This window comes from Tessaracoccus antarcticus (assembly GCF_003688855.1).
Lineage (GTDB): Bacteria > Actinomycetota > Actinomycetes > Propionibacteriales > Propionibacteriaceae > Arachnia > Arachnia antarctica.
The window spans coordinates 228,194-285,864 of the sequence record NZ_REFW01000003.1 but is presented as its reverse complement, the minus strand read 5'-3'; the positions used below and the strand labels follow the sequence as shown (position 1 = coordinate 285,864).

Here is a 57,671-nt window from a genome sequence, read left to right as displayed (position 1 = left end):
CGAGAAGCAGAGTTGTGGTCGAGGCTGGGCCAGGTGCTGCCTGAGGGCTACAGCCGGGTGTGGGCGGATCAGGTGGTGCTGGCCGAGTTGGCCGGGCGCACCGTGTCGGAGGCGCTTTCGGCAGGGTTGCCCTGCAAGAGGATCTGGCGGGCAGTGTGGAGCCAGCTCGAACTTCCGGGGGAATTGCGCTGAGGCGTGTTGCGCGCATTAGAACAGGTGTTCGGCTACGATGTTGACAAGTCGCGTGGCGGCTGAGCTTCTCCACAGCGAAACAGTGCGTGTGGGGATTTGTCAGTCCCCGTTCCTACAGTAGAGAACAACATCAAGCACCGACTGCGGCGACGTGGTCGAACAGGAAGGGCAACCATGGCCGTAGCGGACCGTTCAAAGGCGCTGGAGGCGGCGCTCTCCCAAATTGAAAAGCAGCACGGCAAGGGTTCGGTGATGCGCCTCGGCGAGAACGCCCTCGTGCCCATCGACGTCATCCCCACCGGTTCGGTGGCGCTGGACGTGGCGCTCGGTATCGGGGGCCTGCCCCGCGGTCGCGTCGTCGAGATCTACGGGCCGGAGTCGAGCGGTAAAACCACCGTGGCCCTGCACGCCATCGCCAACGCACAGGCCGCTGGCGGTATCTGCGCGTTCATCGATGCCGAGCACGCCCTGGATCCCTCGTACGCCCAGAAGTTGGGCGTCGACACCGATGAGCTGTTGGTCTCACAGCCCGACAACGGTGAGCAGGCCCTCGAGATCGCGGACACGCTCGTCCGCTCCGGCGCGCTGACGCTGGTGGTCATCGACTCCGTGGCGGCGCTGACGCCACGAGCCGAGATCGAGGGTGAGATGGGTGACTCGCACGTCGGCCTCCAGGCCCGCCTCATGAGCCAGGCGCTGCGGAAGATGACGGGTGCCCTGAAGACATCCAACACCACGTGCATCTTCATCAACCAGCTCCGCGAGAAGATCGGCGTCATGTTCGGCTCGCCCGAAACCACCACCGGTGGCCGCGCGCTGAAGTTCTACTCCACCATCCGTCTCGACGTGCGTCGCATCGAAACGTTGAAGGACGGCACCGACATGGTGGGCAACCGTACCCGCGTGAAGGTGGTCAAGAACAAGGTGGCCCCGCCCTTCAAGCAGGCGGAGTTCGACATCATCTACGGCGAGGGCATCTCCCGTGAGGGCAGCCTCATCGACATGGGTGTGGAGGCAGGCGTCATCCGCAAGGCCGGTGCCTGGTTCACCTACGGATCGGATCAGCTGGGACAGGGCAAGGAGAACGCCCGTAGCTACCTGCGGAAGAACCCGGAAACTGCCAGCGAGATCGAGAAGCGCATTCGCCTTCACATGGGTCTTGACAAGACCGACGTGCCCGAGGGCGTCGACCCGGAAACCGGTGAGGTCGATTTCTGATCCGGACCCGACGATGGGCCGGGACGAACAGATTGAGTTCGCCCGGCGCATCGCCCTGAATCTTCTGGAGGCGCGCTCCCGTTCGGCGGAAGAGTTGCGTCGTGCCATGGCAAGGAAACACGTGCCGGAGGACATCGTCGAGGAACTCCTGGGGCGCTTCGAGTCGGTGGGCCTCGTGGACGACGAGGCTTTCGCCACGGCACTGGTCAACACCCGCACCAAGGTGGCACGTCGGGGATCACGGCGCATCCGCATGGAGCTCCGGGAGAAGGGCGTGCCCGAGGATGTTGCCGATGGGGCACTGGCTGCCATGGACCCCGCCGACGAATGGGCCGCGGCCACCGCGTTCGCCGCCAAGAAGGTGCGCTCGATGCAGGGTCTGGAATTCGCGGTCGCGAAGCGCCGCCTGTACGGTGCGCTGGCTCGACGCGGCTTCGGGTCCGACATGGTGCGCGATGTCACCGACGAGGCCCTGCGAGGCCTTCACGGCACCGATGGCCTCGGCGAGGACAACGCGGGCGCCGACAACGGTTGAGTGGCGGGGCGCGCCCCATCCGGCTTGTGTTTTCCACAGGTCGGCCATAGTCTCAACTCAGGTTTTCTGAACCGGTATGACACCCTTTCCCACTTGCGTGGGTTGACTTGACATCACTCCCGCCGCCCGGCGCCGCACGCGGTCCTGGACGTCGGATTATTGCCTGACAAGCGAATATGAGCGCGGTGGACTTCTCCGCCGTTGTGCTGACCCTTCCCGTCAATCGGGGGTGGGCAGCTGCTGTGGTGTCTCTCCGGTCGGACTTGAGCTCTGATGGAGGTGCCATGGAACTTCTCGGTTGGATCGTAGCGGGACTGCTGCTGGTCGTGATCGTCGTGCTCCTGTGGCGTCATCGGCGTGACGTGGCGGCATTCGGTGACGAGCGCAGCAGCCTGGAACAGCGCAGCCGCACGGATTCCGATGCCGCACGTCAGCAGGCGGAGGACGCCGCCAGGCTCGTGCGTGAGGATGCCGACAGGCTGGCGGCCCAGTCCCGCGACAGAGTCAGGGAATCGCTGGCCGACGTGGAGCGCCGTCGCGAACAACTCGAATCCTCCATGGCCACCCAACGCTCCGAGCTCCGCGAGATGCGACACGCGCAGGAACGGATGGAGGCGCGCCTGCGCGAGCGGGAGGACCGCGTCGCCGCAGATGCCGAGGCAATCGCGGCCCGTGCAGAGCGTCAGGAGGTGCTGAGAGCTCAGCTGAAGCAGCAGCGCCATGATCTGGAAGAACGACTGGAGCAGGTCACCGCAGAGCGTGAACGCGTGGCCGGTCTGACCCTCGAGGCCGCACGCGCCGAAGTCATGGTGGAGGCGGAGCGGCAGTCCCGACTGACCGCCACGGCGCTCAGTCGGGACATCGAGTCCGCCGCCAAACGGGACGCCGACAAGATCGCCCGCAAAATCGTGGTCACGGCCATCCAGCGTTGCGCCTCCGAGCAGACCAGCGAGTCGGTTGTCTCCAGCATCGACCTGCCCAGCGACGACATGAAGGGTCGCATCATCGGCCGTGAGGGCCGCAACATTCGGGCCTTCGAGCAGATCACGGGCGTGAACGTGCTCATCGACGACACCCCGGAATCGGTGCTGCTGTCCTGCTTCGACCCCGTACGACGCGAGACGGCGCGCCTGACCCTCGTTGACCTGGTGGCGGATGGGCGCATCCACCCGGCCCGCATCGAAGAGGTCTACGAGCGCAGCCAGCGCAGCATCGCGGGACGCATCCAGCGGGCAGCCGAGGACGCCATGGCGGAGGTGGGCATCGTGGACCTGCACGAGGACCTCATTCCGATTCTGGGTGCACTCGCGTATCGCACGTCCTATGGCCAGAACGTGCTGCGACACCTCGTGGAGTGTGCACACCTGGCCGGGGTGATGGCAGCTGAGCTGGGTCTCGATGTCGCCTTCTGCAAGCGTGCCGCCTTCCTGCACGACATCGGCAAAGCACTCACGCACGAGAGCGAGGGGCCGCACGCCCTCGTCGGAGCGGAGCTGCTGCGCCGCCACGGGGAGCACCCCGACATCGTCCACGCTGTCGAGGCCCACCACAACGAGGTCGAGCCGAGGACGGTGGAGGCCATCCTCACCCAGGCAGCCGACGCCATCTCGGGGTCACGACCCGGGGCCCGTCGGGAGTCGCTGGAGGCCTACGTCGAGCGCATGGAGCACCTCGAGTCGCTGGCAGCGTCGCACCACGGCGTTGACCGCGTGTACGCCATGCAGGCGGGGCGCGAAATCCGGGTCATGGTGACCCCTGAGGAGGTCGACGACGGTGGAGCCCAGCTCCTGGCCCGAGACATCGCCCGGGACATCGAGAAGAACCTCAGCTACCCGGGACAGATCAAGGTCACGGTGGTGCGCGAGAGCCGCGCCACGGAGACCGCCCACTGATTAGGCCCCGGGCCGCCTCACCCGGCGCGCAGGCCCCATACGGCGACGTGTGACTCCTCCGGAGCCAGCACGATGAGCCCGTCGTGGGTGGGGCCCTCGTTGAACGCATCCGGCCCGCAGGTCATGGGTTCCACGGCAATGGCATCGCGCTCCGGACGCGTGTAGACCTGCACCCACGGGAGCGATTCGTCCGCCCACACCTCGATGGTGTGGGTTCCACCCGCGATGCGTGTGGTCCAGCGCGGGGTGTTCGGATCCGTGAACGCGGTGTCGAACACCGTGTGACCGAGGGCTCGTGGGCTCTGGAAGTCCTTGCCCCGGGTGGTGGGCACCAGGGCAATGGGCAGCAACCTGTCCTCGTCCACCCGAAGCTCGGTCGTAAACGGCAGTTCGAGCGTCACCACATCCACGTTGTCGAAGCTGAAGTAGGGATGCACGCCGTAGCCGTAGGGCAGGGGAGTGGCTCCGTCGTTGGTGACGTGCACCTGCACCAGCAGTCCGTCGTCACTGAGGCTGTGCGTGAGCGTGGCGGTGAGGGTCCCCGGCCACCCGGCTTCGGGGTGGAACGTGTGTCGCTGCACCACAGCCTGCTCTGTGTGGCTGATGAGTTGCCAGGCGAAACCGTCATTGAGCCCGTGCAGCGCCGTGTGCCGGGGGACCTCAGAAATCGGCAACTGGTACTCGACGCCGTCGAAGGTGTAGCGGCCGTCCCGGATGCGGTTGGGCCAGGGCAGTAGTTGTTTGCTCTGGCTGGCCACAGGTGCGGCGTCCGCCTCGAAGCTCCACAGCCACTCCCGGCCATCCACCCGCAGGCTGCGGAGGTGGGCACCCACCTCGGTCACCACGGCGGTGTAGCGTCCGTGCGAGATGGGATACTGCTCACCAGTTGGGTTCGTCATCATGGAGCCACCCTAGTGCGGCCGGGTTTTCGCTGGGAGCGCCGCCCACCTACAGTTGTGACCATCATGACCAGCGCACGCACGTACAACGTCATCACGTATGGCTGCCAGATGAACGTTCACGACTCGGAACGCATCTCCGGCCTGCTCGAGGAAGCCGGCCTGAGCCGGGTGGGGCCCCCCGCGGAGGATGCGACGAGCGCCGCCATGGGTGGTGGCGCCGACGTGGTGGTTTTCAACACCTGCGCCGTGCGCGAGAACGCCGACAACCGGCTCTACGGCAACCTCGGCCACATGGCTCGCGTCAAGGAACAGCACCCGGGCATGCAGATTGCCGTGGGGGGGTGCATGGCGCAGAAGGACCGCGACATCATCGTGAAGCGTGCCCCGTGGGTGGACGTGGTCTTCGGCACACACAACGTGGGCAGCCTTCCGCTGCTCCTGGAGCGGGCCCGCGTGGAGAAGGAAGCGCAGGTGGAGATCGTCGAAGCGTTGCAGACGTTCCCCAGCAACCTCCCGAGCCGGCGCGAGTCGCCGTACTCCGCATGGGTCTCGGTCAGTGTGGGATGCAACAACACGTGCACGTTCTGCATCGTCCCGGCGCTGCGTGGCAAGGAGACGGACCGCCGGCCGGGTGACATCCTCGCTGAGATCCAGATGCTGGTGTCACAGGGAGTACAGGAGATCACTCTCCTGGGGCAGAACGTCAACGCCTACGGCGTCGAGTTCGGGGATCGTGCCGCCTTCGCCAAGCTGCTGCGTGCGTGCGGCGATGTTGACGGGCTCGATCGGGTGCGGTTCACCTCGCCCCACCCCAAGGACTTCACCGATGACGTGATCGACGCCATGGCCAGCACACACAACGTGATGCCGCAGCTCCACATGCCGCTGCAGTCCGGCTCCGACGCGGTACTCAAGGCCATGCGGCGCTCCTATCGCAGCGAGAAGTACCTGGGAATCCTGGAGCGGGTCCGCGAGGCCATGCCGCACGCAGCCATCACCACCGACATCATCGTCGGTTTCCCGGGCGAGACCGAGGAGGATTTCCAGGCCACCCTCGACGTGGTGGAGCGTGCCCGGTACGCGGCCGCCTTCACCTTCCAGTACTCGAAGAGGCCCGGCACACCGGCCGCCGACATGCCGGGGCAGGTGCCGAAGGCTGTCACGCAGGAACGCTACGAGCGCCTCGTCACCCTCGTCAACGGCCTGGCGTGGGAGGAGAACAAGGCGTTCGAGGGCCGCGACGTGGAGGTGATGTTCGCGTTGGGTGAGGGCCGCAAGGACTTCGAGACCAACCGGCTCAGCGGCAGGGCACGTGACAACCGGTTGGTGCACGCGTCGGTCAGCGACGATCCCGCGCTGCGCCCACGTCCCGGTGACGTGGCGACGGTGACGATCACGCACGCCGCGCCCCACCACCTGAACTCCGACGTTCCCATCCGCGAGCTGCGTCGCACCCGCGGGGGCGACGCCTGGCAGTCCGCCACCGAGGAACCGCAGCGCCGTGGGGTGGGGCTCGGTATTCCCGTGCTGGGGAAACCCGTCACCCCGCCCGCGGCTGACGGTTGCTGCTGAGGCCGCCGCCTCAGCTGTTGTTGCCGGGCAGGGCGTCGTCGACGGCGCCCTCGTAGCGGCTCGCGTCGCCGGGATCCACCTTCTGGTCATGCTCGTGGTCGATGGCCTCCTCCATGTCGGAGGGTTCCAGGTCCACGCGCTCCTCGGCCTGGATGCGTTGTTGCTGCTGGTCCTGCTCCGCGTTGTCGGCGCCTGCGGTGGTGTCAGGGTGGTGGTGATCTGCCATGAAGAATCCTTGCCTGGTGTCGATGTGGGTCCCACGGGTGATGATGGCACAGGAAAGGGGCCGGGACCCGTGGTCCCAGCCCCTCCCGTTGCGTTGTACGCGGTGAGCGCGTCTTACGGTTCCTGGCGGGGAACATCCTTGCCCCCACCGAACTCGCCGACCTTGTCGCGCAGGAAGTCCTGACCCTTGTCGACGTGGCTCGCGTACTTGCTATCGGTCTTCGAATCGACGAAGTCGCCGCCCTGCTCTATGGCGCTGTCGATATGTCCTTTGTTCTTGACGATCTGCTCGCCCAAGCCATCGAGTAAACCCATGTACTGCCTCCCGGGGGTAGGAAACTGCGGACCTGACAAGTATGCACTGATACTGCAGAAATGGGGAGGGGTCAACGGCAAGTTCTTGCCTCCGCCCCACGGCGGCCACGTCGCTGCAGGCACCACCCCACTGACAGGATGGGGCGCATGTCGCTCCCCGTCGTCGTCCTCATCGGTGCAACCGCCACGGGCAAGTCCCAGCTGGCCGTGGACCTCGCCACCACGCTGCGCGAACGCGGCACCGAGGCCGAGATCGTGAACGCGGACTCGATGTTGGTCTACAGGGGCATGAACATCGGCACCGCCAAACCCACCATGGAGGAGCGTGCTGGCATAGTGCACCACCTCGTCGACATATGGGACGTCACCCGCAAGGCCTCGGTCGCCGACTTCCAGACGCTTGCGCGCGACGCCATCGCCGACATTCGGCATCGCGGGGCAGTCCCTGTGGTGGTGGGCGGATCGGCGCTCTACACACGGGCCGTGGTGGACCACTTCGAGTTTCCCGGTTCTGACGCTGAGGTGCGGGCGCGGTGGGAGGCGGAGCTCGAGCGGGTCGGCGCCGTGGCGCTCCATGCGCGGCTGCAGGTGTTGGCGCCGGAATCGGCGGCCAAGATCGAACCCGCCAACGGACGGCGAACGGTGCGGGCCCTCGAGGTCCACGAGATCACAGGAGGCCACGCGCCGCACCTGCCGGAGTGGACATACGAACTCGACAACGTGCACCAGTTCGGGCTGGACGAGGACCGGGCTGTCCTGGATGCACGGATCGACGCGCGCGTCGATGCCATGTGGTGCGACGGACTCGTCGACGAGGTCCGCCACTTGCTGCGGGAGGGGCTGCGTGACGGTGTCACGGCGATGCGCGCCATCGGCTACGGGCAGGTGGTGGCATTTCTGGACGGGGAGTGCAGCGAGGACGAGGCGCGCCAGGACGTGAAGCGCGCGACCCGTCGCTTCTTCCGCAAACAGCTCGGCTGGTACCGCCGCGACCCCCGGATCACCTGGCTGCGGGCAGACGCCACCGACAACGCCCTGAAGATCCTGTCCTCGCTAGGATGGTGAGTCCACGACTCGGGGAGGCCACGATGCGCCGATTCACGTTCTCGAAGGGTCACGGCACCCGCAACGACTTCATCATCATCGACGATCAGCACGGCATGCACGACCTGGGGCCGGACGTCATCTCCGCCATCTGCGACCGACGCTCGGGCATCGGCGCTGACGGCGTCCTGCGCGTGGTGAGGGCCCAGCACGTGCCGGAGTGGACCGGTGACCCGGACCTCTGGTTCATGGACTACCGCAACGCCGACGGTTCGATCGCCGAGATGTGCGGCAACGGTCTTCGCGTGTTCGCGCGACACCTCGTCAACGAGCAATGGGTGCCCACCGGCGACTTCACCGTCGCCACGCGGGCGGGTTTGCGGCGGGTCCTTGTGGCCCGCGGAGGGCTCATCTCCACGAGCCTCGGCGCCGTCACCATCTCTGATGAGCCGGTCGAGGTGACCCACTTCGGGCGACGCTGGCCGGCCACGGCCGTGGACGTCGGCAACCCCCACGCCGTGGTGTTCGTGGATGATGACACCCGCTCCGGGCTGGACCTGACGAAGGCGCCGTCATGGGAGCCGGCACAACGATTCCCCCACGGCACCAACATCGAATTCGTGAGTGTCCGGGAACCCGGCGTGCTGGACATGCGGGTGTACGAGCGTGGTAGCGGTGAGACGGAAAGCTGTGGCACCGGGGTGGTTGCCTCCGCCGCCGCCCACCGCGCAGCCAGCGGCCACACGGGGCCGGTTGTGGTGCACGTGCGAGGTGGTGAGCTGACAGTGGAGTTCGACGGCCGGGAGGCGTGGCTCACGGGGCCTGCCGTGGTGTTCGCGCGCGGCGAGTTCTGGTGGCTGTGACGAGCCCGGCCCCTCGGGGCTTGGAAGCGTTGGTGCGTGCTGGGACAATGGGGACACGATGACAGATTCCACACACGCACACGAGGACTTCAACGACGAGGATCACGGTTTCGACGGTGACCAGGAGGAGCTTGCGGAGAGGCAGTCCCTGCGCCGCGTCGACGGTTTGCGCACCGAGCTGCAGGACATCACCGAGGTGGAGTACCGGCAGCTGCGGCTTGAGCGCGTGGTGCTCGTCAGCGTCTGGACCTCCGGCAGCCAGGACGACGCCGACAACGCCATGGCGGAGCTGAAGCAATTGGCCGAGACCGCAGGCTCCGAGGTGCTCGACACGCTGGTGCAGCGCCGGAGCAACCCCGACCCCGCCACGTACGTGGGTAGTGGCAAGGTGCAGGAGATCCGAGAGGTGGTGGAGGCCACCGGTGCGGACACGGTCATCTGCGACGGCGAGCTCGACGCAGCACAGCTGCGCAACCTTGAGGACCGCATCAAGGTCAAGGTGGTGGATCGCACCGCGTTGATCCTCGACATCTTCGCGTCCCACGCCAAGAGTGCCGAGGGCAAGGCGCAGGTGGAGATGGCACAGCTGCAGTACCTCAAGCAGCGACTCCGCGGCTGGGGTGGGAACCTGTCCCGCCAGGCCGGTGGTCGGGTGGCCGGCGGCGCGGGCATCGGTGGCCGCGGCCCCGGAGAAACGAAGATCGAGACGGACCGCCGCCGCATCGGCACGAGGATTGCCGTCCTGCGCCGCAGGATGCGCGACATGGATGCCACCCGCGAGCACAAACGCGCTGAGCGGCGCCGCAACCAGGTGCCGTCCGTGGCCATCGTGGGCTACACCAACGCGGGGAAGTCGTCGCTGCTGAACAGGCTGACGAACGCGGGTGTTCTCGTGGAGGACGCCCTGTTTGCCACGCTTGACCCCACGACGCGCCGCATGGAGACCAGCAACGGGCGTGAGTTCACCCTCACAGACACCGTCGGTTTCGTGCGGCACCTCCCCCATGACCTCGTCGAAGCGTTCCGCTCCACCCTGGAGGAGTCCGCGCAGGCCGACCTTCTCGTGCACGTCGTCGACGCCTCCAACCCCAACCCTGAGGGCCAGATCGATGCGGTACGCAAGGTGCTGGCTGACATCGGCGCCACCGCTGTCCCCGAACTCCTGGTGCTGAACAAAACCGACATCGCGGACCCCACCATGGTGATGACTCTGCGCGCCAACCACCCGGACTGCGTCGTGGTGTCTGCGCGCACGGGTGCGGGCCTCGACGAGCTGGGCGTCATCCTCGAGGAGCGGCTTCCCAACCCTGAGGTTGCCGTGGACGTGCTGGTTCCCTACGAGCGGGGCGATCTCATGGATCGCATCCACCGGGCGGGACGCATCTCCTCCCTGGAGCACACGGGGGAGGGAACCGCCGTGCAGGCATTGGTCCGTCCGGGCCTGGCCGACGAACTGGCCGAGTTCAACCGTGCCTGACGGCGTCGGCCTGTCCATCCTGCAGGCGGCCATCGACGGCATCGGCGGTGGTGAGCGACCCGGCCAGAAGGCCATGGTGGCTGCTGTCAGCGACAGCTTGGCATCCGGCGTGCATCTGCTCGTGCAGGCGGGCACCGGCACTGGCAAGTCGCTGGGCTACCTGGCACCCGTGCTGAGCCGCCTCGTGGACGATCCGTCCGAGCGCATCGTCGTGGCTACCGCCACGCTGGCCCTTCAGGCGCAGTTGGGGCACAAGGACATCCCTGCCGCCCTCGACGCCGTCGAGGCCGTGACGGGCAAGCGGCCCAAGGCCGCCGTGCTGAAAGGGCGAAGCAACTACGCCTGCCTGTATCGCTCACGCTCCGGCACCGACGCCGATCAGGGCGCTCTCGTGGGCGCCGAGGACCTCGCCGCCGCCGCCAGTGACCTGGACTCCGTCAGCAAACTGGGCGTCGAAGTGCTGGCGTTGCGCGACTGGGTGGAGGAGCAGGCCACCAGTGGTTCTCTGGCTGACAGGGATGATGCGCCGTCACACACCGCAGCAGGCTGGGCCCAGGTCTCCATCCCCAGCCGGGAATGCCTGGGTGTGACGGCGTGCCCGTTCGGCGCCGAGTGCCGCGTCGAGTTGTCCCGCGAACGCGCCCGTGATGCCCAACTGGTGGTCACCAACCATGCACTGCTGGCCATCAACGCCATGCACGGCGGCACCGCACTGCCGGAGCACTCCGCCGTGGTCATCGACGAGGCCCACGAGCTCACCTCCCGCATGACGACGGCGGCCACGAACGAGCTGACCCCCGGCCTCGTGGAGCGAACGGCACGGCGGGCACTGACATGGCTCGACGACGATCTCGGCGTCGACTTCCTCGAGGTTTCGGACACCTTCCGCGCCGCACTGGAGGAGTCCGAGCTGACACGCATCACGTCGTCCTCGGCGCCGCTGGCGTTCGCGGCCGCACAGGTGCGGGACCTCGCGCGCCGGGCCGTCACCTCACTGGGCGGCCAGCACAACGACAATGAACGCACCCAGGCCAGCGCCGCCGTGAAAGAGATTTTCGATGTGGCGGCACGCATCGCCGGCCTGGCGGACGCCGACGTGGTCTGGGTCAGCGAGTCGGAGGTCCGTGGCCGCACCGCGCACGTGGCCCCACTGAACGTGGCCGGACTTCTCCGCAGCGAGGTATTCGGGGAGAAGACCGCCATCTGTGCCTCCGCGACCCTGAACCTGGGCGGCAACTTCGACGCCTTCGCCAACAGCGTCGGTCTGCGGACCGCTGAGCGCATCGACGACGGCGAGGAGGCTCCGGAGGGCGACGACCTGTCATGGCGCGCCCTCGACGTCGGCACGCCGTTCGACTACCGCACCCAGGGCATCCTGTACGCCACGAAGTCCCTGCCGGAACCCCGCCGCGACGGTTTGCCAGAAGAGGTGTTGGCTGAGATCGCCCAACTGGTGTGGGCCAGCGAAGGTCGCACCCTCGGACTGTTCGCGTCCCGCCGCAACGCGGAACAGGCGGCGGCCCACTGCCGGCGCGAACTGCCGCACATGAGAATCCTGTGCCAGGGCGATGCTCAACTGTCCGAGCTGCAGCGCACGTTCATCGCAGAACCCGACACCAGCCTGTTCGGCACCATGTCGCTGTGGCAGGGCGTCGACGTGCCGGGGGAGACCTGCCAACTGGTCATCATCGACAAGATCCCATTCCCACGCCCCGACGACCCGCTCATGCAGGCTCGCAAGAAGGCGGTGGATGACGGGGGTGGCAACGGTTTCATGACGGTGGCCGCCACCCAGGCCGCGCTGCTGTTGGCGCAGGGGACGGGCCGGCTGATTCGCCGGAGTGAGGACAGGGGTGTTGTGGCCATCCTTGATCCCCGCCTCGTCACGAAGCGTTACGGGCGGTTCCTGGCCAAGTCCCTGCCGGACTTCTGGACCACCACGGACCCCGACATGGCGGTCCGTGCCCTGCGCCGGCTGCGCGGTGCGGAGTAGAGATTTTCAGCCCCCTGTGCTGGGACAGGGGTAGGTCAGGCGGCCTGAGCGCGATCCTGGTCAGTGGGGAAATCGAGCACGCGGGAAGCCGCATCGTTCGCCGCGGTCCGGGCGGGAAGGACGACCATGGCGGCGCTGCGGGTGGCGGGGTAGGCCCGAATGTCGGTCGACAGTTCCATGTAGCGATCGTTGATGGCGCGAAGGCGGCCCAGGAATGAAGCCGAACGGTCGCGGAGCGCGATGACTGTGTCTTCTCGAAGCATCTTCATGACTAACATTCTTCTCCATTGGTTCGTTTGCGTCCAATGACTCAGTTGAATGTCATCCATGCCGTAGAGTCATGGGTATGGACACGGATGCCCTGCGGTGGTTCCAAGAGGTGGCAGACGGCGTGACGGTGACGGAGGTGAGCGAGCTCACCCGCACCTCCCAATCCGGGGTCTCGAGGGCGCTGGCCCGGCTTGAGGCGGAGGTGGGTGCACCTCTGCTGCGTCGCTCCGGGCGCACCCTCCGGATGACCGAGGCAGGAGTGGTGTTCAAGCGGCACGTCGATGCGTTGATCCACCACCTCGACGACGGTCTGGCCGCGGTGCAACAGGTCATTGACCCGGAGTCCGGGACGGTCACGCTCGCCTACGAGTCATGGCTCGGGACCACATGGGTGCCCTCGCTGGTCTCAGGGTTCCGGGCGGAGCACCCGTCGGTGCGGTTCACGCTTGTCCCGAGGCATGCCGACACGATCGCGACGCTCCGCTCCCGAGGGGACATCGACCTGGAACTGACCACGTCGCGCCCCGCCCCTTCCACCCATGGGTGGCACGTCGTCGCACGGGAATCGCTCCACCTCGTGGTCTCTGCGGAGGATCCGCTCGCTTCCAGTTCCGGGGTTGCCCTCCACACCTTGTCCGTGTCCGAAGCCGGCTTCGTAGCCCTGCGTGCGGGCTCGTCGCTGCGGAATCTCGCTGATGACCTCTGCGCCGAAGCGGGCTTCACTCCGCGCATCGACTTCGAGTGCGACGACGTCCCCACGGTGCTCGGCTTCGTGGCCGCCGGGCTCGGAGTCGCCATTCTGCCGTTGCAGGACAGTCACCCGGAGAGCAGACCCGGCCCCGAGTCGGGTGTCCAGTTCCTGTCGATCACCGACGTCCCCGCGTCACTGGAGATCGGGATCGCCTGGGCGCTCGAGCATCGGCTCCTGCCAGCGGCGCAGACCTTCCTTGCCCACGTCCGGAGACCACCGCAGAACAAGGTGCCCTGACCCGAGGGCAGCGTTGCGTCGAGCAACCGATGTCGGCGCCGACGTCGGGGGTGGAGGACAGTTGCCTCCGTCAAGGGGTTGACAGTTTGTGACGCGGATCAGGATGATGTGGACCACGACACTGCTGTCTGTTGCCCGAGTGGCGTCGTCCCATCGGGAGGAACGCCATGGTCCCAGTCAGCCCGCAGCATGATCCAGCCGGCATGCCCACGACGGAGACTGCCGTGAACGTGGCGGCTGCAGTCATCCCGGGGACACGGCCACCCGTCTGCACGAGAGCCCCGCTGGCATGACGTAGGACACACAGGAAGCCAGTGCGAAACGCTCGGGCACAAGTCGGTTCGTCGAGCGGCCCCTGCTCGTTCCCTTCATTCTGCTGATCCTGTGCTTCGCGGCCTGGGGGGCCGCCGCGAACCTGACCGACGTCCTCGTGGGGGTGTTCCGGGGCATCTTCGACATGACGAACTTTCAGTCCTCCCTGGTGCAGTTCGCCTACTACGGTGCCTACTTCCTGCTGGCGCTGCCCGCCGCGTTCATCACGAGCCGCTACGGGTACAAGGTGGGCGTGCTCACGGGGCTGGGTCTCGCAGCCGTGGGCGGGGTGCTGTTCGTACCGGCCAGCAAGGCGCTGGTCTACGGCTTCTTCCTGCTCGCACTGTTCACGCTGGCGGCGGGGCTGTCCATCCTCGAGACGTCAGCGAACCCCTTCGTGATCGCTCTCGGGTCCGAGGAGACAGCCACCCAGCGACTCAACCTGGCCCAGGCGTTCAACCCGGTCGGGGCGAACGTGGGCGTGTTGATGGGTGCCATCCTGATCCTGCCGGGTCTCACGTCCGAGGCCTCCAAAACGATCATGAGCCCGGATGAACTCCTGCAGAGTCAGGAGGCGGACCTCTCGCTGGTCCTCAACCCCTACCTGGGCATCGCCGCCGTGCTGGTCATCATCTGGCTGCTCATTGCCTTTCGCAAGATCCCCATCCTGGAGCAGCCCAAGGGTGATGCAGTGCCGGTCGGCAACGTCGCGACCCGGCTGTGGCACAACAGGCACTACCGGTACGGCGTCGTCGCACAGTTCTTCAACGTCGCGGCCCAGACCTGCACCTGGACCTTCACGATCCTCTACGCCCAGGACGTCGTTGGAATCTCGGAGAAGAATTCGGGATGGTTCCTGCAGGCCAGCCTCATCGTGTTCCTGATCGCCCGGTTCGTCATGGTGTGGCTTCTGGGGATCTTCAGACCCACCAAGCTCCTGCTGATCATGGCCGTCTTCGGCGTGGCGTGCTGCCTCATCGCGATGTTCTCGCTGAACATCGTCGGCCTCATCGCGGTGGTGGCGATCTCGGCGGCTCTTTCCCTGATGTTCCCGACGATTTACGGGGTGGCACTCAGCGGACTCGGCGAGGATGCCAAGTTTGGTGCAGCCGGGCTGGTCATGGCCATCCTCGGCGGCGCACTGTTGCCGATGGTGCACGCACTCGTGATGGACGTTGGCAGCCCCGCCCTGGGGTACGTGGTGCCAGGCGTCTGCCTGGCCTTCGTCGCCGCATATGCGCTGTTCGACCTGCGTACCTCCAGGGATCCGAAACCGTCCGCCACGTCCGCCGTGGTCCAGTAGGAAGGGGAAGAGCATGCGAGGGAACTTTCGCCGCATGGGTGCCCCCAAGTGGGCGCTCGTGGGCCTGTCGATGGTACTCATGGCCGGATTCGCGGGGTGCACACCTGATGATCAGGAGCCCGTCACCATCGGCCTCATCACCAAACAGGAAAACAATCCCTACTGGGTGACGATGCGGCGGGTCGCCGAGGATGTCGCGAAAAGCGAGGGCGTCACGCTGCTGACTGCCACCGGAACGAGCGACACGGACATCGACAGCGAGGTGAATGCCATCGAGGCGATGGTCGATGAGGGGGTTGACGGCATTCTCATCGCCGGCACCGACTCCAAGGGCGTGGTGCCCGCCATCGAGGCTGCCAGGGCCAAGGGGATCACGGTGATTGCCGTCGACACCCCGGTGGATCCTCTCTCCGCGGTCGACGCGTTCTACGCCACGGACAACAAGAGGGCCGGTGAGATGGTTGGGCAATACGCCGCGGCGAAGGCCAAGGAACTCGGCCTCGAGCCGCAGGTGGCCATCCTGGACCTCGCACCCGGCATCAGCTCGGGAGAACTCCGCAGGGAAGGCTTCCTCGCGGGATTCGGGATCGCAGACGACGACCCCGTCATCGTCGGGTCCACGGACACCTCGGGCGACCGCGAGCTGGGCAAGGTGGCGATGGTGCAACTCCTCGCACAGACCCCGGGCATCAACGTGGTCTACACGGTCAACGAACCGGTAGCGCTGGGTGCCGTGGAAGCACTCAAGGACGCCGGCGTGGATCTCGGTGGCGTGGTCGTGGTCTCCGTCGACGGGGGCTGCGAGGCCATCAAGACCGCCGTGCGGCCAGGCGACATCGACGCCACAGCGCAGCAGTACCCCCAGAACATGGCGCGCAAGGGCGTCACCGCGATCGCCGACGAGGTACGCGGCGGTGAAAAGCCCAGCGGCTACCTCGACACGGGTGTCGAACTGATCACAGGCGATCCCGCTCCAGGGGTGACCTCACGAGACGTGGCCTTCGGGATCCGCAACTGCTGGGGTGGCTGAAGGCCGACACAGGTCAGCTGACGGGTGAAGTGGGGGTCAAGCAGTGGTGGTCCACTCATGAGCCGAGAATTACACCTCAGCAGGCTGGCACGGCGGCCCGAGCGTCCACTCAGACACGACGCATCACGGCGACAACCTTGCCCATGATGCGGGCGTCGCTGCCGTCGATGGGGGAGTACCGCTCGTTGTGTGGCATCAGCCACACCTTGCCGTCCTTGCGGCGATACGTCTTGACGGTTGCCTCCTCATCCAGCAGCGCCGCGACGATGTCGCCGTTGTTGGCGTCCGGCTGCTGGCGAACCACCACCCAGTCGCCGCTGCAGATGGCCGCGTCAATCATGGAATCGCCCTGTACCTGCAGCATGAACAGCTGCCCGTCGCCCACGAGCTGACGGGGGAGAGCGAAGACATCCTCCACCTGTTCCTCGGCAAGGATGGGTCCGCCGGCCGCGATTCGCCCCAGCAGCGGGGCGTTGACGGTGTTGGGATGCGCGTCGAAGGTCTGCTCGGATGCCATCGGCTCTGACTCCGGCAGCGTCACCACAAGGGCGCGAGGACGATTCGGGTCGCGACGCAGGAACCCCTTTTCCTCCAACACCTTGAGTTGGTAGCTCACGCTCGAGGTGGATGCGAGTCCGGCCTTCTGGGCAAGTTCGCGAATGCTGGGTGGGTACCCGATGTTTTCGACGGCGTCCTTGATGACGTGCAGCACGCGCCGCTGCCGGGGAGTGAGGCCCCAGGAGTCCTCGGGGCCATCCGGCAGGGAGGAAATCCCAGCCATCTCTGCCTCCACCTGTGCCTTGGTGGGGCGTCCTCGTCGGCGCTTGGGGGCGGTGGGGTCGAGTTCGTCAGCCATGCTGGAGATCCTACCCGTCATCGAACAGATGTTCGAAGGAATCGCGCGGCGTGTCGAGCCGGTCGGCAAAGTGTCAGAGGTGGTCGCTGTGATGGAGTCATCGGGCCCGCGGAGGGTGCGCCGGGAACACGCTTCGAACAGTTGTTCCATTCGGCATCTATGTGCGGTACCTTTGTTATAGAACACACGTTCGGTCACCGCGGATTGCGGGACCACGGCGATAGGAGGGTCACCATGACCACAACTCTGGCAAACACCGTGCGCAGCACGTCGCGCTCCTCGGTCCCCACCACGGCGGGTGCTCGCACGTCGCGCAGGCCCGCACCGCTGGCCCGTCCCGAGTTCGGTGGCCCCACCGCCGCCTCGCCCGCCAGGACTGCCACCCGGCGTCCCGCCGTCGCCGCGTCATGTCACGTCACGTCGCCGGCGCTTCGCCGAGCTGGCCTGATCCTGAAACTCAAGGTGGCCGTCGTGGCAGCCGTGGCTCTGGTGGGTGTGGGGGTCTCCACCGCGGAGTTCGCCACATGGACGCAGGCGGATCCTTCCGTGGAGTTCGTGGCCGGGGACCCCGCGTGGGCCCACGTCACCGGTCCCTGAGCGACGCCACCCCGCCGGTCCTGCGGCGGCACTGAGTCGCTCTTGACAAAGTTGTCTGTGAGTTGCGTGCGACACGCCGTGGATGGTTTGACGATCGTGTGGGGAAAGCCTAGTGTTTCCCCACATCTAGTAGTCGCAACAGTGCCGTTCACCCACCCGTAGTAGCATGGGGGAGGTTCAGCAGTTGCTGTTCCACAGCGGAGGGACCACCCGTGCATTGCCCATTCTGTCGCCACGAGGACACCAAGGTGTCTGATTCGCGGGTGATCGAGGACGGCTCTGCCATCCGCCGCCGTCGTGCCTGTCCCCTGTGCGAGCGCAAGTTCACCACCGTCGAGCAGATCGTGCTCACCGTGGTGAAGCGCTCGGGTGTGGTCGAGCCGTTCGATCGCGACAAGGTGGTCAAGGGCGTCACCAAGGCATGCCAGGGAAGACCTGTCACGGACTTTCAACTGGCTGCTCTGGGTCAGCAGGTGGAGGAGGCGCTGCGCGCCAGCGGCCTCGCCCAGATCCCGGCCGGCGAGGTGGGTCTCGCCATCCTCGGGCCCCTTGAGGACCTTGACCCGGTGGCGTACCTGCGGTTCGCCAGCGTCTACCAAAAGTTCGACTCGTTGGAGGATTTCAGCGAGGAGATCGATCGCATGAAGCACCGCCCCGCGTTGGCCCTGGTCGACGATGCGGGCACCGGGCGCCCCGGGCGAGCGCATGCGCCCATCAACCAGGAACCCCTGATCCGCTGACACCAGCCGGATCCCTACATCACCCGCAACACACACAAGCACAAGCAACGACGAAATCTCGAGTGAGGAATGCAATGACGACGACTGCCAGCCCGTCCACGCGCCGCAACAACAAGACCACGGTGGATGGCTCCTCGCGTGGCCTCACCATCGGCCGCGTGTTCACCACGGAGGGCCAGCACCCCTACGACGAGGTCGAGTGGGACCACCGTGACGTCGTCCAGACCAACTGGAAGAGCGGCGAGGTCGTCTTCGAGCAGAAGGCCGTCGAATTTCCGAAGTCCTGGAGTGTCAACGCCTCCACCATCGTCACCACCAAGTACTTCCGTGGCGCCGTCGGAACACCGCAACGTGAGGCGAGCCTGAAGACGCTCATCGACCGTGTCGTGAAGACCTACGCCAAGGCCGGCGCGGACCACGGCTACTTCGCCACCCCCGAGGACGGCGAGATCTTCGAGCACGAGCTCACGTGGATGCTGCTGAACCAGTACTTCTCCTTCAACTCCCCTGTGTGGTTCAACGTCGGGACCCCCTCCCCTCAGCAGGTCAGCGCGTGCTTCATCCTCAGCGTCGAGGACTCCATGGACTCCATCCTCAACTGGTACAAGGAGGAGGGCTTCATCTTCAAGGGCGGCTCCGGTGCCGGGCTGAACCTGTCCCGCATCCGCAGCTCGAAGGAACTCCTGAGCTCCGGTGGGACCGCATCCGGCCCTGTGTCGTTCATGCGCGGCGCCGACGCCTCCGCCGGCACCATCAAGTCCGGGGGCGCCACCCGTCGCGCCGCGAAGATGGTGGTCCTGGACGTTGACCACCCCGACATCGTCGAATTCGTTGAGACCAAGGCCAAGGAAGAGGACAAGATCCGGGCCCTGCGTGACGCCGGCTTCGACATGGACCTCGGCGGCAAGGACATCGTCTCCGTCCAGTACCAGAACGCCAACAACTCGGTACGCGTCACTGACGAGTTCATGGACGCTGTCGTGGGGGGAAACCCCTTCGGTCTGCGCTCCCGCGCCGACGGCAGCGTCATCGAGGAGGTGGACGCGCAGAACCTGTTCACCAAGATCGCCGAAGCGGCCTGGGGTTGCGCCGATCCCGGCATCCAGTACCACGACACCATCAACGACTGGCACACCAACCCTGAGACGGGGCCCATCACGGCGTCCAACCCGTGCTCGGAGTACATGAGCCTCGACAACAGCTCCTGCAACCTCGCCAGCCTCAACCTGCTGAAGTTCCTGCGTGACGACGACACCTTTGACGCCGAGCTGTTCGTGAAGGCCGTGGAGCTCATCATCACGGCCATGGACATCTCCATCTGCTTCGCGGACTTCCCGACGGAGCCGATCGCCGAGACCACGCGCAACTTCCGCCAGTTGGGCATCGGGTACGCCAACCTTGGTGCGCTGCTGATGGCCATGGGGAAGGGATACGACACCGAGGGCGGCCGCTCCACGGCTGCCGCGATCACCTCGATCATGACGGGTGCGTCGTACCGTCGCAGCGCCGAACTGGCCGCCATTGTGGGGCCGTACAACGGTTATGCCCGCAATGCCGACGCCCACCAGCGCGTCATGCGCAAGCACCAGGCCGCCAACGATGACCTGCGCGTCCTTCCCGGTGATCGCGGCCTCCACAAGGTCGCCAGCCGTGAATGGGACCAGGTGGTCAAGACGGGCGCCAAGAACGGCTTCCGGAACGCCCAGGCCTCCGTGCTGGCGCCCACCGGCACCATCGGCTTCATGATGGACTGCGACACCACTGGCGTTGAGCCCGACTTCTCACTCGTGAAGTTCAAGAAGCTCGTCGGTGGCGGGTCCATGCAAATCGTGAACCAGACCATCCCGCGCGCGCTGCGGAAGCTCGGCTACAGCGAGGAGCAGGTCAAGGCCATCGTCGAGTTCATCGGTGGCCACGGCCACGTCATCGGTGCTCCTGGCCTGGCGCACGAGCACTACGAAGTCTTCGACACAGCCATGGGCCAGCGCTCCATCAAGCCCATGGGTCACGTCCACATGATGGCCGCGGTGCAGCCGTTCCTCTCCGGCGCCATCTCCAAGACGGTGAACCTGCCGGAGACGGCCACGGTTGAGGAGATCGAGGACGTCTACATGCAGGGCTGGAAGCTCGGCCTGAAGGCACTCGCGGTCTACCGCGACAACTGCAAGGTGGGGCAACCCCTGTCCGACGGTGGCAAGAAGGCCGAGGACAAGGCTGCCGTCAAGGCACCCGAGCCCGAAGTGCGCATCGAGTACCGCCCGAAGCGGGCCCGCCTGCCCAAGTCGCGCTCCAGCCGCACCACGAGCTTCTCCGTGAGCGGGGCCGAGGGGTACATGACATCCGGTGCCTACGACCATGGCGGCCTGGGTGAAGTGTTCCTCAAGCTGGGCAAGCAGGGTTCCACCCTGTCCGGCGTGATGGACGCCTTCTCCATCGCCGTCTCCATCGGCCTCCAGTACGGCGTGCCGCTGGAGAGCTTCGTGCAGAAGTTCACGAACCTGAAGTTCGAGCCCGCCGGCATGACCGACGACCCGGACATCCGGATTGCGCAGTCCTTCATGGACTACATCTTCCGCCGGCTCGCGCTGGACTACCTGAGCTTCGACGATCGCGCCGATCTGGGCATCTACACCGCCGCCGAGCGTGCCCGCTACGTGGAGACCGGCAGCTACCTTTCGGAGGAGGACGAGTCGGAGATGTCGGAGGCTGACAGCCTGCGCAACACCGACTTCGACAACTTCAACGTGGACGGCGCCCGCCAGCCCTCGCTTCTGGAGGCGCACACCACGGCCGAGCTGATGGAGTCGCTCACGGGCCACGACATCGACGCGCCGCTGTGCATGACGTGCGGCACCAAGATGCGCCCGTCGGGTTCCTGCTACGTCTGCGAGGGCTGCGGTTCCACCAGCGGCTGCAGCTGAGTTGTAGCGATACACAACGGCGAAGGGCCGGTCACCCATGGGGTGACCGGCCCTCTCGCATCCGTGCGGAGCGTTACAGGTCCGCGAGTGCGTCCACGGCGCTCAGCACCGTCTCCTCTTCGCTGTAGCGGGGGGAGAACCCGAGTATGCGACGCGTCTTTTCCATGGAGAAGTGGGGTGAGCGGGTGATGTGGTCATGCGTCATGACGGCATTGCTGTCACCCACCTCAGCGACGAAGTCGGCCCAGGGGAGGAACGTCAACTGGGGTTCGTGACCGAAGTGACGAGCCAGGAGCGTTGCGTAGGCGCGCAACGTGATCGACTGCTCGGCAACGACGTTGAAGGCTTCTCCTGCGGATGCCCCGGGGTTCATGAGCGCCAGTCGGTGGACTTCGGCGACGTCGGCGGCATGCACGTGCTGGAGAAGGGCCATGCCGTCGAGCGGAAGCCTGGCCGAGCCGTCGCGTTTGAGTGAACGGTAGACATCGAGGTCGAAGTAACCGGCGGGATTGACGGCCGCCCAGCCGGGACCTGAGATGTGGCTGGGGTGCACCATCGAGGCGGTCACGCGCGACTGCTCCCGCAGCAGTACGTCCTCGACGGCAGCCTTGCCTCTGTCGTAGGCGGTGAGTGGTTCCTTCTGCACGTCCTCCGTCATGGGCACCACGCTGGTGCGACCCCACGACCAGATGCTGCCGGTGGCCACGAGGTGTTGCCCGTCCAATGAGTCGATGAGTTGGTGCGCCTGCTGTGTGGTGAAGACCCTGAGATCGATGACGCCGTCGGGCTCCTGTTGCGAGATCAGGCGCCCGAAGACGCCGTCGGCCTCGGCCTGCTCGCGGTCGCAGGCCACCATCGTGACTGACGACCATGCGTCGTCCTGCGTGTAGGGCGTGCGGCGGCCACGGCTCACCACCGTCACGGCGTGCCCGTCCCGTACGAGTGAGGGCACCAGATATGTGCCGATGTGACCTGTACCGCCGATGACAGTGATGTTCATGCCTGCACGCTATCTCCTTGCTCGCCACGCACCGGTCGACCACAGCGCCCACACGATCAGCACAGGCTGGAACGGTAGTCGGAGCCAGCGCTTGAGGTCGGTGTCCAGGCCGAAGGAGTCATTGTGGGTCACCAGTTGGGAGATGTTGCCCGGGAACACGGCGACGAAGAATGCCGCCACGACCCAACCGACGGCGACGCGCCACTTCCGGGCGAAAATGAGGGCTGCGCCCAGCGCGATTTCCACGAACCCTGAAGCCACGACCACGAGATCCTTGTTGACGGGGATCCAGTCGGGAACCTGTCCCTGGAAGGACTCGCGTGCGAAGGTCAGGTGACCTGTCCCGGCGAAAATCAGGAAGGCTCCCAGCGCGATGCGCCCCACGGTGCGGGCGAGACCGATGGTGCGTGACGTCTGGGGGATGTGTGACTCGGCGGGCGTCAAGTTCTCTGGCATGAGCACAGCATGACGGATGGACGTGGAGGTCGTCCCCATGACCCCGTCACCAGCGTCACGCTCTCGGCCGTAGGAGCCCGTGCCACCCCTCTGGAGAGGGGAAATATATGTAATGGTGCAATAATGACCAATCGGCGTCTTTGCCGGTGAACGGCCGTTGTGATGGTGGGAGTTGCTTTGACGCGTGTATCGGGGGACCATGGCCCTGTGAAGCCACTACTGCGTGTCGCACTGCACAACGACTACGAGGTCGTTGTGCGCGGTTTGAGATCCATGCTCGAGCCCTACGGTGGGAGCATCGACGTGGTGGAGATGGACGCCCAGATGCCCGTCAAGTGCAACGTCGACCTCACTCTCTACGACACGTTCGGCAAGGCCCAGGTCGACGGCGAGGACATCGACGAGGTGATCGAGAACCCGCAAGCAGGCAAGGTGGTCATCTACACCTGGAACATGCATCCGGTGCTCGTGGACCAGGCCATCGCCAAGGGGTGCAAGGGATACATCGACAAGGGCATGACCGGTGACGAACTCGTCGACGTGCTGTTGCGCATCGCCGACGGCGAGGTGTTCGTCTCCCCGCCCCTGGCGCTGGACGACCACGAGGACCCCAGCTCCGACACGGGCGACTGGCCCGGGCAGAAGGCGGGACTCAGCGCCCGTGAGGCCGAGGTGCTGGCACTCATCACGCAGGGGTACACGAACAACAACATCGCGTCACGCAGCTACCTGAGCATCAACTCCGTGAAGTCCTACATCCGCTCCGCCTACCGCAAGATCGGCGTCGAGCGCCGCTCACAGGCGGTGCGGTGGGGCATGGAGAACAACATGCTGCCCGACCGCAGCCGGATCATCGTCCACTGACACCGGACCCCCGGGCACCGTTCACCCACATCAAGGCCACCCCGCCTCGTCGCGGGTGTGGGCGTTCGCCCATGTTCAGGTGAAGGCGTGGGGGGGTTGGGTCATGCGCGCGCCCCGGCGTCGGTGCTGAAGACCTCCAGCACGAAGTCCACGTCCTCGACCCGGACGACGCTCGGCATCCTGAGGGTCTCCCGGAGGATGGTGTGGACGGCGGGTCCGTCCAGGGGCCAGCCCACGATCTCATGACGCCAGTGGCACGCCAGGACCGTGCCGCAGCCGGAGTCGGCCACGCGTCGCGCCAGGTCCCGCAGACGCAGGGGGCTGAGGAAGTAGCCGACCTCCGAGATGACCACGAGATCCGCGTCCACCGCGTCCAGTTCCTCCGGCACCCGCAGTCGCTTCGTCTGCACGTGGGGCAGGTCCGCCAGCGCAGCAGCGGCACTCCGCAGGGCCGCGGCACTCTCGTCCACGGCCAGGACATGGTCGGCCCTCCCGGCGAGCTCGGACGTCAGCGCGCCCACGGAGCACCCCAGTTCCACAGCCCGCCGATAGCGGGGACGGGGGAGTGCGGCCAGGGTCATGGACCGCTTGCGCGCCTCGTACCAACTGCTGCGGACCTGCCACGGGTCCGGATGCTCGGAATGCAACGCATCAAACGGATTGACCTCCCCGGCAGCCGCGTCGAAGTACAACTCGACGCCCCCGTCGAAGTGCGGCAACAAGTGTGTGCTGCGGACGGACGCATCGTCAGGTGCCCCGTTCAGCGGTTTCACCTGTGAGTGGTGCGCCTGCATCGCGGCTGCCCTGGCGCGGCGTGCATGTCCGGAGAGGAACAGGCAGGGCCCGGCCGGCAGCGGCGCGGAGGGGGTGCCCCCGTGCCTGAACGCGATGGGGCACTCAAGAAGTCCGGCGCCCGTGCGCCAGGCTGCGCTGGCGGCCGCCAGGGCAGCCGCCTCATGCTCGGGGTGCCCGTCGCCACGCCAAGGAGACGCCATCAGTGTCTCCTCGCCCCGCGTGCCGACCAGGTCCACGAGGAGCCGGACGAGCGCGTCATGGGACTCCGCGCCATCACCGTCCCCGAGCCCGGGGCTGTGGAGACCCGACGATGGCGCAACCGGGCGCAGGGCCTCGGCCACCACCACGTCCACCCGAAGACCCAGCCTGTGGGCCTCGGCGATGAGGCCCCCTGCCATGATGGTTTCGTCGGCCGGATGGGCGGCCACCACCACGAGGTGGGAGACGCCGGAGAGGTCCAGCGCAGGACGATTCTTCAGCAGTGCCTCGGATCCCCACGCCTCTTCAGAAGTGCCCTCGTCGGCATGGTGAAGTGCGGGCCCCCCGTTCATCCCCATGTGGCCCCCATGCCGTCGATGAGTCCGTCGCCGATGGTGACGGCGTCACGTTGGGCCCTGTGCTGGCGCAGGTACACCTCCAGATCGCTGACACGGCGTGCGTGGTCCTCGTCCGCGGTGAGGGGGCCCGGGCCCAGCGCGTGGGCGGCAGCGCGAAGCGACAGTTCGCACGCTTCATGCACCACGTGCCGGACGCGCAGCGTCCGTGGCCAGGCGTGGCCGCCCTGCAGGACGCCGGCATCCACGGCAGTGGCCGCCTGCTCCAGCACCGCTGCTGCCGCATGGAGGGCGGCATCGGCCTGGCCCAACAACATGCGCCCCACCTGGTCGGGTGGTCTCCGGGTGGCGGCTTCCCGCATGGTCTGCACCAACCCGGCGGCCCCACCCCACCACACGGCTGCCACCCCGATCCCGCCCCAGGCGAAGCCGGGACGCTCCAGGTACCACCCGGCGGGTCCGACGGGGTGGGCGGGGACCCCGTCGAAGTCGATGGCGCCAGAGGTGACCGCTGACAGTCCGCGGGCCACCCACGGCGCCTCCACGTGTCGCACACCCGGGTGCCGCAGGTCGACGGCGAACAGTTGACGTTGGTCAGCCCCCGTCCACGCCGACACGAGGGCATGACTCAGGACCCCCGCGAGGGAACACCACGGTTTGCGCCCACGCAGCTGCGGCTCATCGCTCGGACCGTGTGCTTCCAGACGTGCCCCGGGTCCCTCCGCCGCGAACACGCCCCACGTGGATCCGGGGGGCGTGACGGGTGGGGGCTGTGAAGTGCCGGCGGCCTGGTCGAGGATGGCCATGGCATCCAGGTGAGGTTCGAGGGTGCGGGCCACGGTGAGGTCGACGGATCCCAGGTCGGCCAGCCCCTCCCACAGGACACGAGTCCTGCCGGAGCCGGGCAATGGCAGCACACCAGCAACCTCGGGTGCCAGCCGCAGCGCTGCCCCCGGATCCCCGAAGGCCATGGCGGCCCTGCCCATGAGAAGCGCCCAGCCGTCGGGGGGCGCCGCGCTCACGTCGACGTTGAAAGTCACCATGGTTGTCAAGGCTAGGGCGCAGCGGGGTCGCCGCGCCTCACCCCTGGAGCCACATACGCGCGCCCGGATTGCGCAACACAGAGGAGGATGTGACGCCCGAAATGGGTGATGGAACACTGTGATCTGATGATCCCCCACCCCCTTTCCGCGAAGGACCATGCATGACCTCCACCGGCCGCGTCACACTGCCCATCGAGCAGGGTATGGACGAGCAGCTCCCCGGTATCCTCGCCCGTCTCGGCGCCGACGCCGTCCGCAACTCCGACGGCACGTGGCTTCCGGAGATCACCCCCCAGCTGGGGGTCAAGGTCTACGAGACCTACTTCCCTGCGCGCGGCAACCAGGAGTTCGCGCTCGCGCATCTCGACGCCCGCCCGCGCTTCTACCTCATGTCCGCCCGGGTCGCGGCGGGGGCGGAGGGTGCGCTCGAGATCGACATCATGCGTGGATACCTGCCCCTGCAGGTGACCCCCGACTTCACGGACCTCTACCGCTGGTGGGAGGTCATCGACCGCACCACCGGTGACGTCGTGGACGTCGAGGGCTGGAGCGTCTCGGGGGAGGGCACCGACACCGTCGTGACGATCGCGGCCCCGGCGCCGTTCCATGTCTACACCGTCAACTTCCTGGCGTGGCAGGTGTGGGACTCCACCCAGATGTACAACTACACCACCAACAACTGGCAGGAGGACCCCACCCGGGTGCGGGAAATCGGCTACGACGCCCGCCACCCGCAGGCGTGGGAGTTCATGCAGCAGTCGCTCCGCGACTGGTGTGTCGAGCGCCCCGAGGTGGACGTGGTGCGCTTCACCACGTTCTTCTACCACTTCACGCTGGTCTTCAACGATCTCGCGAAGGAGAAGTTCGTCGACTGGTTCGGCTACAGCGCCTCCGTCTCGCCGAGGGCAATGGACGCGTTCGAGGTGGAATACGGCTACGCCCTGCGCGCCGAGGACTTCATCGACGCCGGCTATTACAACTCCCCCTTCCGTAGCCCCAGCAGGCACTACCGCGACTGGGTTGATTTCCAGTCCCGATTCGTCAGCAGCCGCGTCAGGACGCTCGTCGACATCGTCCACGATGCCGGCAAGGAAGCGATGATGTTCCTCGGTGACAACTGGATGGGCACCGAACCCTACGGTCAGTACTTCGGGGACATCGGCATGGACGCCGTCGTGGGTTCCGTGGGCTCCGGCGCCACCTGCCGCATGATCTCGGACATCCCCGGGGTCAAGTACTCCGAGGGCCGCTTCCTGCCGTACTTCTTCCCCGACGTCTTCACCGACGGCGGCGACCCGCTGGGCGAGGCCAACGAGTCCTGGCTGTGCGCGCGACGGGCCATCGCCCGCAAGCCGCTGGACCGGATCGGCTACGGCGGCTACCTCAGCCTGGCCGTGAAGTTTCCTGACTTCGTTGCACGGGTCGAAGAAATCTGCGACGAGTTCCGCGCCATCCACGACCTGGGTGGCGGGCTGCGCCCCGAGAACGCCCCCATCCGCGTGGCCATCGTGAACGCGTGGGGGAGCCTGCGCACCTGGCAGACGCACATGGTGGCGCACGCCCTGTGGTACAAGCAGATCTACTCCTACCTCGGCGTCATCGAGTCGCTCAGCGGCCTCCCGTTTGACGTCGAGTGGATGAGCTTCGACGACGTCCGCGCCGGCTCCTTGGACGGCGTGGACGTGGTCCTCAATGTGGGTGCCGCCAACACGGCGTTCTCGGGCGGCGACGAGTGGCTGGACGCCGACCTGACATCGGCCCTGCGCCGGCACGTGGCGTTGGGCGGTGGCCTCATCGGTATCGGCGAGCCCACGGCCGTGCCGGCCAACGGCGCGTTCTTCCAGCTCTCCGACGTCTTCGGCGTCGACAAGGAAATCGGCTGGTCCCAGTCCACCAACCGCTACCCCGTGGCGCACGGGGAACACTTCATCACGGCCGACCTGCGGGACCGGGTCGACGTGGGTGAGGGTGCCGGGGACATCTTCGGGATCGACGGGGCCGAGTTGCTGCAGCTCGACGGGACATCCGTGGACGTGGCCGCCCACACCGCGGGTGCTGGCCGCGCCGTCTACGTGGCGGGACTGCCCTACAACGCTGACAACACCCGGCTGCTGCACCGCGCCATCTACTGGGCGGCTGGCAGGGAGCAGGAGTTCAGCTCACACTGGACCAGCACCAACGTGGACGTGGAGGTGGCCGTGTTTCCCGCCACCCGCAAGGCGCTCGTCATGAACAACTCCACGCGGGCCGCCAGCACCGTCGTGGCAGGTCGGTCCTCCGGCATGCTGGGCGACGGGGACGTGGTGGTCCACCGGCTGGAACTCGACGCCATGGAGTCACGCTGGCTCGACATCTGAGCCGCCCCGTCAGTATCGCCCACACCGCGCCGTCCCCACGGGGGCGGTGCGGTGTGTGTTTCTGGGACGCGAGATGGGGGACGGCCCACTGTGGGCAGGGCGAGTAGAGTCACGCACTGGCCCGAGCAGTCCATCAGGAAAGAGATTCCCCCATGCCGCACCTTCGTTCCCGCACCACCACTCACGGCCGCAACATGGCCGGCGCTCGCGCGCTGTGGAGGGCCACCGGCATGGGCGACTCGGACTTCGGAAAACCCATCGTGGCGGTGGCGAACTCCTTCACCCAGTTCGTGCCCGGCCACGTGCACCTGCGCGACATGGGCAAGCTCGTCAGCGGCGCCATCCAGGAGGCGGGGGGCGTGGGCCGTGAGTTCAACACCATCGCCGTCGACGACGGCATCGCCATGGGTCACGGCGGCATGCTGTACTCGCTGCCCAGCCGGGAACTGATCGCCGATTCCGTGGAATTCATGGTCAACGCCCACTGCGCCGACGCGCTGGTGTGCATCTCCAACTGCGACAAGATCACCCCCGGCATGTTCCTGGCCGCCCTGCGGCTGAACGTGCCGACGGTGTTCGTCTCCGGCGGCCCCATGGAGGCAGGCAAGGCCATCATCAAGGAGGGTGGCACTGTCACCACCTCACTGGACCTCGTGGACGCCATGACGGCCGCTGTCGATGAGAGCGTCTCCGACGACGAGCTGGGCCGCATCGAAGCCAACGCCTGCCCCACGTGCGGGTCCTGTTCCGGCATGTTCACGGCCAACTCCATGAACTGCCTGCTGGAGGCCATCGGCCTGGCGCTGCCCGGCAACGGCTCCACGCTGGCCACGTCCGCGGCACGCAAGGACCTGTTCCTGAACGCCGGTCGCCTCGTGGTGGAGCTGTGCCGGCGGTACTACGACGAGGACGACCACTCCGTTCTGCCGCTGTCCATCGCCACCAAGCCGGCGTTCGCCAATGCCATGCGCCTGGACGTGGCCATGGGGGGCTCCACCAACACGATCCTGCATCTGCTCGCCGCCGCCCAGGAGGCGGGCGTCGACTTCGACCAGGACGACATCGACGCCATCAGCCGCGTCACGCCCTGCCTCAGCAAGGTGGCCCCCAACTCCGACCGTTTCTACATGGAGGACGTCCACCGCGCCGGCGGCGTCCCGGCCATCCTCGGCGAACTGCACCGCGGCGGCCTGCTGGACGCCAGCGTGCATGCCGTCCATGCGCCCACCCTGCAGGGCTGGCTCGACGACTGGGACATCCGCAGCGGACGGACCACCGATGTGGCGCTGGAGCTGTTCCACGCGGCCCCCGGCGGTGTGCGGACCACCGAGGCCTTTTCCTCCACGAACAGGTGGGAGACCCTGGACACCGACGCGGCGGACGGCTGCATCCGGTCGGTGGAGCACGCGTACACCGTCGAGGGTGGACTGGCCGTCCTGCGGGGCAACCTCGCGCCCGATGGCGCCATCGTGAAGACCGCCGGCGTCCCGGAGCACCAGTGGGACTTCACCGGTCGTGCCGTGGTGACCGAGTCCCAGGACGAGGCCGTCGAGATGATCCTCGGCAAGAAGATCCAGCCCGGGGACATCGTGATCGTGCGCTACGAGGGCCCCAAGGGTGGCCCCGGCATGCAGGAGATGTTGTACCCCACCGCCTACCTCAAGGCGCTGGGTCTGGGGCCGCAGTGCGCCCTCATCACCGACGGGCGCTTCTCCGGGGGTTCCTCGGGTCTGTCCATCGGGCACGTGTCACCCGAGGCGGCCTCCGGCGGCGCCATCGGCCTCGTGGAGACCGGGGACACCATCACCATCTCGATCCCGCAGCGCAGCATGACCCTCAACGTCGACGACGAGACGCTTGCCGCTCGACGCGCTGCCGCCGATGAGCGGGGCTGGAAGCCCGTGCACAGGGAGCGCACCGTCTCGACAGCGCTGAAGATCTACGGCTCGCTGGCACAGTCCGCGGACAAGGGTGCGGCGCGCCGCTTCGACGGCTGAGCCTCAGGCCGCCTGGGCTGCCTCGTCGGCATCGGAGGCCGGCGCGGCGGCCGCTGCGGTGCCGATGGCTGGAGGCTCAGCGCCACGTCGGGTCAGGACCGCGGCAACCACGGCCACCAGCACCACGCCGGCACCGATGGTGAGGGCCGGGTGGATCGCCCACAACCGTTTGACGGCGATGAAGCCCGCGAACCCCACGGTGCCGTACATGAACGCCCAGATGACGGAGCCGACCGCCACCGACGGCAGGTAGCGCCGCATCGGCATGCGTGTCACCCCCGCCGAGAGGTTGACCATGGTCTGGACTCCGACGGTCAGAAAACTGAGCGCCACAGCGGGGGCGCCCCACCGGTTCAGCCACGTTGAGCCCACGGCATAGGCGCGGCTGTCGAGGAGCCGGGACCAGCGGCTGCGTCCCGCCCCGGCGAGGATGGCGCGGCCCACCCAGTAGGTGGCATTGGCGCGCAGCATCACGATGACGAACAGGGCACCAACCACAACGGCGAAGGGGGCCTTCCACGTGGTGGGGTCCATTGACTCTCCTGCCCAGTTGACTGCTGCCATCCTAGGCGCCCTGGGAGTGGCACCCAATCCCAGTTTTGCTAGGTTGGCAAGAGGAGGTGGGCATGGCAGACATTGAGGACTTCGATCTCGACAGGACCACACAGCTGGCGTGGGACGAGTTCACGGAGCGACTCGCGGAGGTTCTGTCCGTCATGGACGCAACCAGCGACCTCTGTATCTCCGTGGTGGCGAACCGCACCAACACGGTGGAACCTCCCGTCATCCGGTTCTCGTTTGCGGAGCCGGAGAGTGTGGTGGCCACGCTGAAAGCTGCGGACGTGCCGGGGCTCGCCGACTTCGGCTGGCAGGGCGTGGGGGACGGCTCGTACCGGGTGCAGCATCACCAGGAGGACACCGTCGCGCTGGCGGAACTGGTCACGCGGACCATGACGGAGGCGCTCGGGGCCATCCACCCGGTGTTCCTGGAGCCGGACCAGTTGGCCGACATCCTGAAACCCGCCGCACCCGTGGAGCCGGGGGCGGGGCTCCTCCCGGGCCCCTTCGGCATCGTCATGCCCGGCAGCCGCCAGGAGTTGGACACCGTCGTCGACGCGGAGCTCACGGAGGCCTTCGGCCACCCGCCGATGCGCGACTTCCAGGGGGACGTGGCGATTCGTATCGGCTCCACCATGTTGTTCCTGCGCTCCACACCCGACTTCAAGGAACTGGTGCTGTTCGCCGTGCTCGTGCACGAGGTCTCGGGGCGCTCGCGGGCATGCGAGGTCCTGAACGACCTCAACACCGAATCCCGGTACTGCCGGTTCGCACTGCACACGGACCGTGTGTTCGTGCAGGTGTCCGTACCGGCCCGCCCCTTCGTGCCCGCGCACCTGCGTCAGGCGCTCGTGGCCATCTCCCAGGTGGCTGACGGGATCGATGACGAACTCGCCGCCCGTCTGAGCGGCCGCACCACATTCCCCGGCTAGAGTGGAGTGTCATGACGACCAACCCGGCTGGCGACGGCTACTTCAGCTCGCTGGACGCACCCGAATGCCGCAAACTTCTGGCATCCCAGGTGGTGGGGCGTGTGGCATGGGAATCCGCCGAGGGGATCAATGTGTTCCCCGTCAACTACCGCATCGTGAACGAACGCGTGGTGTTCCACACCTCCGAGAGCGGCCCGCTCTCGGCACTACTCATCCCCACGAAGGTGGGGTTCCAGGTGGACGAGTTTGACGCCGAATCGGCAGTGGGATGGACTTTGCTTGCCCGCGGGACAACGGCCTCCGCGGAGGGCCTAGAATCCGTGTCATGGGTGCCCGACGGGCGCCATGTGGGCGTGGCCATCAACGTCGAGTGGCTCGGTGGCCGTGTGGTCTCGGGAACACCGAGCTGAGGACCGGAGGAACATCATGGAACAGCCCCAGAGCGAGAAGTTCGAGAAGGACGCGGCCAAGAGCCCCCTGATCGTGGTCGGTGTCGACGGCAGCGACGATGGTCTCCGCGCCGTCCGCTTCGGCGCCAACACCGCCCGCGAGTTCGGTGGCGAGCTCATGCTTGTCCACGCCGTGGACGACGCCATGCTGGCTGGTGCCTGGGGGGTCGTCTACGACCCCGAGGTGTTGCAGAACGCCGGTGTCACGGCGAACCTGCAGGCCAAGGGCCTCGCGCTGGAGCTCGGACTTCCCGAGGACAGGGTCCGCACTGAAGTAGTGCTGGGCTCGCCCGGAGGGGTGCTCGGTCGGCTCAGCGAGGTGGCCGACCTCATCGTCCTGGGCCGGCGATCCGTATCCGGCCTGGAGCGGATGTTCGTGGGATCGACCAGCGTGTCCGTGGTGACGAACTCGTCCTGCCCGGTCCTGGTCATCTCCGCGGCCGCCCACCCCATCGACGTGGGTGGCAAGAAGCTGATCGGCGTCGGCATGAACACGAGTCCCGGCAACCACGCCACGCTGGAGGTGGCTTTCAGGCAGGCCCGCCGCTTCCAGTCCTCCCTGGAGATCGTGCACGCACTGCAGCCCCCCATCGGGATCTTCTCGAAGAAGCTGTCGCCCGATGACCTGCAGGAGCAGTTGCGCTACATCCGGGGCGGGATCGAAGCCATCGCCAAGTCCATCGCCGAGCGGTACCCGGAGGTCCCCTACAAGGTCGTCGTCGTGGCCGACAGCCCCATCAACGAACTCGTGGGCCGCACCCCCAACTACGACGCCCTCGTGCTGGGTATCAGCAACGGTGGGTTCGGCCTGGGTGGTCTCGTGCGGGGACTGATGGCGCACGCCGAGTGCCCGCTGCTGATCACGCACTGACCTGTGACGGACACCACGCGACAGCCCCGCATCCACTTCGACGAGTCCCTGCCGATCTCGGCGGAGGTCACCACCATCGCCAACCTCATCCGCGAGCACCAGGTGGTGGTGGTGGCGGGCGAGACGGGTTCCGGCAAGACCACGCAACTGCCCAAGATCTGTCTGCTGGCGGGACGCGAACACATCGCCCACACTCAGCCGCGGCGCATCGCCGCCCGCACCGTGGCGCAACGCATCGCCGACGAGTGCGAGGTGGAGCTGGGTGACTTCGTGGGCTACCAGGTCCGGTTCACGCGGCGCACCAGCAAAGCCACGCGCATCAAGCTCATGACCGACGGCGTGCTGCTCAGCGAGCTGACGCGCGACAAGGACCTCACCCGCTACGACACCATCATCATTGATGAGGCCCACGAGCGCAGCCTCAACATCGACTTCCTGCTCGGCTATCTCAAACAGCTCCTGCCGCGCCGCCCGGAGCTGCGGGTCATCGTGACGTCGGCCACCATCGACACGCGACGGTTCTCCGAACACTTCAGCGACGCACCCGTCGTCGAGGTCTCGGGCCGCACCTATCCCGTGGATATCCGCTACCAGCCGCTCGCGGACGATGCCGACGAGCTGGACGGGCTCACCTCCGCCATGAAGGAACTCGCGGCGGAGTCCGGGACCGGCGACGTGTTGGTGTTCCTCTCCGGCGAGCGGGAGATCCGCGACGCCGCCGAGGCCATCAACGGCCTGCGGCTCCGCGGCTGGGAAACCACACCGCTGTATGCACGCCTCTCAGCGGAGGAACAGCAACGCGTGTTCCAGCCCCACCCGGGGCGCCGCGTGGTGCTGGCCACCAACGTGGCAGAGACCTCCATCACGGTGCCGGGCATCCGCTACGTCATCGACGTCGGCACGGCCCGCATCTCCCGCTACTCGGCCCGCACCAAGGTGCAGCGGCTGCCCATTGAACCGGTCTCGCAGGCGAGCGCCAACCAGCGGGCCGGCCGCTGCGGCCGGCTGGGGCCGGGCATCGCCATCCGCCTGTACAGCCAGGAGGACTTCGAGTCGCGCCCACGGTTCACGGAACCCGAGATCCTGCGCACCAACCTGGCCACCGTCATCCTCCAGATGACCGAGGCAGGGCTGGGGGACATCGAGGCGTTCCCGTTCGTGGAGGCGCCCATCGACGCGCAGATCAGCGACGGTGTGCGGGTGCTGGCGGAATTGGGGGCCATCCATCCCCGCAAACGTCACGACCACCTGCGGCTGACCCGCACCGGACGCACCCTGGCAAGGCTGCCCATCGACCCCCGGCTCGGCCGGATGCTGCTGGAGGGGTCACGCCGCGGCTGCCTGCGCCAGATGCAGGTGGTGGTGGCCGGCCTGACCATCCCCGACGTCCGGGAACGACCCACCGAACAGCAGCAGAAGGCCGACGATCTCCACCGCCGGTTCTGGACCCCCGGCGGCGCCGTCGACGCGACACCGCCAGAGGCAGACGCGCAGCCGCTGCGGCACACGGCGCACACCGGCACGCGCAAGGAGGCGTCGCAGACCTCACTGGAGGGCGGCGACTTCGAGACGCTGCTCAACGTCTGGGAGTACCTGCAGAAACGCCGCAAGGAACTCTCCGGCAACGCCTTCCGGCGGATGTGCCGGCAGGAGTACCTGCACTTCGTGCGATTCCGGGAGTGGGAGGATCTCGTCACGCAGCTGCGTGAGGTCTGCCGCGAGTTGGAGATGGATGCCCGGGGCACGGGTTCCATGGGCGACGTGGTGACCTGCCTGCTGTCAGGACTTCTGTCCAACGTCGGGCTCGCGGAACCCGAGAGGGTCGCGAAGAAGCCGGGCAAGCGCAAACCGCTGGTGGAGTACCTGGGGGCCCGCGGCGCACACTTCGCCATCCAACCAGGATCCTCCCTGGCCCGGAGCACACCTCCCCTGGTGATGGCCTACGAGCTGGTGGAGACCTCCCGGCTGTGGGCCCGCACCGTCACAGCCATCACCCCGGAGATGGTGGAGGCCGTGGGCGAACACGTCCTGACCCGCACCCTGTCCGAGCCGCACTTCTCGGCCCGCAGCGCCAGCGTCGTGGCCAATGAGCGGCTCACGCTCTTCGGCGTGCCGATCGTGGCCGGGCGCCCCACCTCGTACGCCTCCGGGCACCCCGAGGAGGCGCGCGAGATCTTCATCCGCACAGGAATCGTGGAAGGGGAGTGGGACACCCGGCACCCCATTGTGGCGGCCAACAGGTTCGCCCTGGAGGAGGCGCAGACACTCACCGACCGGATGCGACGACCCGACCTTCTGCTCTCCGACGACGAACTCTTCACTTTCTGGGACCAACGCCTCGGCGCGGAAGTGGTCTCCGGTGCGACGTTCGAGTCGTGGGTGCGCGGCCAGGCGGACGACTCCTTCCTCCGCCTGACCCCGGCCGACTGCGTCAGCGACCCCGGTGAACTGCGTGTGGCCGACTTCCCCGACAGGTGGGAGGTGGGGCGCCACGAACTTCCTGTGGCCTACGTCTTCGAGCCCGGGGCCGGCAGGGACGGCGTCACCATCACCGTGGCTTTGGAACTGTTGAACCAACTGGAGCAGACACCCTTCACGTGGCAGGTGCCCGGCCTGCGGCGTGAACTCGCGACGGCATTGCTGCGCTCACTGCCGAAGGCCATCCGCACCAAGTTCGTCCCGGCCCCTGATTGGGCGGGCCGCGCGCTCGTGTGGCTGGATGCCAACGGCGGCACGGAGGGGGAGTCTCTGCCCCAGGCGCTGGCTCGGGCGTTGCGCGCCCTCACCGGTGAACTGGTTCCACCGGAGGCCTGGCAGCCGTCCACAGTCGACGGGCACCTGCGCCCCACCTTCGTCGTCATGGACGGCTCCAAGGAAGTGGCGCGGGGAACCGACCTCGACGAGCTCCGGGTCACGCTTGCGCCGAAGGTGAGCGCCAAACTGACCCGCTCCGCCAAGCGCATCTCGGCCACCGGCCAGACCCGATGGACGTTTGGCACTGTGGCCCCTTCCGTCCAACTCTCGGGCGGGGTGGTGGGCTACCCAGCGTTGGTGGACGAGACCGCCAGCGTGGGACTCGTCGTGGCGGAGTCGGTGCAACGTGCCTCGCACGAACACGTGAGGGGCCTTCGCCGACTTCTGACGCTCGTGAACCCCTCACCCGTGCGCTGGGTGGTCTCCCACATGAGCAACCAGGAAAAGCTGGCACTGGGCGCCAGCTCGTACGCGAGCGTGCCGGACCTCCTGGCCGACGCCTGGCTGAAGGCGAGCCAGCAGCTGCTGCTGGAGTCGGGTAGCCCCGACGACGTCCGCGATGAGGCCACCTTCACCCGCATCGCCGAGCTGGTCCGGGCCGATTGCCCCGCGCGCACCCAGGCGGTGGTGCGGGTCGCCGCCCAGACCCTGACGGCGCAGGGCGAGGTGGAGCGCGCACTCCAGATGTTCCCCCCACAGGATCCGCTGCGCATCGATGTCACGGAGCAACTGGCGAACCTCACGTTCACGCGTTTCATCTCTGCCACCCCCGACCCGTGGTTCGACCGGCTCCCCGTCTACGTCCGCGCCATGACGGTGCGCATGCAGGGTGCGCTGAAGAGCCGCAGCCGCGATGACCGTGCCCGACTGGAGATCGAGGGCGTCGAGGTCGACTACGCCGCCCTGTGCGACGCGCAGCCGCCCGGCCCGCTCAGCCCCGCGGTGGAGGAGATTGCCTTCCTCATCGAGGAGCTCCGCGTGGGACTGTTCGCCCAGGGGGTGCGCACGGCCGTGCCCGTGTCCCCGAAACGGGTGCGTCAGGCCATCGCTGCCGCCCGGTGAGGCGGGACAGTGGCATCATTGCGTGGTGCCACAGACCGTCGATGAACTCATCAGCCTGTTCGAACTGACGCAGACGGGGGAGTTCTCGTTCCGTGGGCCCCAGCCGAGGACCCTGCTGCAGCGCCTCTTCGGGGGGCAGGTGCTGGCACAGAGTCTGATGGCCGCCATGCACACAGTCTCCGGGGACCGTGTGGTGCACTCCCTCAACGCATATTTCCTGCTGCCGGGGGATCCGCTGACGCCCCTCACGCTGGAGGTTGAGGTTCTCCGGGACGGACGCTCCTTCAGTGCGCGGCGCGTGGTGGCCAAGCAGGGTGAGCACACCATCTTTCAGCTGAGTGCCTCCTTTCACACACCCGAGCCCGGCCTCTCCCACTCAGCGGTGCAGTCGCTCGACGTCTCCGCGCCGGAGGACTCGCGTCCCATGCGGGAGGTGCTGGAGGAGCGTTTCGGGCGCCAGGTGCGACGACTCTCGGAATGGGACGCCCTCGACGTGCGCCTCGCAAGCCCGCCCGAGCCCAGCCCAGAGGGCGGCATCATGCGCGCATGGGTGCGGACACAGGGCCCGCTGCCTGACGACCCGGGGCTGCACGCTGCCGTTCTTGCGTATCTGTCAGACATCACCCTGCTCAGCGTCTCGACGGTGCAGCACCAGGTGGAGTTCATGTCCCCGACGATGCGCGCTGCCTCGATCGATCACGCCATGTGGTTCCACCGCCCCTTCCGGGCCGATGAGTGGCTGCTCTACGACATGGTCTCGCCGTCAGCCTCAGGCGCCCGCGGTTTCTGTACCGGTCGGCTCTTCCAGGGTGGTCTGGCCGTGGCGTCCTGCGCCCAGGAAGGATTGATCCGGGTGGTGGCCTAGGTGTACTGACACCTAGGCCACCACCCGGATCAGTGGTTCACACATGTAGTTGTCACGCTGCGCAGTGTCAGGCGGCAGCGGCGGCTTCCGCGGCCGCCTCGGCCTCACGCATCTTGGTCAGCGCGAGCCGTTCGATCTGGCGGACGCGCTCAGCCGTGATGCCCCAGTGGGCTCCGATGTCGGCCAGCTTGGCCTGGCGGCCGTCGAGCAGGCCGTAGCGGCGACGCACCACATCGGCGGAGCGATCATCCAGGTTGGACAACATCCCGTCGAGACGTGCGCGCTCCTCGGCATCCAGAACCATCTCGTCCGGGCCGGGGGAGGTTTCACGGGCGATCAGGTCACCCAGCGAGGTATCCCCATCGGCCTCCACGGGTGCATCCAGCGAAATGTGTTCCCGTGAGTAGCGCAGCAGGTCGATGATCCGGGTCTCGGGAAGATCCAGCTCTGTGGCGATCTCAGAAAGCTCCGGCTCGCGCCCGAGCTGGCGCTCCAGGTTGCGGCGGACCGCAGAGACCTGGTTGACCTGCTCCGCCACGTGGACGGGGAGGCGCACGATGCGACCCTGCTGGGCGATGCCCCGGGAGATGGCCTGGCGTACCCACCACGTCGCGTACGTGGAGAACTTGAAGCCCTTGGCATAGTCGAACTTCTCGACTGCCCTGATCAACCCGGTGTTGCCCTCCTGCACCAGATCCAGCATCGGCATCTGGGCGCGGCCGTACTTGCGCGCCACCGACACCACCAGCCTCAGGTTGGCCTTCGTGAAGCGCTGCATGGCTGCATCGCCCTCGGCGACGGCCCGGCGCAGCTCTTCAGGGGTGGCGTCAGTTGTGGATTCGACTTCACCGGCTAGAATTTTGGAAGCGAACAATCCGGCTTCGATGGTACGGGCCAGTTCCACTTCCTCGACAGCGCTCAGCAGCGCGGTCTTCGCGATCGCGTCGAGGTAGAGTCCAACGGCATCCTTGCCATCAATGCCATCGTTGGTGCGGTTGCGTGCAGTGGAGATCATGTGATGAGCCTTTCTCACGTCGTCATCTGGTCCAACGCACGGCCCGCGCTATTGGTTCCCGGTTCAACTAACCTTTTTTCCTGCGTCCCGGATCCGCCCGCGTTTGAGTGTTGGCGGTTGGCGTGGAAGTATTGGCGCGGACGTCCCTTGACTGACACGGGACGCCGCGCGCGCAAAATACTGTCACCCCCCAGGAGAGGACCGTTGTGACTTCTGGTTCCAGCAATGAGCAGAGCCCCGCCACCGCCACCGCCAAGGCCCCCAGCCGCTCCCGCACCACCACGAAGACCGCGAAGGCCGAGGGGGCCACTGCGCCCGTCACCACCTCGAAGCGTGCGGCCGCAACCGGAGCAGCGGTCGCCAAGGCCGCTCCCACCACCGCGAAAAAAGCCCCTGCCAAGGCGCCCGCCGCCAGGACTGCGGCACGCACCACCGCCGCAGCCAGACGCAAGGCAGCAGCCGAGGCCACCATCGCCGAGGCTTCCACGGGCGAGATCGAGGTGGAGTTCAAGCGTGAGGGCGACGAGGTCGTGCTCACCGTGGGTGGCAAGAAGCGCACCCTGGACGACGTCGACGACGCCACCTTCGTCGAGTCCAAGGAGGCTCCGCTAGCCAAGGAACTGGTCGAGGACGGCGGGTTCACGCTCAGCAGCAGCGACGAGGCCGACGAACCCGAACAGCAGGTCATGTCGGCCGGCGCAACTGCCGACCCCGTCAAGGACTACCTGAAGCAGATCGGCAAGGTCGCGCTCCTCAACGCCGTTCAGGAGGTGGAGCTCGCCAAGCGCATCGAGGCGGGCCTCTTCGCCGAGGAACGGATGACCGAGTCCAAGGTCAAGCCGAAGGACCGTGAGGACTTCGAATGGATCGTCGCCGACGGACGCCGCGCCAAGAACCACCTGTTGGAGGCCAACCTCCGCCTCGTCGTCTCCCTGGCCAAGCGCTACACCGGACGTGGCATGTTGTTCCTGGACCTCATCCAGGAGGGCAACCTGGGTCTGATCCGCGCCGTCGAGAAATTCGACTACACCAAGGGCTACAAGTTCTCCACCTACGCCACCTGGTGGATCAAGCAGGCCATCACCCGCGCCATGGCCGACCAGGCCCGTACCATCCGCATTCCCGTCCACATGGTCGAGGTGATCAACAAGCTCGCGCGTGTCCAGCGGCAGATGCTGCAGGACCTGGGACGTGAGCCCACACCGGAGGAACTGGCCAAAGAACTGGACATGACGCCCGAGAAGGTCGTCGAGGTCCAGAAGTACGGCCGCGAGCCCATCTCACTGCACACACCGCTCGGCGAGGACGGCGACTCCGAGTTCGGCGACCTCATCGAGGATTCCGAGGCGGTCGTGCCGGCGGACGCCGTGAACTTCACCCTCCTGCAGGAACAGCTCAACGACGTCCTCGACACGCTCAGCGAGCGCGAGGCCGGCGTGGTCTCCATGCGCTTCGGCCTCACCGACGGCCAGCCCAAGACCCTCGACGAGATCGGCAAGGTTTATGGGGTCACCCGTGAGCGGATCCGCCAGATCGAATCGAAGACCATGAGCAAGCTGCGTCATCCGTCGCGCTCGCAGGTGCTGCGGGACTACCTCGACTGATCGCACCACCGTGGGCAGCACGCTGCTGTTGACACGCACGAAGCCCAGGTCCCATGTCGGGGCCTGGGCTTCGTGCGTGCCACGAGGGGGTGCAGCCCCTCGTCAGCGGGCGTAGTGCTGCGCGAACCTGCTCAGGATGGTGTGAACGGCCGGTGACACGTTGGCGTCGCGGGCCTGCTCGCTGAGGTCCTCGAGTGTCTCCGGGGCGAAATATCCGGCGTGGCGGTAGATCTTCATGCGGTCGATGAAGTGCTCGGCGTCCAGTTCGGGATGGAACTGGGTGACGTAGCAGTTCTTCTGCACGCGGAACATCTGCACGGGGCAGGCATCGCCCTCCACCAGCAGCACCGCGCCTTCGGGGAGTTCGCGGACCGCCTCCTTGTGACCCACAAAGGCCTGGAAAGTTTCCGGCACGTCCACGAGCAATGGGTCACGGTGCCCGGCATCGGTGCGTCGCAGATGGACGGGGCCCGCGGGCTCACCGTAGGTGCGGTCCACGACGCCACCCATGTGCGCCGTCACGGTGCCGATGCCGTAGCAGAGCCCGAGGAACGGCACGTCGTCGACGAAGACGTCCTCCAGGACCCGCCGCAGGTCGGCCTCCACCCGCAGTTGCACCTGTGACTTCACGGGGTCACTGGAGTTGTACGGCCCGCCGCCGAGGAGGACGCCGGAGTAGTCGTCGAGGTCCAGGACGGGCAGCGGCGCCAGTTCCACACGGATTTGCTGCAACTCCTCGTCGCGCAGACCGGAGAAGTGCAGGACGGAGCGACGTTCGCCTTCGGCGGCCGCGTCCTCCGGCCTGCAGCTGAGCAACAGGAATGGTTTCACTTAACTGTCCTTGAAATGTGGTCGGCCACCCATCGTCTCCGAAATGGTGGCGCGGAGCACGGCTGACAGGTCGCCGTCGGTGGCGGTGGCCACGCGCCGTTGTCGGACGTAGCTGGGACCACGATGCACCAGTTCCACGCAATCTGCCAGTTGGCTGCTGCACCCCAGCTCGTCGGCGATCGGCTCCAGCCTCTGCAACCAGTGCAGAAGACCCTCACGCAAGGCCAGGGTGTGCTCATGGGGTCGGGGGGTGACCACCTCTGCGCCGAGCCCGTAGCGGGCCGCGCGCCACTTGTTCTCCCGCATGAACCAGAAGGCCAGCCGTTCGATCTCACGGCCGGCATCCAGCTCCCGGGACATCCACTCGACGAGGCACTGTGTGAGGGCAGCCAGGGCGCCGATCTCGAAGACGGTGGGGACGCAGTCCATGGAACGGTTCTCCACGGTCCCAAACGTGGAGGGTCGCACATCCCAGCGGATTTCCGAGGGGCTCTGGATCATGCCCACTCCCTCCAGCTCCGTGGCGTAGCGCTCGAACTCCTTCCACGAGGACATGTGGTAGGGCAGGCCGTTGGTGGGTAGCTGCTGGAACATCATGGTCCGCTGGGAGGCGAAGGCGGTGTCCGTGCCCATCCAGAACGGGGACGAGGCACTCAGCGCGATGAAGTAGGGGATGAAGCGTGCCAGGCCGTACGTCACCGGCAGGGCCTTTGACCGGTCGTCGACGCCTGCGTGGATGTGGACGCCGTTGACGGCCATCTGGCCACCCCACCAGCCGTTGCGTTCCCGGACCCTGCGGTACTGCGCCTTCTTCACGGGCTGCTGCTGTGCCGGATCCGCGAACGGGTGGGCGCCCATCGCCATCACCGCGAGACCGTGCGGCTCGAGGGACTCGATGACGTGGTGCATCAGCGCATCCATCTCCGAGACGACGCCCCCCACGCTGGTGTGCACGCCGCTGACGAGTTCGATCATGCTGCGCAGATACTCCGCCCGGATCGGTCCGTTCACGGGATCCTCCACCCCGTCCAGGACGCGGTGGGCCTCGGGTACCTGCTCGAGGGTGGCCAGGTCCACCACCGTCAACTCCCACTCCACGCCGAGCGTGGCGCGCTGGGAGGGTTTGAAGTCAATCTTCATGTGCGTGGCTCGCTCTGGGTCGAAGTGTGTCTCTGCACATCCGATCATGCCGGGTCGAGATGGCCAACGTGGCCCAACCGTGTCCAGATGTAGGGTGTGGAGCGCAGAAGAACCACCTTCGAGAGGCGAGTCATCCCCATGTCCTTGTTGCACACCGTCCAGCTGGCCCCGGCCGATCCGATTCTCGGCCTGAACGAGCACTTCGCCAAGGATCAGCGCACCGACAAGGTGAACCTGGGGGTGGGGGTGTACCTCGGGGAGGATGGCACGCTGCCACTGTTGGAGTGCGTCCGTGTGGCCGAGGAGCGGATCACGGCCGGCAGGAAGCCCCACGGCTACCTCGGCATCGACGGTCTTCCGGCGTTCGTTGCGACCACGCGCGAGTTGGTGTTCGACCAGGGGCCGGCTGTGCTCGAGCGGGTCGCCTCGGTCCAGGCACTGGGCGGCACCGGCGCGCTGAAGGTGGGGGCCGACTTCCTCAAGCAGCTCTCCCCTGACGCGAAGGTCATGATCTCCACGCCCAGCTGGGAGAACCACAGGGCGCTGTTCACCCGTGCGGGCTTCGAGGTCGAGGAGTATCGCTACTACTCGCCGGAGCGCAAGGGCGTGGACGTCGACGGCATGATCGAGGACCTTGAAGCGGCCGCCGAGGGCACAGTCGTCGTGCTGCACGCCTGCTGCCACAACCCCACGGGCTACGACCTCGACACGGGGGACTGGGAACGCGTCATCGACGTGGTCACGTCCCGCAGACTCGTGGCCTTCCTGGACATGGCCTACCAGGGTTTCGGCCACGGCATCGACGAGGACAAGTCCGTCATCGGGGCCTTCCTCGACTCAGGCGCCGAGTTTCTCATTGCCCAGTCCTTCTCAAAGTCCTTCAGCCTGTACGGGGAGCGCATCGGTGCCCTGCACGTCGTGGCGGCCGATGCCGGTCTCACGGCAAAGGTGCTGTCGCAGCTGAAGGTCTGCATCCGCACCAACTACTCCAACCCCGCCAAGCACGGGGCCGCGTTGGTGGCCGAGGTCCTCTGCGACCCCGATCTCCGCCACATCTGGGTGACTGAGCTCGCAGCCATGCGGGAGCGGATCAAGGACCTGCGTGGACAGTTGGTGCAACGGCTGGAGGCCGAAGGCGTCACGGACATGGGCTTCATCGCCGACCAACTCGGCATGTTCAGCTACTCCGGACTGACGAAGGACCAGATGGTGGCGCTGCGCACGGAGCACGGCGTGTACGGCACCGACGCCGGCCGCATGTGCGTGGCAGCGCTCAACTCCCGCAACATCGCGCACGTCGCCAAGGCCATCGCTGCCGTCCGCTGACGTCTAGGCGCGCCGGCGGCCGAGGCCGCTGGCGCGCCGTGCGGGCGTCGTGACGGCGACGCGCAGGGCTTCCTCGCCGCCGTAGAGGCGCACGTGAGTCCTGGCGCGTGTGATGGCGGTGTAGAGCAGTTCGCGTGTCAGCAACGGGGAACCGACGGGCGGCAGGATCACGCTGACGGCGTCGAACTGGCTGCCCTGTGACTTGTGGATGGTCATGGCGTGGAGGTCCGTGGCGTCGTCCAGCAGAACGGGGTCCACCAGCAGCGTGCCCTGCGCGCGGTCGACGGCTGCGAGCAGCCGGTCTCCCCGCTTCACCACCACGGCGGTGTCGCCGTTGGCGGCCGTGTCGCTGTTGCGGGTGATGAGCAGCGGCTGGCCCGGCCACGCGCCTGCCCCGAGGCCGTACCCCTCGAACTGTTCGGACAGCCAGCCACGGGCGGTGCGGGCCCAGTGGCCCACCCCGAACGGTCCCTCCCGGTGGGCGCAGAGGATCCTGTGGCGGCCCAGGGCCGCATTCGCGGCACCCCCGTCGCCCTCCAGGGCTGCGGCCCGGACCGCGGCCGCGGTGGCGTGGAGGTCTGTGAGGAGGACGTCGTAGTCGGTGATGGGCTCCCTGCCCGTGTAGTCCTGCAGGGTGCAGCTCTCACCAGCGGTGAGGAGTCCCACCACGGCGTTCGCGTCCCCCCTCTGGATGGCGGTTGCCAGACGGGTGATCTCCTCGTTGCTGCGGAAGTTGCTCCGAAGTTCCACCACTGCATCAGCGGCGCCCGACCCATCGACGGGGTGTGACGTGATGAGGCCGGGGGAGGCGGCGATGTCGGCCAGCACGGCCCCTGCCTCCACAGAGGCCAACTGCTGGGGATCCCCGATCAGGATGAGCCGCGTGCGCCCGGAGACTGCCTCCAGCAGCCACGACATCATGGTCAACGACACCATGGAGGTTTCGTCGACGATCACGACGTCGTGGGGCAGGAGGTTGTGGGAACCGTGGATGCGCTGGGCCCTGCCCGGCACCACCCCCAACAGTTTGTGCAGCGTGTAGCTCCGCAGCCTCAGGCCCCCCTGCCCCTGCGGCAGGGACTCGGCCACCGCGCTGGCGAGCCGGGTGGAGGCCTTGCCCGTGGGTGCCGCCAGCGCCACGAGAGGCGGGTTGTCCTCGTCTGCGAGGCCCCCCAGGATGCGCGCCACCGTGGTGGTCTTGCCGGTGCCGGGGCCGCCGGTGATCACCGTTGTCGCATTGCGCAGTGCGGCGCTGACAGCGGCATCCTGCAAGGCATCGGGTAGGCGGGACATCAGCGGGGTTGCCGCCCGGACCAGGTGCGCGTCGTCGATGGGGGGCAACTGCAGGTCGCTGCGGCGGTGCAGGCTCGCCTCCACGCTGCGTTCCTCGGCCCAGTAGCGGTCCAGGTACAGCCACGTCCCCACGAGACGGAAGGGGCGGCTCTCCCCATCCTCGTCCGCCACTGCCGGCGACGACGCCACGGCCCCGAGCCAGCCCTCCAACTCCGGCCACGGCAGGTCCAGGTCCAGACCCTCCGCCACACCGTCCTCGATGCCGGCCTCCGGTGCCAGGTCCGTGGCACGGCTGAGGTCAAGGCACACGGAGCCCAGACGCAGCTCACGTGTGGTGAGGGCGAAGGCCAGCTCCACCCGCGGATCGGTTTCCCTGCACAGCGCCGCCATGCGCCTCGCGAGGTGGAAGTCCACGGGGGCGATCAGGGTGGCCTCGGCGAAACGACGCAGCAGCCCCGTGGCCGCCACCGGTACCTCGTGCCTGCTCATCGCACCCCTCCGATCAGTTCCGACGCGGCCAGCACCAGAGCTGTGGGCGGGTACCAGGTGAACACGCCGCACGGCATGCCCGCCGCCTCCGGCGCATCGGCGCCGGCCATGCCCCGCACGAACAGATATCCCGCTCCGCCCAGATGGGTATCCGGGTCGTAGCCCGGCAGCCGCCAGCCCAGGAAGCGGTGCAGCGCCACGCAGTACAGCAGTGCCTGCAAGGGGTAGTGGGCCAGGATCATGGCCCGGCTCATGGCGGCGGACTGGTAGTGCCCCACCGTGAGGTCCTCACCGGGTCCCGTCGGCAGCCGGTTGGTTTTGTAGTCCACCACCACGTGGCGTCCGGAGGGTGACAGGAGCACCGCGTCGATGGAGCCGGTCAGGAAGCCGCGCAGCACACCGCCGGCAGCGGGGGAGGACACCAGGTGTCGGGGATAGTCGGCCAGCGGGTCGCCCGGGTCGAGGTGCTGCTGCATGAGGCGCGCCAGATCGCCCACGGTGGCAGCGATTCCACGCTCGGCCATGGGCAGGTCGAAGTCGAGCTCCGGCAGCCGGTGGTCAAGGGGCACCTCGCTGAGGCTGACACCGTCCATGAGGGCACCGAGCGGTGTGGTGCAGACCGCCACGAGGGCACTGGCCAGGATGGACGCCTCGCCCGCGGGCATGCCGAAGCGGGGGGCCAGCCCGTCGACCACCCGGATGGCGCTCTCGGTGAGGCGACCGGGACTCCAGTCCACCTCCTCCAGTGCAGCGTGCACGAGGGTGCCGAACGCCGCACCCGCGGGCAGTCCTGTCATGGGGGAGGGCACCGAAAGTGCCTCATCAGGCCTGGGCTGCCACACCTCCATCTCGTCGGGCTCGTCCGGCAGTGCGGCGTGCGCCAGCTCGTGCAGACCAGCGGTCAAGCCGGAATAGGACGTCCGCCGCCACGTCTGGTCGACAACCCGCTCCATCTCGGCAACCACCAGCGGTAGTGACGAGGCGGGGGGTGCCGACAGCGGTGGGGGCGGGTCGTCGCCAAGGTCCGTGACGTTGACGAGCATGGGGTTGAAGGGCGACACGGCGGGGACCTTGGCGTACCGGTCGGCCAGCTGGGTGGTGCTGCGGTCGCGGGCCAGCAGGGCCGTCAGTGCGCCGGACTGGGACCGTTTGCCCGTCACGTGCCACGCGATGGCCATGTACTTGGCGCGCGTCAGGGCCACGTACAGCAGGCGCAGCTCCTCCTCGCGCTGTTGACGCTCGAACGACTTGCGGGTGGGGTCACGCCAGTCCAACGGTGGGCCGACGTGGAGGTGCCGGACCCCATCAAGTACCACGGGGAACGGTTTGCGCCCCTGGGCCACCAGGTCGCTGACCTCGGGGAGCAGCACCACCCCGAACTGGAGCCCCTTGGCCGAGTGCATGGTGGTGACCCGCACGGCGGGTGCGTCGGAGGCGAGGCGTGCGTCGGAGCCGTCGACGACGGCGCCGTCCATGGCTCTGCCCAGCCAGTCGTGGAGTCCGAACATGTCGGTGACGGGTGCCGTTCCCAGGAGTTCGGCCACGTGGTGCAGGTCCGTGAGCGTGCGTTCGCCGTCCGGTTGGGCCAGGATGCGGGCATCGAGCCCCGTCTCTGCGGCGAGGACAGCCATCACCTCCGGGATCCCTCCGGAGTCCTGCGCACGGGCGAGGCGGTGGACCAGTAAGGAGGCGGTCACGGACTCGTCGTCACCGTGGATGAGCGCCTCCAGGGGGAACCCCAGCAGGTCGGTGGCGGCGGCCATCACGATGGCGGAGCGCGTCGGTGACAGCATGGCCGCCAGCAGTTTCGACCAGTCCCTGGCGGCCGGGCCTGACAAGACACTGTCCTGGCCGTGGAACACGGCAGGGATGCCCGACTGCTGCAGGGCCGTGACGACTTCCCGGCCGCGCGCCCGGTTGCGCACCAGCACGGCGATGTCGGTGGGCGACAGGGCACGATCCGTGCCGTCGTCGCCGCTGATGCGGGCCTGTCCCAGCAGTCGTTGCGCGAGCCGGACCATGTCGTGGGCGATGGCTTCGTGGGGTGGGTGGTTCAGGGTCTCGCTGGTGCCCCGTCGCAACAGGATCCGCGCGGGCACGGCCCCCATGGTGAGGCGGGTGCCGTGGGTGCTCTCGACATCCACCACGGTGATGGACGGGTCGCCGAGCGGCAGGTTCCCGAACAGTTCCTGGACACCGTCGACGACGGCGCCGTCGGAGCGGTGGTTCTTCGGGAGCGACAGCTTTGACGTGGAGCGTGCGGCGTCGAGGTAGCTCATGAGGTCGGCGCTGCGGAAGCCGTAGATGGACTGCTTGGGGTCGCCGATGAGGACGGTGACGCGGTCGTGGCGGACGAAGGCGCGGTGGATGATGCGCCACTGGAGGGGGTCGGTGTCCTGGAATTCGTCCGCCAGCACCACAGCGAATCGGTCCCGCAGGGCGGCGACCGCCCAGTCCCCCGTGGTGGGGGACTCCAGGACGTCGCGGAGTCGCAGCGTGAGGTCGTCGAAGGTGACGAGCCCCAGCGTGCGCTTGCGGTCGGCGAAGCGGCGGCGGACCTGCTCGCAGAACTCCTTGTCATCGTCGAGTTGCGACACGACAGGAAGGGCCGACTGGCAGGCCTCCCGGGCGATGGTGCGGGCGCGCCGCGGGTCGAGGGTGGGTTCGGCGACGTCCTGGTAGCGCGCCACGTAGACGTCGGTGGCGCACTCGTCGATGAGGGGGAGGGGGTCGGAGATGATGACGTCGCCAAGATCCCAGTCCCCCAGCACCCCAAGTTCCTTCAGCATGTTCTGGCAGAACACGTGCGTGGTGCAGATCAGGGCGCTGTCGAAGGACTCCAGGGCCCGGCGCAGGCGCTGGCGTCGTCGCTCCACTTCGTCGGGTTCGGCGTCACTGAGGAGGACCGCCACCTCGTCGGTCAGGGGCGGTTGCCCGCTCGCCTGGAAGGCTCCAAGGGCCCGCTCCATGGAGGCCAGACGCTCGAAGACACGGCTGCGGAGTTCCTGCGCAGCCTTGTTGCTGAACGTGATGAGCAGGAACTCATCGATGGAGGTTTCCGTCTCCGCGATGAATCGGGCAGTGAGGGCTGCGATGGTCCACGTCTTGCCCGTGCCGGCGCTGGCCTCCAACAGCAGGGGGCTCGTGGGAAGGGGTGCAGTGATGTCGAACATGTCAGAGGCCTCCCCGCAGCAGCGGTACGTACAGCGCCTTGGTCCACGCCCCGAAGGCGCTTTCCTGCTCGGACGCCGGATCGCGGTGGGTGCGTTTGTCTGTGAAGAGTTCGGCGGGGGCGTTGTCGCCGTAGAACAGCCGCCACTGCGGCGGGAGGAACTTCCACGGCGCGTCCCAGTCCCGCGACGGCAGCTCCCACTGCCGCATGTCGGGGGTGCCGCCGCCCATGAGTTGCCCCGCGTAGGCAAGGGCTGGTTCGAGCGGGACGGGGACGAGCCTGCTGCGTCCCTGCTGGTAGGCCTCGGCCACCACCCCGAGGAGTTCCAGCGCCACGTCGGAGGGCGGGGCGACGATCTCCCGGCGGGTGGGCACATCGAACCAGTTCTCGCGGTCCATCCGGTGCACAGCGGCACGCGCCGGCACACCCATGGCCGCCAGTGCCAGCACCTGCAGCCAGGGCAGCAGTTCCTGTTTGATGCCCTTGCTGGCCACCACGGCCACCACCTGGCCGCCGCGGGTGCTGATGGAGTCCTGGAGTCTGAGTGCACCGAGGTCGAGGTCGATGCGATGCTCGACGACGTCGCCCACGAGGTCCTTCTCCGCCGCGGCCCACAGACCCATCACCTGTTTCATGGGCTCGCGCAGGAGGGCGCGCCCGATGAGCTTCGGGGGCAGTGACTCCCGCTGGAACTCCTGGGTGGCTGCCTGCTCGGGTGTGAGTCCGCCCCGCAGGGAGCGCAGGAGCCTGTCCTTGACCCCCCATGACTCGAGGCCGCCGAGTTCCAGCGGCAGCTCATCCTTCAAGTGCGCCGGCTCGAAGATGCGCACGGCTGCGGCGGACTGCAGGAACGCCTTCGCGGGGTCCGTCAGGAAACGATGGAGGTCGGCGACACCCGCCTCCATGGGCTCGTACGGTGCGTCCAGGGAGATGGCTGCCCGTCGCCGCTGCACGTGTGCGGCAGGGGTGCCCTGCTCCACCTGTCGACGTGCCACGGCTGCGTCGAGGCCACGCGTATCGAAGCTACGCCGCGGCTCGGAGGTGAAGTTGGCCTCGCTGTGGCTGTGGAGGGGGCGCCCTGGAACCCGGACGGGGTCCACGCCGAGGTCGCGGACGAGGCTGGTCACGGCTGTGGCCTCGGCCAGTTCCGCGTTGGTGTGGGCGTCCCTGTCCTGTTGCACCACGAGTACGTCCTCCGCGGCGCGGGCGTGCGCGAGGAGGCGGGCGGCCAGCAGTCCACGGCGTTGCGGGACGTGCTCGCCGAGGGCAACGAGGTCGGGGTCACCGCCAGCCACGGGGTCGCTCACCCCCAGCAGGCACACCAAGCGGTGAGCGACGTGCTGGAGCTCGCCGACGGCCACCACCTGCAGCGCGCCGTTGCCGACGGCGGAGCGCGGCGTCAGCTCCCGGCTGGCGGTGGAGAACAGCCGTGCGAACTCGGCGCGGGTCAGCAACGCCGCCGTGGTGCTCAGCTGCTCGGTCATGTCCGTGAGGACGGAGTGTGCCTCGAACACCATCCACTCGTCGTCGAAGGAGGGCCCCACCAGCTCATCCAGCACGGTGCGCACCCGTGCAACCCACTGCGCCACCGTGGCGGGCGACGAGGAGCCGTGCGTGAACTTGCGGAGCCGGGACACCAGCTCCGACAGGGTGCCCACCAGTTCCAGGTCGGAGGCCCCGACGGTCTCGACGCCGGTGATGGGCAGGGCCGTGGAGTCGGGCGCCATGGTGAGACCGGCCAGGAGCCGGTCCAGTCCACGCAACCACGTGTTCTGCGTCACGCCACCCAGCCCCAGCAGGTCGCGGTGGCGCTCGTCGAGTCCCCATCGAACCTCCGCCGCGGCCACGAGTGCGGTCACGTCGTCGCGGCGGTGGGTGAGGCGCCACCGGTGCGCCACGGGCGGCAGGAGTATCAGTTCCGTGATGAGGGAGGCGGTGGCACGGTCGTCGGCCAGGCGCAGGAGTTCGTGGATGAGGTGCACCACCCGGTTTGCCTCGCCGCCGGTGCCCACCTGGACGCGCAGGCTGCGACCGGGGTGGGCCCGCGGGTCGTCAGGGGTGGGGGCGAAGGCGGTGCGCAGGTGGGGCCACCAGGACTGAGGATCAGGGCACACCACGAGCACGTCGCGTGGTTCCAGGGTGGCGTCCGCCTCGAAACGGCGGCAGAGCTCGTCGCGCAGCACCTCCACCTGTCGGGCCGGACCGTGCGAGCCGTGCACCTCCACACCGGGCTTCGGCGTCCCCGTGGGACCCACCTCCCGGCGCGACACCTCCAGCGGCGCGGTCCAGTCGTCGAAGGCCGTGCCGTCCACCTGCCAGATGGGGGAGTCGTGGGTCTGCCCGTGACCCACGACGAGGCGGACGTGACTCGTGGCCATCTCGGACACCGCGAAGAAGCCCGCACGCATGCCGGTGGTGTCAGCCTCGAGTGCCGAGGCCAGATGCGACCACGTGTCGACGGGGTCGATCATGAGCGTCTCCACGACACGGCGTACGAGTTCCGGCTGCCAGGACAGGCGCGCCGGCAACGGCTCACCCAGCGCGTCGGTGGGTTGCTGCTCGTCGTCGTCGGGGTCCAGTTCCAGCCACCCCTGGACCATGTCGGGCGCCCACTCCACGTAGCGGCGGAGCAGGTGGCTCAGACGGTCCGCGAGTTGCATCCTGCGGGCGGGGGATCCCTCCGCGCCGAGGTGGGCGGCCAGCACGGGGTGGGCAGGGTCGGTGACGAGTTCGTCGAGGGCCCCTGCCACCGCCAACTGCAGACGGGTGGAGCGCCATGCGGTCAGGTCCTCGGCCAGGCCGTGCGTCCTCGCGGCGGCCTGTACCCACTGCTGCACGGTGAGGAACTCGACTCCCGCGCAGATGGCCGTGGGCAACGCCTGCGCCAACTGTTGGCGCAGGACACGTCCCACGGAACGCGACGACACCACGACGTTCACCGTCTCGAACACGCCAGGTGGGTCGTCGGAGAGCCATGTGGCAAGGGATGCCACGAGCGCATCCCAACTGCTGCTGTGCAGGACTTCAAGGCCCACGTGCAACCACCCCTTCCGAACCGTTCTTCACCCTAGCGGGGCCCTACGACAAAGCCCGTCGCGGCAGCGGGGACCAGGAGTCATTTTCTCCAACGTCGGTGGACACCAGCACAATGGAGGGTGTGACTGATGTGATTCTTGACGCCCTGGACCCCGAACAACGGCAGGTGGCAACGCTGCTGGACGCGCCGCTGGTGGTACTGGCCGGCGCCGGGACCGGCAAGACCCGCGCCATCACGCACCGGGTCGCACACGCCGTCCGGGAGGGACGCTACGAGGCGGGCGCCACCCTTGCGGTGACGTTCACCACGCGGGCGGCCGGCGAGATGCGCGGCCGGCTGGCACAGTTGGGGGTTCGCTCGGCGCAGGCCCGCACCATTCACTCCGCTGCGCTGCGTCAGTGCCAGTACTTCTGGCCCACCGCCTTCGGTAGCGACTTCCCGCCGGTCCTTTCCAACAGCTTCCCGCTCGTCGCGCGGGCTGCGGCGTCGGTTCTGCGCTCGTCCGAGACCGCGTTGGTGCGGGACCTCGACAGCGAGATCTCCTGGTCCAAGTCCAGCAACGTCACCGCTGAGCGCTACGTGGAGCTGGCCAGCGCGTCGGGGCGCGAGGTCAGCGGTGCCACCCCCGCACAGGTTGCGGCGGTGATCGCCGCCTACGAGAAGACCAAGGCGGCATCGGGGCAGGTGGATTTCAGCGACATCCTGCTGTGCGCTGCGTCGCTGCTGGCGGAACACCCGGCCGTCGCCGAACGGATACGCAGCACGTATCGCCACTTCGTCGTGGACGAGTACCAGGACGTCTCGGCGGTGCAGCACCGCCTCATCTCCCTGTGGGTGGACGGCCGCGACGACATCTGCGTGGTGGGGGATCCCCACCAGGCCATCCATTCGTTCGCCGGTGCACGGGCCGACTTCCTCCTGGGGTTCGCCGCCGAGGTGGACTCGGCATCCGTGGTGCGGCTCGTGCGCAACTACCGCTCCACCCCGGAGATCCTGGGAGCCAGCAACCACGTTCTGGGTGGCCGCGACCCCCGCTTCGCGTTGCGTGCCACCAAGCCGGCCGGAGCTGCCCCCACCTTCCACGCCGTCCGCAGCGAGGCCGACGAGGCCGCCGGTGTTGCCGAATGGCTCACGTTGCAGCACGCTGACGGCATCGCGTGGTCGGAGCTGGCGGTGCTGTACCGCATCAATGCGCAGGCCCCCTCGTTCGAGGCCGCCCTCAGCGATGCAGGGGTTCCCTACAGCGTGCGGGGGACCGAGAAGTTCTACGATCGCGCCGAGGTGCGCCAGGCCATCACCGTCTTGTCCCGGGCAGCCCAGAGCGAGCCCGACGGTTCCGTGCCCGAGTTGATGGAGTCGTTCCTGGCCTCCTCGGGCTGGACGTCGGAGGCGCCCACGTCGATGGGGCGGCAACGGGAGCGGTGGGAGTCGCTCAACGCACTGCGCACCATGGTGCTGGAGGAGGACAAGAAGCGCGCGAACTGGCAGGCGGACGACTTCGTGGTCTGGCTCACGGAGCGCGCCTCCTGGCAGTCCGCGCCCGTTGCTGATGCCGTCACACTCAGCACCATGCACGCGGCCAAGGGCCTGGAGTGGGACGGCGTGGCCGTGGTGGGGGTCCGGGAGGGACTGATGCCGTTCGTCCTGTGCCAGGAGGAGCCAGCCCTCTCCGAGGAGCGGCGGCTTCTGCACGTCGCGTTCACCCGGGCCCGCGCCCGGCTGCGGGTCAGCTGGGCCACCGCCAACGGCAACCGCACCGCCAACCGATCCCGGTTCCTCATGGGCCTCACCACCCAGGGGGCCCAGGCCGCGCCCGCCCCGGCGGGGAATCGTCGGCAGCGCGGCAGCCTGCGGTCAAGGGCGTGCACGGTGTGCGGGGAGCAGCTGCACTCGGCGGCGGAGCGCAAGCTCAGCCGCCACTCGGACTGTGAATCCACCTATGACGAAGCGTTGCTGATGGCCCTGAAGAAGTGGCGCAAGGAGACGGCGGACGAGAACTCGGTTCCAGCCTTCGTGGTGTTCACCGACGCGACGCTGTTGGCGGTGGCCGAGGCAGAACCCTCCACACGGCAGGAACTCCTGAAGCTCTCCGGTATCGGGACGGTGAAGGTGGAGCGGTACGGTCAGGCCTGCCTGCAGGTGATCGCTGACCACAAGGCGTCGCGCACCTGACCTGGCGGGGAGCCCCGGCGCGCCGCGTCCGGCATGCACACGGGGGCGACACCCCCGTGGTGAGGAGTGTCGCCCCCGTGTGGCTGACGTGTTGCGCGGTGTGGCTCAGGCCTTGCCGAGAATGCGGTTCAGGTTGGTGCCACACACGGGGCACTTGCCCTTGGCCATCTTGGTGCCCTTGTCGTTGACAACGACGTTGCCCGTGGCGTCGCGCTTCTCCTTGCACTTCACGCAGTAGAACGAGCCCTCGTAGGTCTCTCCAGTTTCTCCAGCCATGTTTCCTCCTTGAGTCAAATGCTTTGAGGAACTGCTTCCCTGATCGGAAGAAGCTCCTCGCCAATGTAGCGGTCTGACCGCACGGAGCGCGGTCACAACCCGACAAACGGTAGCGGAGTCCCGGCCCACTCGCTCGCCTTCCCCGACGCGCGGGCCAGCCGGGACCTCTTGGTCGGCAAGTCAATCGGGTGCCGGGGCATCCGTCAACAGCGCTGCGGAAGGCTCAGGCGCCGGGTCCGTCCAGCAGTTTGCGGAGCTCCTCGTCGAGGGAGTCGAGGGCGGGTGCACGGTCGGCGGCCCCGAATGACAGGGGGTCGGCCAGGTGCTGGGCCGTCGGCAAGAGGTCCGGGTGCTGCCACACGGCGTCGCGCTCGTCGCCCCTGTCATGCTCGATGGCGGCCCACAGGTTCTCCGCGTCGCGCACCAGTCGCGGACGCAGGTCCAGGCCCAACAGTTGGTTGAACACGTCCTGGGACGCGCCGCCGGAGGCGCGACGCCGACGGATGACCTCGCTGAGCTGAGGGGCGTTGGGCATCCACGTGGCGGTCGCCCGTGCTGTGACGTGGTCCACCCAGCCCTCAATGAGGGCAAGCAGGAGTTCGAGGCGCCCCAGGATCTCGAGTTGGGTATCCGTGCTGGCGGGCTTGAAGAACGAGCCGCGCACCTTCTCTCCAACCTCCACCATGTCCTGCAGGGAGAACTGCTCCATGTTGGAGGGGTCGAAGCTGGCGCTGATGGCGTCGAAGTCGATGCTGATCTCCCGCGCGAAATGGGACAGGAGAGCCGCCAGTTGCGGCGACAACCAGCCCACGTGATGGAAGAGGCGCTGGCGTGCCGACTCCCGCACCAGCAGATACAGCAGCACGTCGGAGTCGGGCAGTTCGAGGTCGGTCGTGAAATCGGCCACGTTGCTGGTGATGACCAGCACGGGCGTGTCCGCCATGAGATTGATGCCCACCTCGGTGCCGGTGAGGACGCTGCCGGCCACCTCGGCCAGCACCTTCTTCAACCGGTCCCGGTAAATGAGCGACGCGGATGTCCGCATCATCGGCGCCAGCATCGCTGACAGTGCCCCCAACTCCGCCTCACCCTCCGCCTCGGCGCCTCGCTGCAGCGCGTCCGCCAGGCCGTTGATGATGGGTTCCACGAGCCGACGCCAGCCGGCGCTGGTGCGCTCCAGCCACTCGGCACGCCGCACACCCGCGGGTGCCAGTCCCGTCTCTGGGAATGTTGTGTGCTGCGACAGCCAGGACTGGGCCAGCCTTTCCGTGTCCACGAGAATGCCGCGCTCCGCGGCCTCGAGCTGTGGGTCGGGTCCCTTGTCCTGCGTCAGTTGCTGGGCAGCCGTCATGGTGGTGCGCCACGCCGCGTCAGGATCCTTGTCCGCGTTCGTCATGGCAAAGGCCGGGCCGCCGGCGGCCTGCATGCGGGCCACCTGTTCGAGCAACTGGGTGAAGTCCATGTCACCCGAGCCGAGGCCCAGTTGTTCCATGAGTTTCCGGATTTGCTCGAAGTCGAACCCGCCGGGCATACCCGAGGTGTCATCGCTTGCCATGAGTGTTTCCCTTCCACAAGAACTGAGCACGCAAGTTCATTGTCCCAGCACCGGACAAGTGCCGTGACCGGAACTGTTTTCGGCCTTGATAGGCTGAGTGGTCAAACCGGGAAGACAGTGAGCCAGGAATCAGGGGGTTGCGGGTGTCGCGCAACGTTGTCGCCATTGTCTCTTCCATCGTCTTCGTCATCCTGGCCGCGCTGCTGGTGGTGACGCCGGTTCCGTTCGTGACCTGGCGCCCCGGCACTACGGTGAACGTCCTCGGCAGCACCGGAGACGGTCCGCTCGTGGAGGTCAAGGGAGTCCAGAACTATCCGACAGGTGCCAGCAGTCTGCTGATGACCACGGTCTCCACCACGCGTGTCGATGCCAACGTCAGCCTCCCCGAGGCGCTGCTGGCCCACCTCAACCCACATTCAGACACCCTGCCCCGCGACGTCGTGTACCCCGTGGGGTTGTCCGACCAGGACGTGCGTGAAGAAGCCGTGGCCGCCATGGACACGTCGCGCTCCAACGCCACCGTCGCCGCGCTGGGGGCCGCTGGGCAGTCGGTGAAGGAGATGCCGATGGTGGAGTCCGTGGTGCTGTCCGGCCCCGCCAACGACCTCCTCCGGCCGGGCGACCTCATCGAGGAGGTGGACGGCAAGGCCGTCAAGAGCCGCGAGGAGGTGGTGGACCTCATCGCCCAGCGAAGCGTGGGCGACGTCGTGGGGTTCAAGGTGCTCCGTGACAAAGCCAGCGAGCTCGTCCTCGTGAAGCTGGAGGAGGGCAGTGGCTCCACCCCCGTGGCCGGCATCAACGTCGGCACAGGCTTCAACTACGCGCCCGAGGTCATCTACCGAGTCGACTCCACCGTTGTGGGCCCCAGCGCCGGACTGGTGTTCTCGCTGGCCATCTACGACAAAATCACAGAACCCAACCTGCTGGGTGACGAGATCGTCGCCGGGACCGGTGCCGTCGACTCCGCCGGCAAGGTGGGCGCCATCGGGGGCGTGCGGGAGAAGATCGCCGGGGCTGAAGAGGCTGGCGCGTCCGTGTTCCTCCTACCCACGGCCAACTGTGTCGACGTCGGTGACCTCACCACGACAATGCGCCTGGTACCTGTGTCCACACTGAAGGACGCGATCCGTGCCCTGCAGAAAATCAATGAAGGCAAGACCTACGCGGAGGTTCCCACCTGTGGCTGACAACGACCCCAGCAGGCTGATCGCCTGCCTGGCCGACATCGAGAGACACGTCTCGGACAACGGGTGGGATCAGCCCGCCCGGCTCTTCGCGCTGGTGGCCACCAGCGCCCTGCTGGAGGTGGAACCCCAGCTCAAGGGGCGTGTACCCGAGGCCGCCGCCGACGCCTTGACCGCCGTGGAGCAGGATGACTTCGCCTCCGGCGTGGACGTCCTCGAGCGGCTCGAGCAAATCTTCTTCCCCGAGAGTGTCGACGGAGTGGCCATCGCCATGGAACGCAGCTTCCTGCCGCCCAAGTTCGAGGACCAGATCCCGGACGACGAGGACGCAGCCGTCGATTTCGTCATGTCACACCCCGAGAAGACCGACGTCCGCGTAGTGGTGGGCGTGCTCCGCGATGGCTCGCAGCATGGACTGGCACGTCTCGTGTCCAACCCCGACGACCTGCTCGGTGCAGCAGACCTCGTCCCCGGGCTCACCGAAGCCCTGAACCGCACACTGGAAGGCGCAACACATGAGTGAGTCCACCCTGAGGAGCGAGGCCCCGCGGCGCGGAGCCCTGCTGCCCACCATCGTCATCGTCGGCGTCGCCCTGGCGCTGCTGGTGATCTTTGCCCGCACCTGGACCGACTACCTCTGGTACAGCAACCTGAACTTCCGGGGAGTCTTCACCACGCAGCTCGCGGCCCAGCTGGGACTGTTCGCCGTGTTCGGGCTGTTGCTCGGAGGCGCTCTCTACGCGAGCATGGCCATCGCCTACAGGCTGCGACCCAA

At 67.4% G+C, this 57,671-nt stretch carries 46 protein-coding genes and 1 pseudogene (2 of these 47 running past the window's edge); 29 read left to right on the top strand and 18 right to left on the bottom strand.

Annotated elements, in window-relative coordinates; genetic code table 11:
- The 4 genes from EAX62_RS12545 to rny all read left to right on the top strand — a co-directional run.
- Positions 1 to 192 carry the 3' portion of a DUF3046 domain-containing protein gene (locus tag EAX62_RS12545; protein ID WP_199711278.1) on the top strand. It extends 3 nt beyond the left edge of the window, so only the last 192 of its 195 coding nucleotides appear in the window; the start codon falls outside the window, past its left edge; its stop codon occupies positions 190 to 192.
- A 174-nt stretch (positions 193 to 366) separates the two neighbouring features.
- The gene (gene recA / locus EAX62_RS12540) at positions 367 to 1,410 is read left to right on the top strand and encodes a recombinase RecA (protein WP_121902048.1); all 1,044 of its coding nucleotides are present in this window, start codon (positions 367 to 369) and stop codon (positions 1,408 to 1,410) included.
- A 13-nt stretch (positions 1,411 to 1,423) separates the two neighbouring features.
- Positions 1,424 to 1,945 (top strand): regulatory protein RecX, encoded by a 522-nt coding sequence (locus EAX62_RS12535; RefSeq protein WP_121902047.1) that lies wholly within the window; start codon positions 1,424 to 1,426, stop codon positions 1,943 to 1,945.
- 284 nt (positions 1,946 to 2,229) lie between these two features.
- On the top strand, positions 2,230 to 3,837 hold the full coding sequence (gene rny / locus EAX62_RS12530; RefSeq protein WP_121902046.1) for a ribonuclease Y: 1,608 nt from the start codon (positions 2,230 to 2,232) through the stop codon (positions 3,835 to 3,837).
- Positions 3,838 to 3,854: 17 nt separating this feature from the next.
- On the opposite strand, the gene EAX62_RS12525 is transcribed toward rny, so the two are convergent.
- Positions 3,855 to 4,739 carry an aldose 1-epimerase family protein gene (locus EAX62_RS12525; RefSeq protein WP_121902045.1) on the bottom strand — a complete coding sequence of 295 codons (885 nt, stop codon included), beginning with the start codon at positions 4,737 to 4,739 and terminating at the stop codon, positions 3,855 to 3,857.
- A gap of 63 nt (positions 4,740 to 4,802) precedes the next feature.
- On the opposite strand from EAX62_RS12525, the gene miaB reads away from it, so the two are divergent.
- The gene (gene miaB, locus EAX62_RS12520; protein ID WP_121902044.1) at positions 4,803 to 6,311 is read left to right on the top strand and encodes a tRNA (N6-isopentenyl adenosine(37)-C2)-methylthiotransferase MiaB; all 1,509 of its coding nucleotides are present in this window, start codon (positions 4,803 to 4,805) and stop codon (positions 6,309 to 6,311) included.
- Between the two features lie 10 nt (positions 6,312 to 6,321).
- Here miaB and EAX62_RS12515 read toward each other — a convergent pair whose 3' ends face one another.
- Positions 6,322 to 6,537: a hypothetical protein gene (locus tag EAX62_RS12515; RefSeq protein ID WP_121902043.1), complete on the bottom strand. Its 216-nt coding sequence runs from the start codon at positions 6,535 to 6,537 to the stop codon at positions 6,322 to 6,324.
- Positions 6,538 to 6,650: 113 nt separating this feature from the next.
- Positions 6,651 to 6,851: an antitoxin gene (locus EAX62_RS12510; RefSeq protein ID WP_121902042.1), complete on the bottom strand. Its 201-nt coding sequence runs from the start codon at positions 6,849 to 6,851 to the stop codon at positions 6,651 to 6,653.
- A 147-nt stretch (positions 6,852 to 6,998) separates the two neighbouring features.
- On the opposite strand from EAX62_RS12510, the gene miaA reads away from it, so the two are divergent.
- The 4 genes from miaA (at position 6,999) to EAX62_RS12490 (ending at position 12,228) form a co-directional block, all read left to right on the top strand.
- A complete protein-coding gene (gene miaA, locus EAX62_RS12505) occupies positions 6,999 to 7,916 on the top strand; it encodes a tRNA (adenosine(37)-N6)-dimethylallyltransferase MiaA (RefSeq protein ID WP_233557935.1) in 918 nt (305 codons plus the stop codon).
- The gene (dapF, locus tag EAX62_RS12500) at positions 7,910 to 8,758 is read left to right on the top strand and encodes a diaminopimelate epimerase (protein ID WP_233557934.1); all 849 of its coding nucleotides are present in this window, start codon (positions 7,910 to 7,912) and stop codon (positions 8,756 to 8,758) included. The genes miaA and dapF overlap by 7 nt, the downstream gene beginning before the upstream one ends.
- A 58-nt stretch (positions 8,759 to 8,816) precedes the next feature.
- Entirely contained in the window at positions 8,817 to 10,235 is a 1,419-nt protein-coding gene (hflX, locus tag EAX62_RS12495; protein WP_121902040.1) for a GTPase HflX, read from the top strand.
- A 73-nt stretch (positions 10,236 to 10,308) separates the two neighbouring features.
- Positions 10,309 to 12,228, top strand: coding sequence for an ATP-dependent DNA helicase (locus tag EAX62_RS12490; RefSeq protein WP_121902165.1), 1,920 nt, complete (start codon positions 10,309 to 10,311; stop codon positions 12,226 to 12,228).
- 35 nt (positions 12,229 to 12,263) lie between these two features.
- Here the strand turns inward: EAX62_RS12490 and EAX62_RS12485 are convergent, their stop codons facing one another.
- Positions 12,264 to 12,497, bottom strand: a complete 234-nt coding sequence (locus tag EAX62_RS12485; RefSeq protein WP_121902039.1) for a hypothetical protein — start codon at positions 12,495 to 12,497, stop codon at positions 12,264 to 12,266.
- 77 nt (positions 12,498 to 12,574) lie between these two features.
- On the opposite strand from EAX62_RS12485, the gene EAX62_RS12480 reads away from it, so the two are divergent.
- The 3 genes from EAX62_RS12480 (at position 12,575) to EAX62_RS12470 (ending at position 16,131) form a co-directional block, all read left to right on the top strand.
- Positions 12,575 to 13,486: a LysR family transcriptional regulator gene (locus EAX62_RS12480; RefSeq protein WP_158600671.1), complete on the top strand. Its 912-nt coding sequence runs from the start codon at positions 12,575 to 12,577 to the stop codon at positions 13,484 to 13,486.
- Between the two features lie 355 nt (positions 13,487 to 13,841).
- Positions 13,842 to 15,101, top strand: coding sequence for an L-fucose:H+ symporter permease (fucP, locus tag EAX62_RS12475; RefSeq protein WP_121902037.1), 1,260 nt, complete (start codon positions 13,842 to 13,844; stop codon positions 15,099 to 15,101).
- A gap of 13 nt (positions 15,102 to 15,114) precedes the next feature.
- On the top strand, positions 15,115 to 16,131 hold the full coding sequence (locus EAX62_RS12470) for a substrate-binding domain-containing protein (RefSeq protein WP_233557933.1): 1,017 nt from the start codon (positions 15,115 to 15,117) through the stop codon (positions 16,129 to 16,131).
- Positions 16,132 to 16,240: 109 nt separating this feature from the next.
- Here the strand turns inward: EAX62_RS12470 and lexA are convergent, their stop codons facing one another.
- On the bottom strand, positions 16,241 to 16,987 hold the full coding sequence (gene lexA / locus EAX62_RS12465; protein WP_121902035.1) for a transcriptional repressor LexA: 747 nt from the start codon (positions 16,985 to 16,987) through the stop codon (positions 16,241 to 16,243).
- A gap of 234 nt (positions 16,988 to 17,221) precedes the next feature.
- Here lexA and EAX62_RS12460 point away from each other — a divergent pair, with 234 nt between their 5' ends.
- The 3 genes from EAX62_RS12460 (at position 17,222) to EAX62_RS12450 (ending at position 21,245) form a co-directional block, all read left to right on the top strand.
- Positions 17,222 to 17,584 (top strand): hypothetical protein, encoded by a 363-nt coding sequence (locus tag EAX62_RS12460; protein ID WP_121902034.1) that lies wholly within the window; start codon positions 17,222 to 17,224, stop codon positions 17,582 to 17,584.
- Positions 17,585 to 17,796: 212 nt separating this feature from the next.
- Complete coding sequence (nrdR, locus tag EAX62_RS12455) at positions 17,797 to 18,324, top strand: transcriptional regulator NrdR (protein ID WP_121902033.1); 528 nt, start codon at positions 17,797 to 17,799, stop codon at positions 18,322 to 18,324.
- Positions 18,325 to 18,398: 74 nt separating this feature from the next.
- Entirely contained in the window at positions 18,399 to 21,245 is a 2,847-nt protein-coding gene (locus tag EAX62_RS12450) for a vitamin B12-dependent ribonucleotide reductase (protein ID WP_121902032.1), read from the top strand.
- A 73-nt stretch (positions 21,246 to 21,318) separates the two neighbouring features.
- Here the strand turns inward: EAX62_RS12450 and EAX62_RS12445 are convergent, their stop codons facing one another.
- Both EAX62_RS12445 and EAX62_RS12440 read right to left on the bottom strand, forming a co-directional pair.
- A complete protein-coding gene (locus tag EAX62_RS12445; RefSeq protein ID WP_121902031.1) occupies positions 21,319 to 22,245 on the bottom strand; it encodes an NAD-dependent epimerase/dehydratase family protein in 927 nt (308 codons plus the stop codon).
- A 9-nt stretch (positions 22,246 to 22,254) separates the two neighbouring features.
- Entirely contained in the window at positions 22,255 to 22,701 is a 447-nt protein-coding gene (locus tag EAX62_RS12440; RefSeq protein WP_121902164.1) for a DoxX family protein, read from the bottom strand.
- A gap of 207 nt (positions 22,702 to 22,908) precedes the next feature.
- Between EAX62_RS12440 and EAX62_RS12435 the strand changes: the two genes are divergently transcribed.
- Positions 22,909 to 23,565, top strand: coding sequence for a response regulator transcription factor (locus EAX62_RS12435; RefSeq protein WP_233557932.1), 657 nt, complete (start codon positions 22,909 to 22,911; stop codon positions 23,563 to 23,565).
- A 101-nt stretch (positions 23,566 to 23,666) separates the two neighbouring features.
- Here EAX62_RS12435 and EAX62_RS12430 read toward each other — a convergent pair whose 3' ends face one another.
- Together EAX62_RS12430 and EAX62_RS12425 are read right to left on the bottom strand one after the other, a co-directional pair.
- Positions 23,667 to 24,917 carry an SAM-dependent methyltransferase gene (locus tag EAX62_RS12430; RefSeq protein WP_121902029.1) on the bottom strand — a complete coding sequence of 417 codons (1,251 nt, stop codon included), beginning with the start codon at positions 24,915 to 24,917 and terminating at the stop codon, positions 23,667 to 23,669.
- Entirely contained in the window at positions 24,908 to 25,957 is a 1,050-nt protein-coding gene (locus EAX62_RS12425; protein WP_121902028.1) for an acyl-CoA/acyl-ACP dehydrogenase, read from the bottom strand. The genes EAX62_RS12430 and EAX62_RS12425 overlap by 10 nt, the downstream gene beginning before the upstream one ends.
- 161 nt (positions 25,958 to 26,118) lie before the next feature.
- On the opposite strand from EAX62_RS12425, the gene gnpA reads away from it, so the two are divergent.
- Both gnpA and ilvD read left to right on the top strand, forming a co-directional pair.
- A complete protein-coding gene (gnpA, locus tag EAX62_RS12420) occupies positions 26,119 to 28,314 on the top strand; it encodes a 1,3-beta-galactosyl-N-acetylhexosamine phosphorylase (protein WP_121902027.1) in 2,196 nt (731 codons plus the stop codon).
- Between the two features lie 152 nt (positions 28,315 to 28,466).
- Positions 28,467 to 30,311: a dihydroxy-acid dehydratase gene (gene ilvD / locus EAX62_RS12415; protein WP_121902026.1), complete on the top strand. Its 1,845-nt coding sequence runs from the start codon at positions 28,467 to 28,469 to the stop codon at positions 30,309 to 30,311.
- Positions 30,312 to 30,314: 3 nt separating this feature from the next.
- Here the strand turns inward: ilvD and EAX62_RS12410 are convergent, their stop codons facing one another.
- On the bottom strand, positions 30,315 to 30,845 hold the full coding sequence (locus tag EAX62_RS12410; protein WP_121902025.1) for a DedA family protein: 531 nt from the start codon (positions 30,843 to 30,845) through the stop codon (positions 30,315 to 30,317).
- A 92-nt stretch (positions 30,846 to 30,937) separates the two neighbouring features.
- Between EAX62_RS12410 and EAX62_RS12405 the strand changes: the two genes are divergently transcribed.
- The 5 genes from EAX62_RS12405 to EAX62_RS12385 are packed head-to-tail and all read left to right on the top strand — an operon-like array spanning position 30,938 to position 37,802.
- A complete protein-coding gene (locus EAX62_RS12405; RefSeq protein WP_121902024.1) occupies positions 30,938 to 31,801 on the top strand; it encodes a T3SS (YopN, CesT) and YbjN peptide-binding chaperone 1 in 864 nt (287 codons plus the stop codon).
- Positions 31,802 to 31,812: 11 nt separating this feature from the next.
- On the top strand, positions 31,813 to 32,211 hold the full coding sequence (locus EAX62_RS12400; protein ID WP_121902023.1) for a pyridoxamine 5'-phosphate oxidase family protein: 399 nt from the start codon (positions 31,813 to 31,815) through the stop codon (positions 32,209 to 32,211).
- 16 nt (positions 32,212 to 32,227) lie between these two features.
- Positions 32,228 to 33,121: a universal stress protein gene (locus tag EAX62_RS12395; RefSeq protein ID WP_158600670.1), complete on the top strand. Its 894-nt coding sequence runs from the start codon at positions 32,228 to 32,230 to the stop codon at positions 33,119 to 33,121.
- Positions 33,122 to 33,124: 3 nt separating this feature from the next.
- On the top strand, positions 33,125 to 36,937 hold the full coding sequence (gene hrpA / locus EAX62_RS12390) for an ATP-dependent RNA helicase HrpA (RefSeq protein WP_121902021.1): 3,813 nt from the start codon (positions 33,125 to 33,127) through the stop codon (positions 36,935 to 36,937).
- Positions 36,938 to 36,962: 25 nt separating this feature from the next.
- Positions 36,963 to 37,802: an acyl-CoA thioesterase gene (locus EAX62_RS12385; protein ID WP_121902163.1), complete on the top strand. Its 840-nt coding sequence runs from the start codon at positions 36,963 to 36,965 to the stop codon at positions 37,800 to 37,802.
- Between the two features lie 67 nt (positions 37,803 to 37,869).
- Here EAX62_RS12385 and EAX62_RS12380 read toward each other — a convergent pair whose 3' ends face one another.
- Positions 37,870 to 38,817: a sigma-70 family RNA polymerase sigma factor gene (locus EAX62_RS12380; RefSeq protein ID WP_121902020.1), complete on the bottom strand. Its 948-nt coding sequence runs from the start codon at positions 38,815 to 38,817 to the stop codon at positions 37,870 to 37,872.
- 164 nt (positions 38,818 to 38,981) lie between these two features.
- On the opposite strand from EAX62_RS12380, the pseudogene EAX62_RS12375 reads away from it, so the two are divergent.
- Positions 38,982 to 40,421 (top strand): annotated as a pseudogene (locus EAX62_RS12375) (RNA polymerase sigma factor); the annotation flags it as partial.
- 102 nt (positions 40,422 to 40,523) lie between these two features.
- Here EAX62_RS12375 and EAX62_RS12370 read toward each other — a convergent pair.
- Positions 40,524 to 41,252, bottom strand: a complete 729-nt coding sequence (locus tag EAX62_RS12370) for a glutamine amidotransferase (RefSeq protein WP_121902018.1) — start codon at positions 41,250 to 41,252, stop codon at positions 40,524 to 40,526.
- Positions 41,253 to 42,392: a carboxylate-amine ligase gene (locus tag EAX62_RS12365; RefSeq protein WP_158600669.1), complete on the bottom strand. Its 1,140-nt coding sequence runs from the start codon at positions 42,390 to 42,392 to the stop codon at positions 41,253 to 41,255.
- Positions 42,393 to 42,530: 138 nt separating this feature from the next.
- Between EAX62_RS12365 and EAX62_RS12360 the strand changes: the two genes are divergently transcribed.
- The gene (locus EAX62_RS12360; protein WP_121902016.1) at positions 42,531 to 43,718 is read left to right on the top strand and encodes an amino acid aminotransferase; all 1,188 of its coding nucleotides are present in this window, start codon (positions 42,531 to 42,533) and stop codon (positions 43,716 to 43,718) included.
- A gap of 3 nt (positions 43,719 to 43,721) precedes the next feature.
- Here the strand turns inward: EAX62_RS12360 and recD are convergent, their stop codons facing one another.
- Genes recD through EAX62_RS12345 form a run of 3 tightly spaced genes read right to left on the bottom strand, consistent with a single transcriptional unit; the run spans position 43,722 to position 51,707 of the window.
- The gene (recD, locus tag EAX62_RS12355; RefSeq protein ID WP_121902015.1) at positions 43,722 to 45,500 is read right to left on the bottom strand and encodes an exodeoxyribonuclease V subunit alpha; all 1,779 of its coding nucleotides are present in this window, start codon (positions 45,498 to 45,500) and stop codon (positions 43,722 to 43,724) included.
- Positions 45,497 to 48,673: a UvrD-helicase domain-containing protein gene (locus EAX62_RS12350; protein ID WP_158600668.1), complete on the bottom strand. Its 3,177-nt coding sequence runs from the start codon at positions 48,671 to 48,673 to the stop codon at positions 45,497 to 45,499. The genes recD and EAX62_RS12350 overlap by 4 nt, the downstream gene beginning before the upstream one ends.
- Before the next feature lies 1 nt (position 48,674).
- Entirely contained in the window at positions 48,675 to 51,707 is a 3,033-nt protein-coding gene (locus EAX62_RS12345; RefSeq protein ID WP_158600667.1) for an exodeoxyribonuclease V subunit gamma, read from the bottom strand.
- A gap of 113 nt (positions 51,708 to 51,820) precedes the next feature.
- Here EAX62_RS12345 and EAX62_RS12340 point away from each other — a divergent pair, with 113 nt between their 5' ends.
- Positions 51,821 to 53,881: an ATP-dependent DNA helicase UvrD2 gene (locus tag EAX62_RS12340; protein WP_121902012.1), complete on the top strand. Its 2,061-nt coding sequence runs from the start codon at positions 51,821 to 51,823 to the stop codon at positions 53,879 to 53,881.
- A gap of 105 nt (positions 53,882 to 53,986) precedes the next feature.
- On the opposite strand, the gene EAX62_RS16925 is transcribed toward EAX62_RS12340, so the two are convergent.
- Positions 53,987 to 54,157 (bottom strand): DUF5679 domain-containing protein, encoded by a 171-nt coding sequence (locus EAX62_RS16925; protein WP_199711277.1) that lies wholly within the window; start codon positions 54,155 to 54,157, stop codon positions 53,987 to 53,989.
- A gap of 223 nt (positions 54,158 to 54,380) precedes the next feature.
- Entirely contained in the window at positions 54,381 to 55,712 is a 1,332-nt protein-coding gene (locus tag EAX62_RS12335; RefSeq protein WP_121902011.1) for a zinc-dependent metalloprotease, read from the bottom strand.
- A gap of 143 nt (positions 55,713 to 55,855) precedes the next feature.
- Here EAX62_RS12335 and EAX62_RS12330 point away from each other — a divergent pair, with 143 nt between their 5' ends.
- The 3 genes in view from EAX62_RS12330 to EAX62_RS12320 are tightly spaced (each overlapping or abutting the next) and all read left to right on the top strand, a layout consistent with a single transcriptional unit that may run on beyond the window.
- A complete protein-coding gene (locus EAX62_RS12330) occupies positions 55,856 to 56,899 on the top strand; it encodes a YlbL family protein (RefSeq protein WP_233557930.1) in 1,044 nt (347 codons plus the stop codon).
- Positions 56,892 to 57,419 (top strand): PPA1309 family protein, encoded by a 528-nt coding sequence (locus EAX62_RS12325; RefSeq protein ID WP_121902009.1) that lies wholly within the window; start codon positions 56,892 to 56,894, stop codon positions 57,417 to 57,419. The genes EAX62_RS12330 and EAX62_RS12325 overlap by 8 nt, the downstream gene beginning before the upstream one ends.
- Positions 57,412 to 57,671, top strand: the beginning of a protein-coding gene (locus EAX62_RS12320) for a UPF0182 family membrane protein (RefSeq protein WP_121902008.1). It continues 2,617 nt past the right edge of the window; 260 of the gene's 2,877 nt are visible here — the first part of the coding sequence; its start codon is at positions 57,412 to 57,414; its stop codon lies off the right edge, out of view. Before EAX62_RS12325 ends, EAX62_RS12320 begins: the two co-directional genes overlap by 8 nt.

What these genes read in the sequence shown, in the direction of transcription:
- recA (WP_121902048.1), top strand. Translation starts at nt 367, where the DNA reads ATGGCCGTAGCGGACCGTTCAAAGGCGCTGGAGGCGGCGCTCTCCCAA.
- EAX62_RS12535 (WP_121902047.1), top strand. Translation starts at nt 1,424, where the DNA reads ATGGGCCGGGACGAACAGATTGAGTTCGCCCGGCGCATCGCCCTGAAT.
- rny (WP_121902046.1), top strand. Translation starts at nt 2,230, where the DNA reads ATGGAACTTCTCGGTTGGATCGTAGCGGGACTGCTGCTGGTCGTGATC.
- EAX62_RS12525 (WP_121902045.1), bottom strand. Translation starts at nt 4,739, where the DNA reads ATGATGACGAACCCAACTGGTGAGCAGTATCCCATCTCGCACGGACGC.
- miaB (WP_121902044.1), top strand. Translation starts at nt 4,803, where the DNA reads ATGACCAGCGCACGCACGTACAACGTCATCACGTATGGCTGCCAGATG.
- EAX62_RS12515 (WP_121902043.1), bottom strand. Translation starts at nt 6,537, where the DNA reads ATGGCAGATCACCACCACCCTGACACCACCGCAGGCGCCGACAACGCG.
- EAX62_RS12510 (WP_121902042.1), bottom strand. Translation starts at nt 6,851, where the DNA reads ATGGGTTTACTCGATGGCTTGGGCGAGCAGATCGTCAAGAACAAAGGA.
- miaA (WP_233557935.1), top strand. Translation starts at nt 6,999, where the DNA reads ATGTCGCTCCCCGTCGTCGTCCTCATCGGTGCAACCGCCACGGGCAAG.
- dapF (WP_233557934.1), top strand. Translation starts at nt 7,910, where the DNA reads ATGGTGAGTCCACGACTCGGGGAGGCCACGATGCGCCGATTCACGTTC.
- hflX (WP_121902040.1), top strand. Translation starts at nt 8,817, where the DNA reads ATGACAGATTCCACACACGCACACGAGGACTTCAACGACGAGGATCAC.
- EAX62_RS12490 (WP_121902165.1), top strand. Translation starts at nt 10,309, where the DNA reads ATGGTGGCTGCTGTCAGCGACAGCTTGGCATCCGGCGTGCATCTGCTC.
- EAX62_RS12485 (WP_121902039.1), bottom strand. Translation starts at nt 12,497, where the DNA reads ATGAAGATGCTTCGAGAAGACACAGTCATCGCGCTCCGCGACCGTTCG.
- EAX62_RS12480 (WP_158600671.1), top strand. Translation starts at nt 12,575, where the DNA reads ATGGACACGGATGCCCTGCGGTGGTTCCAAGAGGTGGCAGACGGCGTG.
- EAX62_RS12470 (WP_233557933.1), top strand. Translation starts at nt 15,115, where the DNA reads ATGCGAGGGAACTTTCGCCGCATGGGTGCCCCCAAGTGGGCGCTCGTG.
- lexA (WP_121902035.1), bottom strand. Translation starts at nt 16,987, where the DNA reads ATGGCTGACGAACTCGACCCCACCGCCCCCAAGCGCCGACGAGGACGC.
- EAX62_RS12460 (WP_121902034.1), top strand. Translation starts at nt 17,222, where the DNA reads ATGACCACAACTCTGGCAAACACCGTGCGCAGCACGTCGCGCTCCTCG.
- EAX62_RS12450 (WP_121902032.1), top strand. Translation starts at nt 18,399, where the DNA reads ATGACGACGACTGCCAGCCCGTCCACGCGCCGCAACAACAAGACCACG.
- EAX62_RS12445 (WP_121902031.1), bottom strand. Translation starts at nt 22,245, where the DNA reads ATGAACATCACTGTCATCGGCGGTACAGGTCACATCGGCACATATCTG.
- EAX62_RS12440 (WP_121902164.1), bottom strand. Translation starts at nt 22,701, where the DNA reads ATGCCAGAGAACTTGACGCCCGCCGAGTCACACATCCCCCAGACGTCA.
- EAX62_RS12430 (WP_121902029.1), bottom strand. Translation starts at nt 24,917, where the DNA reads ATGGGGATGAACGGGGGGCCCGCACTTCACCATGCCGACGAGGGCACT.
- EAX62_RS12425 (WP_121902028.1), bottom strand. Translation starts at nt 25,957, where the DNA reads ATGGTGACTTTCAACGTCGACGTGAGCGCGGCGCCCCCCGACGGCTGG.
- gnpA (WP_121902027.1), top strand. Translation starts at nt 26,119, where the DNA reads ATGACCTCCACCGGCCGCGTCACACTGCCCATCGAGCAGGGTATGGAC.
- ilvD (WP_121902026.1), top strand. Translation starts at nt 28,467, where the DNA reads ATGCCGCACCTTCGTTCCCGCACCACCACTCACGGCCGCAACATGGCC.
- EAX62_RS12410 (WP_121902025.1), bottom strand. Translation starts at nt 30,845, where the DNA reads ATGGACCCCACCACGTGGAAGGCCCCCTTCGCCGTTGTGGTTGGTGCC.
- EAX62_RS12405 (WP_121902024.1), top strand. Translation starts at nt 30,938, where the DNA reads ATGGCAGACATTGAGGACTTCGATCTCGACAGGACCACACAGCTGGCG.
- EAX62_RS12400 (WP_121902023.1), top strand. Translation starts at nt 31,813, where the DNA reads ATGACGACCAACCCGGCTGGCGACGGCTACTTCAGCTCGCTGGACGCA.
- EAX62_RS12395 (WP_158600670.1), top strand. Translation starts at nt 32,228, where the DNA reads ATGGAACAGCCCCAGAGCGAGAAGTTCGAGAAGGACGCGGCCAAGAGC.
- EAX62_RS12380 (WP_121902020.1), bottom strand. Translation starts at nt 38,817, where the DNA reads ATGATCTCCACTGCACGCAACCGCACCAACGATGGCATTGATGGCAAG.
- EAX62_RS12365 (WP_158600669.1), bottom strand. Translation starts at nt 42,392, where the DNA reads ATGAAGATTGACTTCAAACCCTCCCAGCGCGCCACGCTCGGCGTGGAG.
- EAX62_RS12360 (WP_121902016.1), top strand. Translation starts at nt 42,531, where the DNA reads ATGTCCTTGTTGCACACCGTCCAGCTGGCCCCGGCCGATCCGATTCTC.
- recD (WP_121902015.1), bottom strand. Translation starts at nt 45,500, where the DNA reads ATGAGCAGGCACGAGGTACCGGTGGCGGCCACGGGGCTGCTGCGTCGT.
- EAX62_RS12350 (WP_158600668.1), bottom strand. Translation starts at nt 48,673, where the DNA reads ATGTTCGACATCACTGCACCCCTTCCCACGAGCCCCCTGCTGTTGGAG.
- EAX62_RS12340 (WP_121902012.1), top strand. Translation starts at nt 51,821, where the DNA reads ATGGAGGGTGTGACTGATGTGATTCTTGACGCCCTGGACCCCGAACAA.
- EAX62_RS16925 (WP_199711277.1), bottom strand. Translation starts at nt 54,157, where the DNA reads ATGGCTGGAGAAACTGGAGAGACCTACGAGGGCTCGTTCTACTGCGTG.
- EAX62_RS12335 (WP_121902011.1), bottom strand. Translation starts at nt 55,712, where the DNA reads ATGGCAAGCGATGACACCTCGGGTATGCCCGGCGGGTTCGACTTCGAG.